This is a genomic window from Myxococcus guangdongensis (assembly GCF_024198255.1).
Taxonomy (GTDB): Bacteria; Myxococcota; Myxococcia; order Myxococcales; family Myxococcaceae; genus Myxococcus; species Myxococcus guangdongensis.
The window spans coordinates 112,108-169,252 of the sequence record NZ_JAJVKW010000018.1; the positions used below are offsets into that span (position 1 = coordinate 112,108).

Consider the following 57,145-nt stretch of genomic DNA (forward strand, 5'->3'; position numbering starts at 1 on the left):
TGGGCTTGAGTCCCTTCCCCTCATATACGAGCCGGACCCTTTGGACCTGCGCACGCTGTCGGATTCCTTTCCGGAGGACATCCAGCGTCCCTCCGTAGTACCGCAACGCGTTCCTCGCGTCCGTGGTCATCTGCGCGCCGAGCGCATCAGCGTCCATCCGCCGGAGGTCCCGGCTCTTGAAGCTGAAGGTCTCCACTCGCGGCGGCTGCCCGGCCGTGGGTCGCGCTTCGATGACGAGCACATCCGCGAAGCGCAGGTCCGCCTTCGCCACCCCGACATGCGTCTCGATGCGCGGCTGCTCGAAGTCCTGGAGCCATCGTCGCTGTGTCCTCGGCAGGACCGCGTCCGCCTCCAGGAGGATGACCATGTCGCGCTCGAAGGCCAGACCTCGTGCAAACCGCTCACGTGCGAGCTGGTAGCCCGCCCACGGGAGCGGGCCCTTGGACGCAATCCCCTCCTGGAGCTCGGTGACCCGCTTCTCCAGATACGACAGGTAGTCCGCCCAGAGTGGGTGCACGTCGGCACCCGGAGGAGCGGCTCGCGTGAGCGTCTCGCGATGGGCCCTCAGGGCGGCCACGTCCATCGACAGACGCGCCCCTCCGACCTCGGCCTCCACCTGTCGGAACTTCGCCTCCGCCACTTCGGCGGGGATGCCCGCTGACTCGGATGGCGGAAGGGACCTGGCACCACGGCTCTTCCCCGCGCCTTGCTGCGTGGGTGTGCCACTGGGGCGCTCCCCGTGCCGCACCGCCAGCAGGGCCTGTGCTCGAGCCGCGTGACCTCGTGCCTCGTGCAGGGCCAACGCTCCGGCCTCGCCCCACTCCGCCACCAGGAGGGCCGACTCACGACCCTGCTGGAGATGACGCGCCAACTCCCCCACGGAGCTCGTGCCCGTCCGCGCCCTCACCCGCTCCAACACCGCCTTCAGCGCCTCCACACGAGGCACTGTCACCTGGGGCTGCGCGCCCTCCTGTCTCTCCAGCCCCGCTTCACGAAAGCCACGCGTGCCCTTCCCTCCCGCGTACAAACCCACGAGCAGCGCCGCGGGCGCCAACTGTCGCGTCGCCTCCTCGTACTCCCCTCGCGCGAGTGACGCCCCACCGTGCACCGCTCCAGCGGCCAGTGAGTAGAAGCCCAGCGGCACACCGAAGGTGAGGTGGTCGAAGGACGCGAGGGCCACGTTGCCCGGCGCGAAGGCCCCCAGGTACCGCGCCTTCTCCACCTCCTGGTACGCGGCCCGATAGACCGGCGGGAGCTGCGCGGGCAGCGAGGACACCTCCACGCTCCGGCTCCCGGCGACGAGCGGAATGGAGGACGCCACGTCATCCGCCGCCCTTCCCAGTCCTCGCGCGATATCCCCCGCACGGAAGTCTCGCTCCGGGAAGTCCACGAGGGACATGCCGCGCTGACGCAGCTCCTCGGCGACGAGCTCCATGTTCCCCAGGACACGCCTCAGCAGCTTGTCCTCGGCCAGCAGGCGCAGCACCTCCCGCACCTCGTCGTCGAAGGCCGTGTGCAGGACGAAGAGCGCGAGGACCTCCGCCTGCCCTGGGCCATGCCTCTCGGCCACGGTGGCGAGAAAGGCGACGCGCTTCTTGAGCAGGACGGTTGCGGCCTCCGCCTCCATCGGCCCCAGGGCGCCCAGCCGGACCGCATTCCAGGCCGACAGGGACTCCACCAACCGAGGCATGTCCACCGTGCGCTGCAAGGCCAGGAAGGCCGCTGGCGTGGCGCACCCCAGGAAGGGCGACAGCACCTCCTCGTCCGTGGACAGGCGCGGCCACCCCGGAGGCACCTCACCGCAGGCCTTGGACAGGGCATCGATGAAAGGCAGGGACGTCGTCTCACTGAGGACGCCCGCCCCAGGAAGTGTCTGCGGAGCACGACGGCGGTGAAGCAGCGGGCCGGCCTCGTCCTCCAGCGAGTCGCCCGTGGGAGCGCTCGCGAAGGTGCCGCGCTCCAGCGCGGACATCGGCATCCGGCTCGCGAACGAAACGAGGGCGACCTCCGAGCCAGCCCGCGAGGCACATCCCACCGTGAGGAGCACCAGCCAGAGCAGGACTCCGCCACGCGGCGAGCGCTCAGCGCACATTGTCCACCCCCATCCCCACCGCCACGAAAGTCCCCGGCCGCAACGCGCGCTCCGGCGTGGGAAACAACAACGTGCCGCCCTGCCCCACCGCGAACAGCCGTCCACCCAGGAAGCGCCACCGCGCCTCCGCCGAGACGAGGTAGCGCGCACCCGACTGGCCCAGGCCCATCGCCAGCCCGCCCACGCCCAGGCTCACGTCCCGGTGGAACAGCTGCGCCTCCACACGCCCATCCACATCCACCCGTCCCCACGTGAAGGCCTCCACGCCCAGGGAGACGAAGACGTGGCGCTGCCGCATCCCGCTCAGGCGCACCGCGTCCCAACCGAGAATCACCTCACCGTAGGCCGAGCCCCCTTCAGGGAACGCCGCCTCCGCCATGGGCACCGCGGACGGGCCGACCCCCCGGAAGCGCGCCAGCTCGTAGTCCGGACCGAAGGCCCCCTGTCGGAAGCCGCCTCGCTGCAGTCGCCCCTCCAGCCGCGCGCGAACATCCAGCGTCGTCGACACCGCCTCCATCCCCACGCCCGCCACCGCGCCCCACGCGCCGCCCTCACCAGGACGCCCGCCCCAGCCGCCCAGCACGTGCACCTCGACGCGCCGGCCCTGAATCCGACGCCGCAGCACCACGGCGGTGCCGTCCACGTGCGCCAGCGTCATGGACTCCGAGACGCCCCCTGCCCTCCCCCAGTCATGCACCGCCGACAACGCCAGCGTGTAGCGTCCGGGCACATCCGGACGCCCGAAGAGGACATGCTGCACATCCAACGCGACCTCCGCGCCCGTGAGTCGCGCCCCCAGCAGGTCCGAGGCGAACGCCTCCGCGTACACCGGCCCCAGCGTCCCCGCCGCCACCAGGCCCGCGGGGTGGTAGTCCGGATTGAGCTGGTTGCTGTAGCGCCGCACCAGGTGCCCGGACAGCAGGGAGTATCCATCCATCCTCCCCACCCACAGGGCCCTCGACGCGTCGACTCCCACCGAGAGCTGGCGCACCAGCTGCCCCCAGTCGGACAGCGTGTCCCAGTCCTCCTTCCTCACGAAGCCCGCCCCCGCGCCACCACCCCACAGCCGCAGCCGCAGCGGGGCTCCGACGTTGAGGTGGAACTCCTCGCCCTGCTCCAACACCACCAGGGGCTCCACCTGCACGAAGCCCTCGTCCACGCCTCCGCGAGGAAGCAGCGTCCACGCCGTGGTCTCCACACGCAGCACGTTCGTCCACGGCGTCGCCGCATCGGACGCGTCAGGTCGTGACTCCGACTCCTCGCCGGAGGACGCGGGCGTCATCGCCTGCTCCATCTCCTGGATGAAGGCCTCCGTCTCCTCCCAGCGCGGGGGCACGACGGCCTCCTGCGCCCTTCCCACACCGGAGAGAAGCAGCGACGACACGACGACCCAGCTCCGATGTGTGAACACCGACGCCCCCTCGGAAGACCCCGACTCGGGATGGAGAAGGCCGCAGATTCCCAGCTCGGTCCGACACCGCCTCGGCCCTCGAGTGGGAGGGTTGAACCCGTCCGTGCGGGCTGCACGCCAGGCCCCTCTGTGCGCCAGCCGTCATCCCAAGGGCATGAAGTCCCGAGGTGCCCCGGGGGCCTCGTCACACGGGCTCCCGCACCCGATATACAGACAGGTGTCGACCCTCCGCCCCCGCGGAGCCCTCCGAGCGAGGTGACCATGCACTGCGAGCACTGCCTGTCGGAACACTCCGATGCACTGCCGTGCCCACCCGCCGCGCGACGCCACGCCACCTCGCGCGCGAGCCCTCATCGTCCCCTCACGAGGACTCCCGCCCCCTGTGACGTCCGCATCCAGCATCCCCAGGGCCTCCAGGCCCACCGCGTCGAGGTCTGCAAGGGCGGCCTCTTCCTCGGCTGCGAGGAGCCCTTCCCTCCCCTCTTCACGCGGCTGGAGTTGACGCTGCGCCTGGACGGCGAGGACTTCACCTGCGAGGGCGAGGTGGTGCGCCACGTCGACACCGCGCACGCCCGCACGTGGGGCTCCACAGCGGGCATCGGCGTGCAGCTGCTGCCCCCACCTCCCCGACTGCGCGAGCTGCTCTCCCGGACGAGCCCTCCACCGGCCGAGGACGCCCTCACTTCACCGTGAACACGCGCGAGGCGCCGTAGTACGGGCGCACGCGCGCATCCCAGCCGGACTTCCACTCGCCCTCGTGCAGGACGCGGTACGTGCCCGGCGCGGCGTCGCGCGGGATGTGCCACTCCACCGTGACGTGCGAGCACCCCAGCGTGGGCACACAGCTCTCGCGCTCCCACCGGAAGCGCGTCTCCCAGTCACCGTCATCCGCCACGTCCACCCACGCGCCGATGGAGCCCTTGCGCTGCACGCGCAGGTACGTCCCCTCCAGGCGCAAGTCGTTCTTCGGGTGCCCGCCCCAGAACGTGACCCTCACCGTGTCCCCTCGCGCGTACGACGCCTTGGCGTCCGTGACGACGTCGCCGAACTCCACCCAGAGCAGCTTGTCGTCGTACACCACGCCGGGCCGGAGGCTCGCCTGGATGTAGCGCAGGTCCGTGGGCGGAGGCCCCGGAGGCACGGGATGTCCCTCGCCGAGCCCCACCGCGAGCGCGTCGAACCCCTGCTGCAGCGCCGCGAGCGTCCACGGTCCGAAGTGCGTCGACGCGCCCTCGTAGGCCTGGCGCGCGTACTCCTCGCGCGTGGCGACATAGCCCGCGTAGTCATTGGCCAGCCCCACGACGACCACCTCCGTGATGCCCCGGGGCCCGAGCCGCTCCAGCACCGTCCGGCGCAGCCGCCGCCCCGCCATCGTCGTCACCTCGAACGGCACCGCCACCAGCGCGAGCGGCCCCACCGTCACCAGCTGCAACGGCAGCACGTCCGGGCTCCACGGGTGCGGCAGCATGGTGCCCATCTCCAGCACGATGGGCTTCTCGCCCTGGCAGGGCGTGGTGATGAGCGCGCAGGTGAACTGGCTCCACAGGTCATGGATGACGGCGCACGACGCGCCCTCCACGCCATAGCCGGGCCCATCCTCCGCGCCCGCCAGCATCGACAGTCCAATCGCCGCGGGACACGTGCGGCGCGGCGTCCCATCCGTGTACTCGGGGGCCACGTCCACCGCGTCCATCTTCACGAAGGTGTGCCGGGAGTCCACGCCCCCCACGAGCGGCGTCGTGGCCCGGGCCCACAGCCGCGCGGCGAAGTCGTGCTGCTTGCGCGCGGACAGCTCCGTGTCCTCGAAGTCGTCGGCCCCACCGCCATGGGTGCCGCCCAGGATGTTGGGCGTGACGTCGCCCGCGTTCGCCTGGGCGAAGGCCGCGACGAACGTGTCCCCCTTGTCGTGCGCCTTCTCGAACCAGTACGAGGCCAGCCCCTTGTTGTCCCCGCTGATGAGGCGGTTGTCGTTGCCCATGGACGTCGCGTGCACGGCGAACCAGTTGATGAGCCCCACGTCGCCGCCTTGCGCGCGCGTCATCCGCAGCAGCGTCATCCGCGTGTCCACGTCATGGGGATACCGGGCGCGCTCCGAGGACGGATTGAGCCGGTAGGCCTCCGGCGAGCGGTTGAGGCTGGCCCCCAGCAGCTCCCCCGCCTCGAGCCGCAGCGTCCCCTCCCCCAGCCGCGAGTGGGCCCGGGCAATCGACGTGACGATGCCGGAGACGATGGCCTCGAAGTTCTGCGGCACGAAGCCGAACGTCGTCAGGTTGTAGAGGGTGTGGTGCGAGAAGCCGCCCGGCCCCGAGTGCGTGTGCGTGGCGCCGAGCAGCACGTTGTCATTCGAATACACGGCGCCGAAGCGCGCGCGCAGCCGCTCCACCACCTGCGTCTTCACCGCCTGGAACATCATCCCCAGGTCCGCGCTGACGATGGCCACCCGACGTCCGTTGCACGGCGAGACGATGACGAAGGCCCGCGAGCGCAGCCGCTGGTGGAGCCCCGCCGTCTGCTGCGAGAGCTGGCCATAGCCCATCATCCCCACCTCCGCGGCGGGGCCGGTGATGTCGCCCAGGCCCGCGCCCACCAGGAAGCGCGTGTTGCCCTCGCAGTCCCCGAGCCCCGCACCGGGCGCGGCGCCCTGCCCCCACGCCACCGTCCCCCAGACGAGGACCCACGCCAGCACCAGCCGGACCGGGTGTACGCGCATGCCTTCCTCCAAGGCGCCCGAGAGGTCGCCTTCGTCAGGGTGGAGCCTCGTCATAAGGACTCGCGCGTCTGTCCGCCCCCGTCCAGCCACTTCGCGTCGGAGGACGACACTCCCGCCCGCCGCCACACGCAATACACACTGCCAGTGCAACCCAATGACAGCCACGGAGCCCGCACCTCAAGCGCCCGCACCTGACCCGCGCGAGTCATACCTGTGGAAACCCCTGAGACCACGGGCCGCGCCGCTGCAGAGAGCGCGACACTCCAAGCCCTCGTGAAGACAGGGGTTTCACCCCGGGACACGCCACCCCGCGGCGAGAGGCGCGGATGGAATTATCAGCAGACACTGCAAATCAATAACAGCCAACATTCGCCGCCGGGAATCCCATATTCAGCGGGAATCCACTTTACTGCGAGTGAACACGGGTGTATCCCGGGACAGCGAAAACCCAGCAGCCCCAGCCTCCAGGAGCGAGCCATGAAGCGACTGTCGTATCTGGTTGTCCTCGCGTGCGCGGTGCTTTCCACGTCGGCGTCGGCGCAGCTGTCCACGCGCTGCTTCACCGACGACCAGCTGACCACGTACACGCTGTCCCAGGGTCGCAACAACTGGTCCTTCCGGTGCGGCTACATCACCCAGGCGAAGCGGGACTTCCTGAACTCGGAGGGCGAGTACCAGGTGTTCGCGAGCGGCTGTTACTCCTTCGCGACCACCGGCCCGACGGCCACGTGCAACTTCTTCATCCCGGCCGACGAGAACGCGGCGTGCATCCCCAACCTGGTGAAGCTGGGCACGTGCGTGACGGGTTGCTACACGGCCAAGGAGAAGGTGTCCTTCGGCGGTGAGTACTGGCCCATCGCGGACGCGTATGCGTCCGGCGTGCGCACGGTGACGGCGCTCAGCAAGGACGCGTCGCTGGTGGCGCCCACCACGGGCGAGCAGGCCATCCGCGCCTTCGTCGCCGGCGACACGGTGGAGGACGTGTTCGCCCTGCAGACGGTGGACGGCCGCCGCGTCGAGGTGACGTCCGAGCACCCCATGGTGCTCGCCACCGGTGAGATGGTGAAGGCCAAGACGCTCCAGGCCGGCGACGTGCTGCTCGGCGTGCACGGCGAGAAGGTGGACCTGAAGGACGTCTCCGTCTTCCGCTACGAGGGGACCACCTGGAACGTGCAGCCGCTCAGCAAGGAGAAGATTGAGAACGTGCTGGACGTGGAGGGCCTGCTCACGGGCTCGGTGCGCTTCCAGAACGAGTGGGCGGACGACCACTACCGGTTGTCGCTGCGTGACGAGGCCAGCGTCGACGGCCTGTAGTCACGCGGACCCTGTCTGGACCTGCGCGAGGGCCCCCAGGGGGCTTGGGTCGGGGCTCTCGCGCTTCATCGTGCTCGTCACCTCACGACAAGGACGCCATGCGAAGCATCCCAGGATGGGCCGCGCAGAAGCTGGCAGGTGTTCTCACGCAGGGGGTTTGGGGAGCGTGGGCGCTCGGGGCGCTCGGCTGTGGCCCCACGGTGGAGCCGGAGGGAGCCCACGACGCGCTCGCCGCGCAGTCGCACCCGTTCGTGCCCCTGGGGCCCGAGGGTGACTTCTCCGCGCGGGTGACCCGCTACGACTACGACTTCGCCACGCAGACAGGCGAGGCGAAGTCCACGCTGTACCTGGACGTCGCGCCGCCGGGCGGCGACTGCTTCGTGGTGAACGCGCCCCAGGGCCTCAGGGACCTGCGCTGGAACGACGCCGAGCCGACCCGCTCGGAGTCCACCGAGCAGGGCATCCGCGTCTGCGGCCGGGGCCAGTTCGCGGGCCAGGTGAAGCTGGAGGCGCGCTACACGGTGCCCCTGGAGACGTACGACTTCACCCAGGTGGGCTTCTCGCGCCGCACGGACCGGGGCGGAAACACCTTCTCGTATCTCTTGAGCTGGGTGGAGTCGTGCGACCGCTTCGGCCCCTGTGACGACCGCACGGACCAGCTCACGCAGTATGTCTTCACCGTGAAGCACGCGACGGGCGAGCGGGTGCTGTGCCCGGGGCAGCTGACGCGCCCCGACAACACCACCACGAAGTGCACGCTGACGGGCCTCACCAAGGCCCCCACGTACTCGTCGTTCGCGGTGGCCTCCAATCCCGCGTGGCGCTCGAACACGCTCACCGAACAGACCAACAAGTTCAAGGTCGTCTTCCACGAGGTGCCCGGCGGCAAGCTCGCCTCGTCGCTGGTGGCCGCGGACGTGAAGGCGTACCTCAACTGGGTCATCGGCGAGCTGGGCCCGCTGCCGTACGGCACCGAGCTGCGCGTGGCGGGCGCGCCCACCGAGTGGCTGGGCGTGGAGCACCCCGCCAACCTCATCCTGCGCGAGGACCTGCCGGACCTCAGGCGCGACTACGCGCACATGACGATGCACACGCTGATGCACGAGGTGGTGCACCAGTGGGCGGGCAATCGCACCACGCTGTCGAACCCGTTCGACTTCGTGTGGAAGGAGGCCATCGCCGAGTACCTCACGTACCGCTACGAGCTGCGCGGCCGCCCCTCGGGCGAGGCCGAGCAGACGCGCGCGTACTGGGACAGGCTGGCGCGCACCGCCGCGTACTACCCGCAGCCCGAGGACGACCCGGCCCCCGTCTTCCTCTCCTTCGCGTCGGACGTCTACGGCACCGGGCCCATGCTCTTCTTCCTCCAGCTGGAGCCGCTGCTGGGCGAGAACACCGTCCTGCAAGCCATCAAGAACTTCCTGTCCGTCCCCGCGGACCGGAGCGTCGCGGACCTGCGCTCCGCGCTGGAGCAGGCGTCCGGCGAGGACCTGGGGCCGTACTTCGACGCGTGGGTGTACGGCGGCGGTGACCCGGACTGGCCCTTCTTCGAGGTGAGCCACGCGCTGGAGGACGGCGAGCTCACCCTCACCGCCGTCCAGCGCTCCGTGTCCGGCACGCACTACCCCGTCTCCGTGGATGTCCTCGTCGAGGGCGCCACCCAGCGCAGGCTCGTGACGCTCGACTACGGCCTGTCGCCGCAGTCGGACACCCTGACGGTGACGGTGCCCTTCCCGGAGCCGGTGGTGCAGGTGACGGTGGACCCCGAGAACCGCGTGGTGAACCGCCGCTTCCTCGGGCTCGACGCCGAGCCCGCCCCCGCGCGCTGGCTGTTCTGATTCCTTCAAGGAGTGGAGCCATGAACGGACTTCCCGCCGACAATCCCCGGCCCCCAGCTCCCCGACGCTGGCGATGGATGGGACCGGGCCTCGCGCTCGTCGTGCTCGGAGGCACGGGCCTGTATGGGCTCGTCCGCCCGCGCTCCCCCTCCGCGCAAGAGCCCGCGCGGACCGCCGACACCCGGGCCGCCCCCTCGCCCGCCGCGCCCCAGGCCTCGCGCGCCACCGCGCCACGTCCCGCCGCGCCCCTGGCCCAGGTCGGGAGCGCGGAGGCGGCCCCGCCCGCCGACGACATGGAGGTGGAGGAGAAGACGCGGCGCGAGGCCGCGCGCCAGTCCGCGCGTCAGTACCGGGCGGGGCGCTTCAACGCGTTCTTCCGCAAGGAGGTCTTCGTCGAGGAGATGGCGCGCGAGGGCGCCTCCCGCGTCGACGGCCTGCGCAGCGAGCTGGCGGACCCCACCGCCCTGCAGCAGCTCCCCGCCGACACGCAGTTCATGGAGAACAAGCCGGAGCCCGTGCTCGAGCGCATGGCGATGATCGACCTGCTCTTCGAGCTGGCGCCGAACGAGCCCTCCGCCCGCGACGCGATGACGTCGCTGGCGCTGTCCCCCATCGACAGCGGCCTGTCGGACTCGGTGAAGAAGGGACTGGTGGGTGAGAAGTACGACCTGCTCTTCCGCCTGGCGCAGGTGGACCGGCAGCTCGCCGTGGACACGTACACACGGCTCGACAACCCCCGGCTCAAGAGCCTCCTGAGGGAGGCGCTCATCGCCGGGCTCGCGGAGTCGGGGGCCAGCCCCGCCGAGGTCCAGCGGATGACCGCGCACCTCTAGTCCGCCACCGGACTGGACCCATCCCCATGGGTCCCGCAGTGCCAGCGCCGTCGGCCTCCGACGACGACACGACACGTCCGTCCCTTCCGCCCCTGCCGAGCGAGCGCAGGCGTGGGAGGCCCGCGCGCGCTGGAGCCATGCAGAGCAGCACCTACCCGCAAGACAAGGAGCGCGTCGTGACTCGGACTTGGAAACTGGGATTGATTGGGGCGTGCTGTGCCATGTGGAGCGTCGCCTGCGGCGAGGCCCCGGTGGACCCGACCCGGGACAACACCCCGGAGGCTCGACAGGCCGCGCTGGCGGCGCTGGGCCGCGTGGAAATCGTCGACGCGGGCAAGGACGGCACCCCGAGCTTCATCCGCGGCACGCTCGGCACGGTGGACCGCTCGCTCGTCTCGCTGAAGGCGGGGGACGCGCTCGCGCCCGTGCTGCGGGGCCTGGCGCCGGTGTTCGGCCTGCGCGCCGAGGAGCTCACGCTGCGCACCAGCCGCACGGACGAGCTGGGCTACACCCACGTGCGCTACGACCAGACCCGCCACGGCGTCCCCGTGAAGGGGGGCGAGCTGGTGGTGCACGTGAATGACAAGGGACGGGTGTACGCGGCCAACGGCTCGGCGCGCGGCGCGGGGGAGCCGGCGGCGCTCGCGCGGCTGCCGCTGCACGCCGTCACCGACGCGGCGCTGGAGGGCCTGGACACGCTGAAGGTCGAGGGCGAGCCGCGCTTCGTCTACTTCCTGGGCGCCGACGGTCCGCTGTCGGCCGCCTATGAGGTGCTGCGCGTGGGCACCCGCGAGGACTCGCCCGCGAAGGACCGCGTCTACGTGGACGCGTCGTCGGGCCGCGTGCTGGACGTGCACCCGCTCATCCACGGGGGGCTCGACCGGCGCCTCCACTCGGCCAACAACCAGTGGACCACGCCCGGCACCCTGCGGCGCCAGGAGGGTGGCGGGGCCACGGGCGACGCCCACATCGACCGGAACTACGACCACATCGGCACCACGTACGCCTGCTACGAGACCATCTTCGGCCGCGACTCGTTCGACGACCGGGGCGCCACCATCACCAGCACCGTCCACTACGGCTCCGCGTATGTGAATGCGTACTGGGACGGCATCCAGATTGTGTTCGGGGATGGCGACAACGTGAACTCGGGCCAGCTGGGGCTGGACCTGGACGTGGTGTCGCACGAAATCACCCACGCGGTGACGCAGTACGAGTCGGGGCTCGTGTACCGCAACGAGTCCGGCGCGCTGAACGAGAGCCTGTCGGACATCGCGGCGGCCATCTGCGAGAGCTGGGCTCGCGGCGGCGCGGTGGACGCGGACGTCTGGAAGATTGGCGAGGACATCTGGACGCCGAACATCTCCGGGGACGCGCTGCGCTACATGGACAACCCCACGCGCGACAACTCGTCGCGTGACTACTACCCCGAGCGCTACACGGGCACCGCCGACAACGGTGGCGTGCACTGGAACTCGGGCATCCAGAACCTGGTCTTCAAGCTGCTCGTCACGGGCGGCACGCACCCGCGTGGCAAGACGGCCATCAACGTGGGTGGCGTCGGCATGAACCGCGCGGCGCAGACCTTCTACTTCGCGGCGACGAACTACTACACGTCGACGACGACCATGTCCCAGGCCAAGGCCTACACCGTGCAGGCCGCGACGGACCGGTACGACGCCTCGGTCGTGAACGCGGTGCGCGACGCCTGGGGCGCCGCGGGCGTGCCCTGAGCCCGCGCCGAGCGGAAGTCCCACCCCACCACCTCAAGGAGAACCCATGAAGAACGTCTTCATCGCAGCCGCAGTCTTCTCGGTGTGTCTGTCGAGCACCGCCCTGGCGCAGCTGTCCACGCGCTGCTTCCAGGACGACCAGCTCGTCACCATCGACCTCGCCCGGGGCCGCAACGCCTGGGCGCGCAAGTGTGGCCTCATCACCGCCTCGCGCGAGGCGTACCTCAACACGGAGAACGAGTACCAGGTCTTCACCAACGGCTGCTACGCGTACCCGGCGGTGCCCGGGGGCTCCACGTGCAGCTTCCACGTGCCCGCGGACGAGGCCTCCGCGTGCATCACCGGGCTGAACAAGCTGGGCACCTGCGTCGCGGGCTGCACCACGCCCAGCCAGAAGGTGGCCTTCGACGGCCGCATGCTGCCGATTCCGGAGGCCTACGCGTCCGGCGTCACCACCGTCACCGCGCTGAGCCCCACCTCCGAGCCGGGGCTCTTGCGCTACGGCGAGCAGGCCATCCGCAGCTACGTGGCGGGTGACACCCAGGAGGACATCTTCGCCCTGGAGACGAAGGAAGGCCGCCGGCTGGAAGTGACGGCGGAGCACCCGATGGTGCTCGGCGACGGGACGATGGTGAAGGCCCGCACGCTGCAGGCCGGCGACACGCTGATGGGCGCCGACGGCAAGACGCTGCACCTGACGCGCGTCACCGTCTTCAGCTTCAAGGGCCAGGTGTGGAACGTCCGGCCGGAGAGCCACGTGAAGCTGGAGAACGTGATGAACGCGGAGGGCTTCCTCACCGGCTCCGTGCGCTTCCAGAACGAGTGGGCGCAGGATGACTACCGGCTGTCGTTGAGGGACGAGGTCGACGTCGGCGGTCTGTAGTCCCCACGCCGCCCGCCGTCACGGGGCTCCGGTCAGCGCGCCGGAGCCCCGCCTCCCCGACACGTCAGGGGATGTTGCAGGGGTACTGGGGCAGCATGCAGGACCCGCCGAAGCCACAGTCCTGGCTGCACGTGTAGGGTGACTCCCGGGCCGAGCAGAGCCCGTCGCCGCAGAAGCCGCAGTCGTCCAGGCACGAGCCCCAGCTCTCCGTGCCGGCGCAGACCCCGTCACCGCAGAAGCCGCAGTCCTGCACGCAGGTGTACAGGTTCTCCGCGCCGTTGCACGCGCCGTCACCACACGCCGTGCCGCAGTCCGTGGGGCACGTGGCGGTGGACTCGCCCGCGCCGCAGACCCCGTCACCGCAGGGGTTGGGACAGCCGCAGTCGACGGGACACGAGTACACCGTCTCGCCCTTGCACTGGCCATCACCGCAGTAGCAGTCCGACGGGCAGTTGCCCTCGGTCTCCGCGCCGTTGCAGGCACCGTCGCCGCACACGCTCGCGGGGCCGCAGTCGTAGGGGCAGTTCCACGGGCTCTCCGAGGGCGCGCAGTAGCCGTCCCCGCAGACCTCGCAGTAGGCCATGTTGCACTGGGGCAGCATCGGGTCGACGCCCGGGGCCTCCTGGAGCGGAATCATCGGACAGGGACAGTAGGGCAGCGCCTGGGACGCCTCGCCCAGCCCGTCCTCCGACTCGGACGGCGAGACGGGGCCACAGGCCGTGAGCCACAGGGCCACCACCGCGAGCCTCGCGACGAAGCTCGCCGCGCTCATGTCGGGCCCGCCGCGTCCCGCGAGGCGTCGCGAGCGGCGGCGAACCGGAACCACTCGGGCGGCCATGGCGCCTCGAGCGTCTCCAGATAGGCGAGCAGTCCCTCGCGCGGCGCGTGGCGCTCACGGGAGGCCACGCACGAGCCGAGGTTGATGAGCCCGGACACGCACGGCGCGCTCGCCGACACGGGCACGAAGTACTGACAGTTGTTCGTGGAGCAGGGGTACTGGAAACAGCCGTTGGCGAAGACCTGGTACTCGTTGTCGGCGTTGAGGATGGTCTCCTTCGCCGCGGAGATGTAGTTGCACTTGCGCGCCCAGGCGTTGCGTCCGGCGACCTGCTGCGGCGTGAGGTTGTCATCCCCACCGCATCGGCCACTGAGCTGCGCCCAGGAAGGGCTGGCGAAGCCCGCGGTGACGAGACAGACGACGACCCAGAGTTGCTTCATGCCAACCTCCTCGATGGATGCACTGCGCGAGCTTCAACGGCGTGGGACGCGGACGGTGGAGCCCAGGAGCACCTCCACCGAGTCGCGCGTCGTCCAGGCCAGGTCCGGGAAGCCGTCCTGGTCCAGGTCCTCCGCCACCAGGGACGAGGGCATCGTGCCCGCGGCCACCAGCGCGGGCGCCCCCAACACCCCACCCACCTCGCCGAGCAGCAGGTAGACGCCCCCGGTCAGCCCCGCGAAGGCGACATCCTCGCGGCCGTCCTGGTTGAAGTCGGCGACCACCATCTCGCCCGGCGAGTCCGCGGGGATGGAGGACACCTCGGTGAAGCCGCCCCGTCCGTCCCCCAGGTGCACGGAGAGATAACCGGAGTCCGAGACGCTGTGCGAGATGACCAGGTCCAGGAGCCCGTCCCCATTGACATCCAGCGACACCAGGCGGAAGGGCTCGTCGTCCGCGGAGCCGGCGAAGCGCACGGGCGCCGCCGCGGACAGCTCGCCCCGCTCCGTCGCGAGCAGCACGTCCACCGTGAAGCTGTTGGTGTTGAGCACCAGCACGTCGGACCGACCATCCGCGTTGACATCCGCGAGCACCAGGTCCCGGGGCAGCCCGGTGACGGAGTGGGGCTCCGCCGCGCCGAAGGTGCCGTCCCCCTTCCCCTTCAGGAAGGTGATGTTGAAGTAGCCCCCCGAGCCCGCGTTCTTCGTCATCGCGTCCAGCAGCCCGTCACCGTCCAGGTCCGCCACGCGCACCTGCTGCGAGTGGTTGCCCAGCGAGTGGGGCACACCCTCGCGGAAGCCGCCGCCCGGCTCGCCCAGCCGCACCGTCAACGCATTGGCGAAGTGGCCGACGATGAGCAGGTCCGGACGACGGTCCGCGTTCACGTCGCCGACCGCCACGTCCATGGGCGTGGTGCCCGCCGACAGACAGCGGGGGGCGGAGAAGGCGCCCTTCCCCGCGCCGTCCAGGATGCAGACCTGCTCGGTCTGAGAGGCGACCAGGACCAGGTCCTTCACCCCGTCCCCGTCGACGTCGGCCGTGTGCAGCCCGCGCGCCTGGGTGCCTCCCGCGGCGTGTGTCACCCCCGCCTCGGTGAAGCCCAGCCACTGGACGTCCGCGAAGCCGCGGGGAGAGATGGTCGAGGACGAGCACGCCAGCAGCGCGCAGCAGGCCCACCCGAGAGAGAAGTACCGGGACATGACGGCTCCTAGGGCCGGAGGTCGGGAATGGCGAACGGGTCACCGGGCAAGAGGCGTCCGGGCACCGCGTCACGCGGGCAGGCGTGCTTCGCCGAGGCCAGCGTCGCCGTGTGACATGCGCCCGCGCAGGAGCCGGGGCAACCACAGTCCACGGGGCAGCTCGACACATCCTCCGCGACACAGGCGCCGTCCCCGCAGAAACAGTCGACGGGACAGGTGGCCTCCGTCTCGTCCTGACAGAGGCCATCACCGCAGCCCGCGTGACAGCCCGCCATGCAGGAGTCCTGGACCGACGCCGAGCGGGCCGCGGGGCAGCCACGCATCGCCTGGACGCTCGCGCCCAGCACCAGGGGCGGCGGCGCCTGCTCCCGGGAACCACAGGCCATCAATCCCAGCACGGCGAGGAGCCCCCACCACCCGCTCCACCTCAAGGTCGAGGGCGCTTCAAGCTCGCACACCGGGAGTGCGAGATGACGATGGCGACGTGGCTTCATCGGGTCAGCCCCCCACCGACGGGTTTCGCTATATCCTCGGGACCTCTTCGTTCCCGACCCTGCAATCACAAGCGTGGTTTGGGTGCCGTACCCAAGTCAAGGAATCGTCCCGGGGGGACACATGCGCCGCAAGCGGCTGAACGTCGTCGCGTTGGCAGCCATCCTGCTCCTGGCGGGACTGGGTGGCGTGTGGTGGAAGAATGCCACCGACACGACGTCTTCCGACCCCACCGTCGCCCACGTCCGCGCGAAGACACACACCCTCCCGGACCCCGACGCGGCGCCCTCCGAGCCCCTCGCGCCACGAGACCCCCGGGCCTGGGTGCCGGGCACGCTGCGCCGTCACGCGCTGACGCTGGGGCTGACGATGTCCTTCGCCGGACAGCCCGCGCCCCAGGGCGCCGCGCCGCCCGGCATGCGCATCACCCTTCGGGGTGAGTGGGACGAGGGCCTCGTCTCGGCGGAGGGCGCGGAGGCCATCGTGCGCCTCCAGCTCCGGCCCACCGCCTTCACGCTGGACGTGGAGGGACAGGGGGCGTTGGCGCCCGAGACGCGGCAGGCGATGGAGGCGGCGCTGTCGCAGCCGTTCTTCGCGACGCGGGACGCGCGCGGCGCGGTGACGCTCGCCCACTTCGAGCAGGGCGTGGACGAGCTCGCGATGGGGCTGCTCCGCTCGGTGGTGGCCACGTCCCAGTTCGTGAGGGAGGGCGTGGCCACGCCGACGTGGCGGACCGAGGAGCAGGACACCTCCGGCCAGTACTCGGCGGAGTACCAGCGCCAGGGCGAGCGCCGCTTCGACAAGCGCAAGCGCGAGTACACCGCCATGGCCACGCCCCAGGGACTCCAGCCGCTCGGGACGTCGCCGCGCATGAGCGTCAGCGGGGGCGCCACGTTCGAGCTGGGCGAGGACGGGGGGCTGGAGTCGCTCCAGTCGCGCGAGCAGCTCACCGTGGAGTCCGGCCAGGGGATGCCCACGGTGACGAACGCGATGGAGCTGACGCTGCGGCTCGTCGAGCGCCGCCAGGAGCCGACGCTCGTGGGCGCCTTCGCCGCGCGCTTCGGGCGCCTGCGCGCCGCCCCTCTGGCCAGCTTCCAGGGACAGTCGGCGGACCCGCTCGCGCACCACCGTCAGGTGCTGGGCAAGCGCCGCCTGGAGGACATCCTCGCGGACCTGCTCTCGCTGCCCACCGACGAGAAGGCCCGCGACGACGCCCGCACGCGCGCCCTGGAGCAGCTGCGCGCCCTGCTGCTGCTGCGCCCCGAGGAGGCCGCTCGCATCCCCGCGCTCCTGCGCACCCAGGGCCTGTCCCCGCAGGCCGCCAGCGCCATGTTGGGCGCGCTCTCCGCGGCGAGCACGCCGGAGTCGCTGCGCGCGCTCGTCCAGGCCACGGGGGACACCGCGCTCACGTCGGACGTGCGCATGGACGCCGTCTCCGCGCTGGGCATGGCGGACAACCCCATCCGCGAGGGCGTGGACACGCTGCGGCAGCTGTCGCGCACCGACGACCCGAAGCTGCGCGGCACCGCCACGCTGGCCCTGGGCAACGCGGCGCTCCAGCTGAGCGACACCGCGGGCCGCGACGCCGAGGCGCTCGTGCAGGAGCTGAAGAACGACTACCGCGCCGCGCGCGACGCCGAGCAACGCGCCCTGCTCCTTCGCTCGCTGGGCAACACCCGCTCACCGGGCGTGCTCGACACCCTCACCGAGGCCCTGCGCTCCGACGCCTCCCGGGTGCGCGAGGCCGCGCTCGTCGCGCTGCGCAACATCCCTGGCCCCGAGGCGGACCGGCTCCTGTTGGAGCGGCTGGTGAATGACACCGCCTCCGAGGTGCGCCGCGCCGCCGTCTTCGCGTGTGGCTTCCGCCCGCTCGAGCCGCTGCTCCTGCCCGTGCTGGGACAGGCCCTGCGCGAGGACGCCTCCGATGGCGTGCGCTCCGACATCCTCCAGCTGCTCGGCCAGCACCGCCACGCCACCCCGGGCGCCCTGGCGCTGCTGCGCTGGGCGAGCCAGCACGAGAAGAACCCGGACCTGCGACGCATGGCCAACACCTACGTGGAAACCCCCACCACGCCTCAGCCCTGACACCTCCGGCTGAGCGTGAGAAGTCAGACACAACCCCTCACCCCGAGGCGGTGTCAGTCACTTTCAATCACATTCTCGACTTCACTCGGAGTAAATAGACCTCTTCCATCCATCCCTCGGGAGGTCCCCCATGAACAGGGCGGTATCGCGCGCGCTCGCGCTGATGCTGGTCGTCGTTCCAGGGCTCGTCGCGGCGCAGAGCTACGTCGACGCCACGCCGTACGTCGTGCAGCCCTCGAAGTATCCCTTCGTCACGTATGCGCCGGGCTACCGGTTGAATGACAGGGTGCCCTGGGAGTCACAGGTGGCGCCCTTCTCGCCGGGCGCGAGCTACAGCGTCACGCAGGAGTACGCCATCCTCCAGGACGAGACGAACCGCACGGGAGGGCAGCTCCAGTACGACGCCGCGGACTTCACGCACAACATCGACATCCAGCAGGCCACGATTCCGGAGGCCTTCACGCCGATGGTGCCGCCGCCCACGGAAATCATGCCGTGGACCAATCCGTCTCAGACGTTCAACAAGTCCTACGTGCGCACGGAGCGCTTCGGCAACAACCTGTTCGGCGCGGGCTATCACCTCAACGCCGTGCTGACGGCGGAGACGGCGACGGTCAACGCGGACAAGAAGGTGGTGGCCGTGGCCGAGGGCAAGGTGTTCGCCCAGGTGTTCTCCTCGGAGCACGATTTGGTGCGCGGGCGCGCGCAGGTGGTGGGGCAGAACGGGGGCGCCAACAGCGGCACCGCGGCGCTGTACGTGCTGGGGCAGGAGGTCTGGTCCACGCCGCTGTACGCCACGTACTCGCCGCCGCCCATCAACTGGAGCCGCACGTTCTTCTCCGTGTCCAAGACGTTCGTGATTGGACCGGTGCCCGTCACCGTGAAGGCGTCCCTGTCCGGCGGCGTGAAGCTGACGGTGAGCGGGCTGGTGGGCCCCACGGTGGCGCGGCTGTCGGCGACGCCGGGCGGCTGGTCCAACGTCACCGCGTCCGCGTCGGTGGATGTCATCGTCGTGGCCATCGGCGTGGAGGGGAGCCTGGCGCTCATCAACGCCACGCTCCCCGCCTCCGGCGAGGTGTTCTGGCCCGTGTGCTCGCTCGACTGGAAGCTGCGCACGGACCTGGACCTCAACGCGCTGTCCGGCACCCTCAAGGCCTACGCGAAGGTGCGCGTGCTCTTCTTCAAGAAGACCTGGTGGATCACCATCGCGCAGTGGGCGGGCATCACCCACAAGATACCGCTGCTCGGCGTGGAGGGCTCACAACCCCTGGGCATCTGCAGTTAGGGGCCCGCGAGCTCGTTCATGATGAGCAGGCCGCGTGACGTGTCGACGACGTACACGTAGCCGTCCCCCGGAATGCGGATGCCGATGGCGCCCTCGAAGACGTCATCGGTCCGCTCCGGGTCCGTCTCGCGGTGCGTGTTGTAGTAGGCGACCTGCCGGGGCTGCGTGGGGTTGGACACGTCCAGCACGCGCACGCCCTCCTGGTACCACGCGACGTACAGGCGTGAGCCCACCAGGAGCATGTTGTGGATGGACGTGGTGGGGCGGAGCCTGAACTCGCCAATCTTCACGATGTTCGCCGGGTCGCTGGCGTCCAGCACGCGCAGGTGCGCGCCGTGGTTCTCGCCGCCCTCGAAGACGAGGGTGCGCCCGGCGAAGGTGCCCACCGCGTTGTGATGCGCGGTGGTGTTCCGGTATGCGTAGGTCCCGAGCAGCTTCATGTCGTCCGGGTTCGCGACGTCGACGACCTTGAGGCCCCCCTCGAAGTGGCTGATGTAGAGCCGGCCCTGGTAGGCGAAGGCGTCATGGGCGCCGTCGTAGGCGCCGGCCAGGGGGAACGCGAGCCGCTGGAGCAGCACGGGCTCGAGCGGCGTGGACACGTCGAACACCAGCGTGTTGCTGGAGGGCCACAGGCCCATGCCGTAGAGGCGGTCTCCGTCCACCAGCACGGTGTGCACGGCGTACGGGGCGCTGGACGGCACGCGGCGCACGAGCTTCGGGTCCGCGGGGTCGGAGATGTCGAAGACCACGATGCCGGTGTCCTGGCTGGCGACGTACAGCGCATCCCCCTTCACCCACACGCTGTTCCAGAGCTGGTCATCCGGCAGGCTGATGACCTTCTTCAGCACCGGGTGGCTCCGGTCCGTCACGTCGAAGACGGTGATGCCACCAGGCTTGCCAGGGCGCAGATAGGCGTTGGCGGAGACGACGTACGCGTGGTTCTTCGCGACGTAGATGTCCAGCGGCGTGCCCTGCGCGACGTACGTCTCGGACACGAGCGAGAGGCCACCGGAGGACTCCGCCTCGCCCTCGCGCCACACCATGCGGTCGGCGTGCGCGGTGGCCCGCTGCACCACGCGGCCGTTGACGCACCGGGCGAAGCAGCCCGTGAAGGAGCGGTCGTTGGGCGCCTCGCAGCCGGCCAGCACGGTGGTGGTGCTACCGCCGTCGCGGCCCACGGTGTGGAGGCCGAGGAGCAGGCGGTCCGCGTCGCGCACTTCGTGGGTGACGGGCGCGTAGAAGAACTTGCTGGGGCCGCCGTCGCCGACCAGGTCCATCGTCACGGTGTAATAGGGGTCCAGCGCGCCGCCGTCCGGCGGAGGGGGGTCCCGTCGCAACCGGACGTGGAAGATGCCGTCCTCCGGGACGTTGCCGAGCGTCGAGGTGTCGCAGGCGGACAGGTTGAAGACGGACGGGTCCAGGCATCCACCGGTGGGGCTGTCGCCCACCTGGGGGACGACGTCGCAGGGCGCGAGCACGCCCGGGTCCTCCGTGGCGTCGCCGAGCTCCTCGAGCACGGTGTACGTGCCGTCCCAGGGGGGCGAACCGGCGTCGGGGGTGCCCGAGTCGACGGGCGAGCCTGCATCGGGGGCGGGGTCTGACTTGTCGCGGCAACCTGGGGATGCGCAGAGGAGCAGACCCCCTGTGACGGAGAGCACCCAGGACGAGCGAAGGGACAACGGCATCGGGAGACCTCGAGGGGATGACGCCACGCGAAAGTGCGGGCAACGAATCAAAGGGGCGGACCCGTCGGGTTCGCGCCCCGCGCGGAAACAGTTGCGCCGTGAAGGGAAACGGCGCTCGCTCGGTGGGAACGAGCATGTCGACAGCCCTCGTGGTGTCACGGTTGCATGTCGAGCGGGCTCACGCTCCAGGTGATGACGCGCGCGCACGAGCCTCCACGAGCAGATGCCCGTTGTTTGTTTCATTGTCTCAGGAGACTCAGGTCTCGATGACACACCGCGCATGGTGACGAGCCACCGAGAAAGATGACGCGAGTCTCAACGCCACACGGCGCGGGTCGCGAGCCACCGAGCAGGATGACGCGAGCCTCGACCCCACACCGCGTGGGCTGACGCGACGGAACAGGATGACGCGAGCCTCGACCCCACACCGCGTGGGCTGGCGCGACCGAGCAGGATGACGCGAGCCTCGGCCTCACACCGCGCGGGCTGGCGCGACCGAGCAGGATGACGCGGGGCCCCGACGCGTGCGCCACGCAGGTGGCGTGTCTCCGCGCGAGACGGCTCAGGCCCCGACGACATGCCGCGCGAGGTGGCGTGTCGTCGGACCGAAGCGCGTCACAGCCCCCGGTGGATGTCGGAGATGCCCGGGGCCGCGGCGTGCAGGGCCACGCGGAAGGTGGTGCCCACGCCCACGGACGACTCGACGGAGATGTGGCCACCGAGCGCGGTGACGATGGTGTCGCAGATGGACAGGCCCAGGCCCGTGCCGATGCCCGCGGACTTCGTCGTGAAGAACGGGTCGAAGATGCGGCGCAGGTGCTCCGGAGGGATGCCGCCCCCGGTGTCCCGCACTTCCACCAGCACGCGCGCGCCGTCGTCCGGCCGCGTGGTGATGCGAATCTCGTTCGTCTCCGACTGGCCTTCTTCAATCGCGTGCGCGGCGTTGATGACCAGGTTGAGGAACACCTGGAACAGCTTGCCCTCGTTGCCACGCACCGGCGGCACCTCGCCGTAGCTCTTCACCAGGCGCGCGCGGGGCCGCACCTCGCTGGCCGCCATCTGCACCACCGAGTCGAGCACCCGGTGCACATCCACCGGCTCCTCGCGCGTGTCGTCCACCCGCGAGAACACCCGCAGCTGGCGGACAATCTGGCGCATCCGCTCCGCGCCCTCGCGCGCGTCGTCCAGCACCTGGCGACACTCCACCAGGTCATCCGGCGTCAGCGGCCGCGCGCGCGGGCCCACCGTGGCGTGCAGGAAGTCCAGGTTGGACAACACATACGCGAGCGGGTTGTTCAGCTCGTGCGCGATGCCCGCGGCGAGCAATCCCATGGAGGCCATGCGGTCGGCGAGCATCAGCTGCGCCTGCGAGCGCTTCCGCTCGGTGAAGTCACGCGCGATGGTCACCCACGCGGGCGTCCCGTCGAACACCACGGCCAGCGTCACCAGGTCCGCGACCACCGTCTCGCCATCGCGGCGCACCAGCGGCACCTCCACCGCGCGCGCCGCGCCCTTCCCCTCCAGCGCCTGCCCCAGGTAGAGCTGCGCCGCGCTCCGGTCCTCCTCGCGCACCAGCTCCAGCACGTGCCGGCCGAGCAGCTCCGACGCGTCCCGATAACCCAGGTACTGCACCAGTGCGGGGTTCACGGACAACAACACGCCGTCCCCCACGTGCACCATCACCGGGTCCGGGAAGGACTCGAGCAACAGGTGCACGCCCGCCTCCGTGCGCCGCAGCGTCGTCTCCGTGCGCACGCGCAGGGCCTTGTCGTTGCGCTGCTCCAGCGCGAGCGACAGCGTGCCCGCCGCGCCCGACAGGAGGTTCACCTCGATGGGCCCCCAGGGCCGCGCCTCGCGGCAGTTGTCGAAGCCGATGACGCCGAAGAGCTGCCCATGCACGTGCAGCGGCAACAGCAGCACCGAGCGCACGCCCTGCGCCTCCAGCATGGGCGTCAGGTGCTCGGTGAAGTCCTGGGGCAGGCCCTGCACCGGCTCGCCGCGCATCAGGTCCGCGGCCTGCTCGGGCCACAGCGCCTCCAGCAGCGGCAGCCCGTGCATGTTCGGGTCCTCCAGGTTGGGAGGGATGCCCGGCTCGCACCACTCGGCGCGCTGCGAGGCGAGCAGCGCCCCGTTCTCCGCCCGGTGCATCTCGAAGACATAGACGCGGGATGCGGCGGACACGCGCCCCAGGGGCTCGACGACGGACGTGTACAAGTCCCGAGGGTCCTGGTGCGGCATCATCCGCCGCTGCACCTCCACCATCGTCTCCAGGTAGCGCTCGCGCGTGGCGACGGCCTCCTCGGCGCGCCGACGCGAGTCGATGTCCAGCAGCGTGCCCACCACCTCACCGGGCTGCCCCGGCACGCCGCGCGCCGCGAGCACCACCCAGCGGGACTCGCCGCCGACGAACAGGCGCAGCTCCTGCCGGGCGTCCGCCATCTGCTGCGTGGCCACCGACTCGAGCAGGTGCCGCGCGCTCTCGCGGTCCAGGCCATGCACCACGTCCGTCAGCGGATGTCCCTGCGACACCACGCCGAGCGCCCCGGTGAGCTTCTCCCACCCGGGTCCCAGGTAGGTGACACGCCCCTGGGCGTCGAGCTGGAAGACCACCTCACTGAGCAGCCCCTCCAGGGACTGGAGCCGCCGCGCCACCGCGGCCCCACCCTCCGTGGATGCGGGCCGGGCGGTCGGGCCGCTCGTGCTCGCCTCGGGAACCTGTGCCAGGGCCTCGACGCGCCCCACGTCCCGCCGCTCGTCTGCCACTTCGGCCTCCTGCGCCCACGTCGGGGGGTCGGGTGGGTGCCTCTCCAAACCCTGTGCCCCTCCCGGTGGCGACCTGCCCTCCAGCATAGGGGCGGCGAATGTCGGGAAGTCAATGAAGGCGGAGAAGGTTCACCCCTGGTCGCCTGGCTCCCACCCACCCGGCATCCCCGAGCGGGGGCGCTCGCGGCGGTCGCCGAGCACACGGGCGGGCACCCCTCCGACGATGGCCCAGGGCGGCACGTCGCGAGTGACAACCGCGCCCATGCCCACCACCGCGTGGTCGCCAATCGTGACGCCATCCGTCACGCCCGCGTTGGCACCTATCCATACATCCGCGCCCACATTGATACCTCGGGACGTGACGGGCTGGTCACGCACGGGGCGGTCCGGGGCGAGGCCATGGTCGAACGCGTAGAGGGTGGCGCCGCTGGCGATGCGGGTGCCCTCGCCCACGCGGATGCCGGCCGCGCCGCCATCCAGGCTCACCCGGGCGTTGAGGCTCACGCGCGGCCCGAGGACGACGGGCCCATGGACGAAGGCCTCCGCGGCGATGCTGCATCCGGGACCGATGACGACGGTGCGACCGGGCTCGGCGAAGATGCGGGCCTCCGGGGCGACGAAGCAGCCCTCGTCGATGCGCACGGTCTCCAGCTCCATCAGGAGCGCCTGCACCTCGCGCTGCCAGGCCTCGGCCCAGCCTCGGTGTCGGGGCTTGAGGACGAAGTAGAGCCACGGCATCCAGGAGAGGCGGCGTTTGTGCTGCTCACGGCGGAGCGCGTCCAGGTCCACGCGCCCTGCCTACCATGTCCGCGCGAGGACGCGGTGACTCAGCCGAGCCGCGGCTCCACGGTGAAGTGGTGGCGCTCACGCTCGGCGGCGATGGCGTCGGTGTCGACGGGGGTGGGCTCGAGCGACAGCACCATGTCGTCGGCCTCCCAGCGGTAGGGCTTGCCGTCGAGCGTCACGCGGCCCTCGGCCATCGCGCGTGTGGCCTCCAGGAGCGGCAGGGCCGCGAGGTCTCGCATCATCGCCTCGAAGCGCCCCTGTCGGGCGGCGTCGGCGAAGCGGAAACGCGCGCGGGCCACGACGGCCAGGTGGTACCACATGGGGCGGAAGGCCACGCCCGCGAGCCCCAGTCGCCGCGCCATCAGCACGAACATCTCCGTGGCCTCGCGCGCGAGCCCCAGGCCGGGCACGTCCTGGCCGGGGAGCTGGGGACGGCGCTCGCTGAAGCGCGCGCGCGGGTGGCGCAGGCTCAGCCAGTTGACGAAGAAGTACGGCTCACCGCCGATGGAGCGCTTCTCCACGACGACGTCCACCAACAGGTGTTCCTCGCCGCCCGCGCGGCCCAGGACCTTGATGCGGTCTCCGGCGCCAGTGGAGCTGACCTCCACGCGGGGGCGGCTGTAGCCCAGGCGCTCCACCTGCCACAGCAGGCCGTAGCGGAACAGCGCGTACTCGAGCGACTGCGCCGTGTAGAAGCCGAGCACGCGCGGCTGCACGGCGCCGCCCAGGCCCAGCGAGCCCTCCAGGTCCTCGAGCGTCAGCGGCTCGTCGAGCGGCGCGCCCTCCTGCGACAGCATCCGCGAGATGCGCCGGTAGCGAGCGCTCATCGGGTCATAGCGCGCCTTGATGCGACGGCCCGCCATGCCGGACAGCACGAGCACCGTGCCGGCGAACACCTTCCACGACTCGGCGTGGTAGCCGCCGCCGGGGAGCCACACGCTGGGCACGCCGCGCAGCGCCCGGGCGAGGAGCTCGTCCCTGCGCCGCGCGCCCTTCACGGTGAGGCCCACGCGGCCGAAGCGGTCTCCGGCGAGCACGTCGCAGCCCGCGATGACGAAGGCGAGGCGCGGCTTGGGCATGCGCGCGAGCATCGCCTCCAGCAGGGCGAGGTACTGCTCGTCGGTGACGCCCTCCGGCACGCGCGTCTCGTCGACGCCTTCGGGCAGCGCGCCCCAGTCGCTGCCGGACAGCGAGCCGATCCACACCTTGGGGTGGCCAGCGAGACACTCGGCGGTGCCGTCGGGTGGGTGTGCGTCCAGGTCGAGGACGACCGTCTGCCCTTCGTAGCCATCGGCCTGCAAGGCGGCGAGCGCCACGGCGATGTCGTTGACGGCGCAGAAGCCGCCACCGCGTCCTGGCGCGGCGTGGTGGAAGCCGCCGGCCATGTTCACCACGGGGCCTCGGCGGCCGAACGCGAGCCGGGCGGCGCCCAGGGTTCCGCCGCAGACGAGGCGCACGTTGGAGAGGAGCGTGTCGACGGGGACCTCCGACGGGTCGACGGCGTAGATGCGGGCGAGTGTCTCCGGCTGGCCGAGGGACTCGAGGTAGGCGGCATCGTGGACGCGGGACAGCTCCGCGTAGCTCACCTGTCGAGGGTGGTAGACGTCCTCGGGACGGACGACGTGCTTCTCGAGCAGATACCAGGTGGTGAAATCCACGCCGCGCGGCTCGACGCCGACGGTGGTCTCGATGCCGGTGAGGGGGAGCCGGTAGTCCTCGTCGTAGAAGATGGGGACGTGCTCGCCGCGAGCGAAGGGAAGCCACCGACCCAGCCAGCTCCACACGCTCATGCCGCGCACCTCGCGCGAAGTGGGAGCGGACGACACGGAGGGCAGCGGGATGGACGGCGCACGGGAGCGCGACTTTCGCCCAGCGGACGGCCCCTGGGGGCTTTTTCGTGGGCACGCAGGCGAGGGCCGTCCGCTCTCGGCTCCTGAGAAGGTCCGGAAGTCAGCGACCGGGCGACCGAGCGGCCCTGGTGGACGAGGGCGACGTTCACTCCACCTGACGTCGGACCTCTTCACGCAGGGCCGGGCTGCGACGACGCAGGCCCCGCGCGGAGAGCGCCGTGAGCAACGCCCACGCGAGCCCCGCCACCCAGCCGCCCAACACGTCCGTGGGGTAGTGCACGCCCAGGTACACGCGGGTCAGGCCCACGAGCAACGGGAGGAGCAGTGACACGGTGAGGATGTACGCCTTGAGCCGTCGGCGCTCGGTGAGCTGGGCCAGGAGCGCGCCGAGGGTGAGGTAGACGATGGCGGACAGCATCGCGTGGCCGCTCGGGAAGCTGGTCGTCATCACTTCTTTGAGGTGTGGCACCACGGAGGGGCGGGGACGCGAGAAGAACTGCTTGAGCAGGCCGTTGAGCAGCGTGCCGCCCACGGTGGCCAGGAGCACCAGCAGCAACGTCCGGTAGCGACGCACCAGCAGCAGGAAGCCGCACACGGCCAGCGTCACCAGGAAGAGCACCGGCGCGCCGCCGAGCGACGTCACGTCCTCCGCGGTGAGCCGCAGCCACCAGGGGCCTCGCGGCAGGGACGGGTCCTCGGGGCTGCGCAAGAGCCGCAGCACGCGCTCGTCGAAGTCCTGGGTCTCGCCCTCCGACACCTCATCCGACAGCGCGATGAAACCGAGGCAGCACACCGCCAGCAACAGCAGCATCCCGAAGAGCCGCGTCACCGCCACGTTCCGGTCCGACATCTTCGCCCACTGAGCCCACAAGCGACGCCACATGTGCACGACACTATGCCCGGATGCGCGCCCCGAGACGCGCGGGAAGCGATGAGTGTCCGCTGGCCTCCATGGCTTCGACACGCCGACCCGGGAGGACTACCTTCACGGCAGAGGGACCCCGCGCATGGCCACCCAGTATCCGCACATCGAGCCCATCCATCGCGACTTCATCCTGCGCCAGCGGATGTTCTTCACGGCCTCCGCCGCGAGCACGGGTCGGGTGAACCTGTCTCCGAAGGGGCTCGACTCGCTGCGTGTGCTCGGCCCCAACGAGGTCGTCTATCTGGACCTGACCGGCAGCGGGAACGAGACGGCCGCGCACCTGCGCGCCGACGGACGCCTCACGCTCATGTTCTGCGCCTTCGAGGGGCCGCCGATGATTCTGCGCCTCTATGGGCGGGGACAGGTGCTGCGTCGGGGCGGCGCCGCGTACACCCGGCTGCTGGCCAACGAGTTCGGCGGCGTGGAGCCACTGGGCGCGCGGCAGATGGTGAAGCTGGACATCGACCTGGTGCAGAAGTCCTGCGGCTACAGCGTGCCCCTCTACGCGTTCACCGCGGAGAGGCCCACGCTCACGCGTTGGGCGGAGAGCAAGGGTGAGGACGGACTGACGGAGTACCGGCACAAGAAGAACACGCACAGCATCGACGGCCTGCCGACCGGCCTCTTCGACGAGGAGGATTGAGCGGTTGCCAAGGCCGGCATCATGCGGCACAGCCATGGGAGGCCCGCCACGGACAGCGAGGGACACTCCAAGCCATGTCGCAGCACGATATCGAGGACCTCGTCGAGGAGAGCGCTCAGGCGGTGCTGGACTCCGCCCGGGATGACGCGCAGAAGCGGAAGCTCATCGGCGCGCTGTACGCATGGCAGGCGCAGTACGACACGGGGGACACCTTCGGGCGGCTCGCGGAGGGACTGAAGACCCTCGGCTTCGACCCGGAGCGGGACGTGCAGGACCTGCCCCTGCTTCAGCTCGCGGACACGATGATGACCGACGCGGCGGGGCTCGGTCGTCGGCAGCTCGTCCACCACTGGCTGAGCGCGCTGACCGACGCCATCGACGAGGACCTGGTGTCCCTCTCCGAGCTGGGTGGCACCTTCGAGGCATTCATCCAGCGGGAGGACGCGCAGCGGGTCCGCCGGCTTTCGCTCGAACACGACGTCCACGGCTTCAAGTCCCGTGGGGCCTATCGGCGGTTGCAGCGTTGGGCGGACATCCGCCACCACTACCAGACGCTCGAGGCACGCTACGTCGAGCGCAAGTACATCCTGCGCTGGTTGATGGACCTGAAGTTGGAGCCTGAGAAGGTCGTCGACGCCTATCACGCGGAGAAGGCGAAGCTCGCCCGGTTGGACGCGAGTCCGATTCATGCGCTGCCCACGCGGGTGTCCAAGCGCGGGCCCTTCGCCTTCGTCAGCGCGCATCAGGACGACGCCAAGCGCTTCTTCACCTTCGCCGTGGGCGAGCGGCCCGCGCAGCCCGATGCGACACGGCTCTACCTGGAGCTCGAGCACAACCAGGAGCTGAACATCCTGGTGGCGACGCTCTACGCGGAGTCAGGGCTGCTGCGTCGATGGAAGGGACTGTCGACGGAGGATGGGCGTCCGGACCTGCAGTTCCGCTTCAACTTCTTCCTGCTCGTGCCAGAAGACCAGGTGCAGTCGGACAAGGCGCTGCACGACTACGGCGGCTGGAAGTACAAGCTGGACCAGTCCCAGAAGCTCCTGGAGCAGCGCCTGGACAGCTTGTTCAGCTACTGGCCGCTGACCCGGAAGTGGGCCGACTTCCACGCTGTCCCTGTGGCGGAGCGACTGGCCCAGGGAGACCTGGCGACACTGGAGCAACAGCGCAAGGAGCACCGTGACGCATACGGCTGGTTCGTCAACGACGTCGAGTTGATGTTCGCGTACGCCTCCGCCGAGTGGGAGCGAGGGACGACGCCCACGGCCACCCTCGCCACGCTGGCGGCGCGCCTGCCCTACGTGGTCGACCGCTATCCGATGAAGGGCGAGTGGGTGGAGGGACTCGAGAAGCTCCGCGAGGGGCCCTACTACCCGCCCACGCCAACGCGGCTCCCCTACCGCGCCGTGGACCCGGAGGAAGAATCCGACGGACGGTAGGCAAGCCCCGAGTCCTTCGTTTTCGTCCAGGACCTCGGTCCCTTAGAGGGGTGAGAAGTGCCGCCAGTCCTGGCGGAGGGGGAGGATTTGGAATGACAGTGATTCGCGGTGTCGGCGCCATCTCGCTCGGCAAGTGCTTGGGTGCGTTCTATGCGTTGATTGGCATCACCGTGGGAACACTGACGAGCATGGCCGTGCTGCTGCTCGGCTCGCCTCGCACCTACGCCATCCTCGGCAAGGGCCTGCACCTCGGCGAGCTGGGATTGGGTGGCGGGCTCCTCCTGATGGTGGGAGCCGTCATCGTCTATGGCCTCGCGGGGTTCGTCGTCGGCCTCATCACCGGCGCGCTCGTCAACCTCGCGCTGCGGCTCGGAGGCGGTGTCGAGCTCGAGATGGATTGACCGCTCGACACGCGGGCCTACGGTGAAGCGCCCTCTCCGGGCTTCACCACCGCGAGCGCCACCTGCTTCGCCCCGGCGCCCTGGGCCAGTCGCATCACCTTCAGCACGTCACCGTGGGTGAGCGACTGGTCCGCCTTGAACAACAGCCTCCGGTCCGGCTCCGCTCGAAGCGCGGCCTGCAGCTTCGCCTGGAAGTCCTTCTCGTCCGCGTAGGCCTCGGCCTCCACGAACAGGCGGCGGTCCGACGTCATCGAGAGGATGAGCGGATCCTGCGGTGTCGCCTTCTCCCTGTCCGGCTGCTGTGAGGAAGGCAGGTCCACCTGCTGCCCTCGCTGCATCATCGGCGTCACCACCATGAAGATGATGAGGAGGACCAGCACCACGTCGACCAGGGGCGTGACGTTGATTTCACTCTTCACACCACCCCGGCCACCACCAACGGACATACCCATGCGGCTGCTCCTCTCGGGAAGGGACAGCCACATGGATACACGGACTCGAGACGCAGCTGGCGGGCGGACGTCCCGCGAGCGGTCATCGTTGCGTCACGGCGGGCCGCTACCGCGACAGGCGGAACCGGTCCTGCCCCGCGCTGCCGAACGCGGCGCCCAGCACGCAGAAGAAGTGCAGCACGAGGCCGGGGAAGACGAAGAACCAGTACCCCGCGCCCACGAAGCAGAACCACAGGATGGCTCGGAAGAGCTGCCCCTTGTAGAGCTGCCCCAGGCCCGGGAAGAAGAACGACAACACACCGGCGATGATGGGGTTGAAACGGCGCTCGCGGATGAAGTCGGTCATGGGGGTCTCCAGTCTTCCTGCCCTCCCTAAAAGGGCGCGGCGCGGCACGAAAATCCCGCCCGTCCCTCAGGGCACCGGGCGAGCGGGCGGCTGGGGCGTCAGCACCAGCCCGTCGAACACACCATACGCATACGCCGCCGCGAAGGCATAGGCGCCCACCAGGTACGTCACGTTCAGCGTGCGCGCCGTCCCCTCGTCCTTCGCGCTGTAGCGCCCATCCGGCCCTCGCAGCGACAACGACGTCCCCAACGACACGCCCGCCATCGCGAGCCCCAGGCCCTGGCTCACCGCCAGCGCCGTGCCCATGCCCGAGCGCCCCTGCTTGAAGTGGCCCACGCCCAGCGGCGCCAGGTACCAGGCCCGGGACATCGTCGGATGTGACTCTCGCGTCGCCGCCTCGCGCATCGGCGTGGCGAGGGGCGTCGGCGGAGGCATCAGGCGCGGACGTCGCTCGGCCCGCAGCTCCGCGATGCGCGAGGCATGCTGGGTCCTCGCGCGCTCCACGAAGGCGAGGAAGTCTGGCGGGTACAACAGCGGGTCCAGCGCCGTGCCCTCGTGGGCGGACAGCCCGCGCACCACCTCGTCCTCGGCGCGCGCCAGCTCCTCCTGCGCATGCCACGTCGCCCCGAGCAGCAGGTGCGCTTGCGCCTCGAGCTCGTCGCCATCGAGCCTCAGCGGATAGAGCAGTGACTCCAGCTCCGCGCGCGCCCGGGGCAGCTCACCGGACTGGTAGGCCTCACGCGCGCCGTCCAGCGGCGACGCCGCGAGCACTCCGAGCACCAGGGCCACACCCATCATCACGGCGGCCCCTCCATCGAGACCTCGAGCTGCCGCCCCGCCACCGCGTCCACCTCGCGCTGCAACACGGGCGCGCCCGCGCGACGCGCCGTCACGGTGTGTCGACCGTGCTCCACCTTCACCGCGCTGGCCAGGGGCGCCACGCCCACCTCCCGGCCATCCACGAAGAGCCGCGAGCCCGCGGGCGCGAGGATGAGCACCTCCGCCTTGCGCAGCGGCAGCACCACGTCCCGCGTCACCGTCTCCCCGGGCGCGAGCGACACCTGCATCTCCACCTCGTCGCACAGCGAGTTGGCGAAGCGCAGATGGTGCGTCCCCGAGGGCAACGAGAGCTCACGAACCCGAGGCGTGTAGCCCCGGCTCTCTCCGTTCACGAAGACCTCGGCCCACGGGCGCGCCGTCAGCTTCAACACCCCGGGGCTCGCGGGCGCGGCGGCACTCGAGTCCGCGCTCGCCGGCGGCACCGAGCCACCCGACACGGGGACGACGGGGGAACCCTCCGTCGACTCCGGCTTCACTGAATCTCCCACAGGCGCATGCGCTACCGACGTCACGTCTCCCCGTGTATTCGATTCGCCACCGCCCGCGGCGTCCGTGCCCACGGTCGCTGGCGCTGGCTCCGCCTGCGTCGGAGCCGCCACGGCGGTCTCGCCCACCGTGCTCGGCTGCGCCCCGCGGGCAGGAGGCGTCGGCCCGGAGGGTCCACCCGAGGCGCTCCCGGCGCGCATCGACGGACTTGGGGCGGACCGTGAACCCATCGCCTTCTTCGCTTGCGTCCGCGACAGCTCGGCGAGGGCCTCGCGCGCCGCGCCGACACTCTCGCTTCCCAGCCCGTCATCCACGAGGAGATCGGAACCACGCCCCGCGTCCTCGCGTCCTCGCGCGAGCGCCTTCACACATTCAGGGGAGGAGTCTCCCTCCGCGCAGGAAGCCTTCCATGCGCCTGCCGCTCCACCCTCGGAGGGTGTCGCGCCCGAGACCCATGCACCTGCCTGTCCCTCTCGGGACGGCGTCGAGCCCTCGGGCCGTGCTCCTGCCTGTCCGTCTCGGGACGGCGTCGAGCCCTCGGCGCCTGTCCCCGTCTGTCCGTCTCGGGACGGCTTCGCATCCGAGCCCCGCGCTCCCGCCTGTCCATCCCGGGACGACGTCGGGTCCTCGGCTCGCGTCGCCTCGTGATGACGAGACAACGTCCATCCCCCCAACCCCGTCGCCGCGCAGAGCACGAACCCCGCGGCCCACCGCGCCCGCGAGCGCCTGGGTCGCTGCCGCTCCCGCAGCAGGGCCACCACCTCGGACGAGGCCGGCTCCAACATCAGCGCCGCGTTGAGCACCTTCGCGGCGCGCGCGCCCTCGCCCTTCGCCAGCAACGCGCGCCCCTCCGTCAGCAAGCGCTGGAAGCGAGACTTCCGCCACTGGATGGCACCCGCCACCGGATTGCTCAAGAACTCCCGAGCCACCTCCGCGGGCGGGCCCACCTCCTGCCGCAGCAGGGCCTCCAGCTCCGCCGCCAGCACGCCTCCGTCCGTCGGCCTGTTGCGGGCATCCCTCGTCAGGCACCTCGACACCAGGACCGACAAGGACTCGGGCGTCCCCGGCACCACCTCCGTCAGCGACGGCGCATCCCGCGTCATCACCGAGGCCGCCAGGTGCGCGGCCCCCTTGCCCGCGTGCGGCGTTCCGCCCGAGACCAGCTCGAACAGGATGACCCCCACGGCATACACATCCGAGGCCGGGGAGAACGCGCCCGTGTCGATGCGCTCGGGCGCCATGTACGCCAGCGAGCCCGTCACCGCGCCCGTGCTCGTCAGCCGCTCCTGGTCCTCCAACGCGGCCAGCCCGAAGTCCGCCAGCTTCAGCGGCCCCCCCTCCGCCACCAGCACGTTGTCCGGCTTCACGTCGCGGTGCACCACGCCGCTCGCATGCGCCGCGGACAGGGCGCGCGCCAGCTCCCAACCCAGCACCAGCGCCGCCTCGGGTGGCACCGGCCCGAGCCTCGCGGCCAGGCTCCGCAAATCCTCGCCCCGCACCCACTCGCAGACGAGGAACGGCCCTTCCGCGTCCTCACCGAAGTCGTGCACCTCCAGGATGTTGGGGTGACGCAAGGAGGCCGCCAGCTCGGCCTCGCGTCGGAAGCGCTCCACGCGCCCAGGGTCCTTGCCCGGGTGCATCCGCTTCAACGCCACGGGCCGGGACAGGCGCAGGTCCACGGCCAGGAAGACCGTGGCCATTCCTCCACGCCCCAGCTCCCGCTCGAGTCGGTAGCGGCCCGAAACCACCTCACCCGTCATCACGGGCGCATTCTCGGGGAGCCGCCTCCCGCGAGCAACCCAAGCGCTACAACCGACAGGCCTTCGTCTCGCCCACCTGCTCGCACGCTCCCACGGCGCCCCCGGGACAGTCCCTGTCCAGCCGACACGTGCGCCGACACCGCGACTGTGCCCCCGACGTCAGGCACACCGCGCAGGTGGCGCAATCCCACGAGTTCTCGCAGACCTCGCCCGTCGATTCAGGGATTCCCGTGCACGCCCGAACACACAGCCCATCCAGCGCGCACTGGTAGCCCTCGGGACAGATGCCGCCTCCCGCGTTCGGATTGCAGGACTCCTCGCACCTCGGCCGCTCCGGACGGCACTTCGCGGTGCCCGCGCAGTCGAACGGGTCCTTGCACGCCTCACCCAGCCGGGGCCCCACCTCGCACCCGCCGTTGTTGCACCGTCGCCCGTCCCGACACGTGAAGTCGGACGTGCACGACTCCGTGCACCGCCCCTCCACGCACGCCGCGGCGGCATCCAGGCACTCACAGGCGCGAGCACACGTGCCCCCCATCCCCACCGTGGCCGCGCAGCCCGCGTCCGGCGCCTCGCAAATCGCGGTCACGCAGCCCGCATCCAGGCCGCCCCCTCCACCGTCCACGCCTCCACCATCCGAGCCACCCCCACCATCCACGCCGCCACCGTCCGACCCACCTCCATCCCAACCGCCACCACCGTCCGCCTGCGTCGCGACGGGCACGCAGGCGTTCAGCAGTCCCGAGGAATCGGGCACGGGGCCACAGCCATAGCCCGGGCGGTAGCAGTCCTCGCCGCACCCGAGCAGGCACACTCCCAGGTCCTTCGCGCAGACGGTGCCCGAGGGACACGGCGAATCGGCGGAGCACTCGAGCAGGCAGTACCCGCCCGGGAAGCCCATGCCGCAGGTGAGCCCGGGGCCACATTCCGAGTCCCCGTCACAGTCCTCCCCCACCCGCTCCACGGCCCGAGGCTCACAGCCTCCCCGCACGCAGACCTCGCCCGAGGCGCAGGCGTGCGACTCGTCACAGCGGACACGGATGTCGAGAGGACAGCCCGGCGCGAACAGCAGCACGAGCAGGGCCAGCCCACAGCAGGAAAGGAAGTGACGCATCAGCAAGCCTCGCCACTCTACGCGCAAATCCCCGCGGGAGCGCGAGCCCCCGCGAGGCACGGTCCCCGTACTCCCTGGAAGCACGAGGACCGACTCTGGCGCCCTGCTACATGCAGGTGCCCATGATGCCCGGCGCGCCGAAGCACTGGCCGGACTTGCACTGCGAGTTCTCCTGGCACGGGAAGCCGAAGGCGCCCGGGCTGCAGAAGCCGATGACCGAGCCCGTGAAGGGCTTCACGCAGCTCCACTCCGAGGGGCAGTTGGAGTTGTCGCGGCAGAGGCCCTGCATGCAGAAGCGGCCCTTGTTCGACAGGTAGCCGTCGTTGCACACCGCGCCGCCCAGGCCCACCGGGCAGGCCCCGTCCTCGGCGCACGGCGCGAAGCTGGCGCAGTACGGCTGGCGCGCGCCGTCGTCATCCGGGTCCATGCACACCGAGTACTTGTCGCAGCCGTCCCGGAAGTCAGACGTGTCCGGGTCGCACGAGGGCGGGTTCGCGGGCGGACGCAGGCTGCACAGGCCCTCGATGCAGGTCTGGTTGCTCAGGCACTGGGTGTCGGAGGTGCACGTCGGCACCTTCTTGTTCTTGCAGTAGGAGGCCAGGGCGGCCGTGTCCTCGGTGTCGCAGTACTGGTCCGCCGCGCAGTTCGCGTTCGACTGGCAGCCCAGGGCACACAAGCCGTTGAAGCAGAACTGCCCGCTGGGACAGGCCTTGCTCGCGCTGCAGAGTATCTTCTCCTGCTCGTTCGGGTCGGGGTTGTTCGGGTTCTTGTCGTCGTCCTCGTTGGTGCTGCCACAGCCCGTCACCACCACCGCCAGGAACAGCGCCATCAGCCATCGCTTCATGTTCGTCTCCGTGAAGGTCGTTCTCGCCGCGCGCCGGCCCTGCTCGTCAGCGGCGTACGGAGACCCCCTTCGCAACCGCCGTGCCGCGGGCCTTCGCGAGCGCGAAGCCTCACGATTCCAAGGGGTTGCGCGACGAACGGCGCCGCGAGCCGCGCAGCGTCGGGGGAAACGTGCCAGGACTGGCACGCGGACCGGGCCTCCCGAGGAGGCGGCGTGTCAGTCCCCCTCGCCCAGGTAGCGGAACAGTGAGCGCAGGCCGATGCCCAGCGCCGCCGCCGCGTCCTTCTTGCTGCCGCCAGAGCGGGCAATCGCCTCGCGCACGTAGCGCTGGACGAAGGCCTCGCGCGCCTCCTCCAGCGGAACCATGGGCGCGTCATCTCCGCCCAGCTCCAGGTCCTCGGGGCGCAAGAGCTCGTCCGTGGCCAGCACCGCCGCGCGCCGGACGCGCGACACCAGCTCGCGCACGTTGCCGGGGAACGGATGGCCTCGCAGCGCCTCCATGGCCTTCTGGGTGAGGCCCCGCGCCTTGCGCGACTCCTGCGTCAGCACGTGGTGCGTGAGGAGGAGCACGTCGTCGCCGCGCGCTCGCAACGGCGGCACGTCCACGCGCACCTCCTCCAGCCGGTAGCGCAGGTCCGCGCGGAAGGTGCCCTTGCGCGCCGCCTCCTCCAGCGAGACGTGCGTCGCGGAGACGACTCGCACGTCCACCTTGCGCGGCGTGTGCTCCCCCAGCCGCGTCACCTCGCGCTCCTGCACCACGCGCAACAGGCGCGTCTGGAGCGACAGCGGCATGTCGCCAATCTCGTCCAGGAACAGCGTGCCCCCGTCGGCCGCCTCCACCAGCCCCGCCCGCTCCGCGCCCGCGCCAGTGAAGGCCCCGCGCGCGTGGCCGAACAGCTCGCGCTCGATGAGGCTCTCCGGCAGCGCCGCGCAGTTGATGGCCACCAGGCGCCCCGGACGCCCTCCGCGACGATGGAGCGCGCGGGCCACCAGCTCCTTGCCCGTGCCCGTCTCGCCCTGGATGAGGACGTTGAGCGGCGTGGGCCCCAGCCGCTCCACCTGGCGGTACAGCGCGCGCATCGCGGGGGACTCGCCGATGAGCCCCTCGAACGTCGCGGCCTCGATGCGCCGCGTGAGTCCTTCCACCCGCGAGCGCAGCTCCGTCAGCTCGCGCCGCGTCGACAACAGCAGCGCCGTCATCGCGCAGAGCGCCAGCGCCTCCTCCAGGTCCGCCGAGGTGAACACGGGCGCGCCGAGCTTGCGCCCCAGGTACACCACCGACAACGGCACCAGCTCCACGCGCAGCGGCACCACCAGCGCGGAGCCCAGTCGCAGCGCCTCCAGGCTCGGCGCCCCCGCCAGCGCCGCGTCCGCCGCCACGTCCGCCACGAGCACGGGCGCACCCGACGTCAGCACCCGGTCCACCAGGCTGTCCACCACCGCGGCGTCGGCCTTCGCGCCGGTGGCGAACAACACGCGCCGAGGCCCCTGGCTCGAGTCCGCCGCGACGAGGAAGCCCACGTCCGCGCCCACCACGTCGGCGAGGCCGCGCATCGCCACGTCGAGCAACTCCAACGGAGGGCGCTGCGCGAGCAGCCGCGAGGACAGCTCCGCCATCACCGCCACGAGGCGCCGGGGCTCGGGGGCTCGCGAGCCCTCCGCGCGCCCGTCTCCTATCTCGACGAGCTCCACCTCCACCGTGCCCAGGCGGATGCGGTCACCGGGCTCCAGCGGCGCCAGGTCCACGCGCCGGCCCTTCACCCGCACGTCACAGCCGCGCCCCGCCGGGGACACGCTCCAGCCGCGCGCGTCGCGAAACAACAGCGCGTGGCTCGGCTTCACGCCCGCGCCCGTGAGCACCACGTCACACGTGGCGTCGGAGCCCAGGGAGAGGACGGGCTTGTCCAGGGGGAGGCGGTGGCCGTCGGGCAGGACGAGGAATTGGGGCATGGCGGACGCGGGAGACATGTGTCGCATATCAGGAACACGGGGCCCGGGCGCGTGCGGGGCCTGACGCTGGCCTCCGCCGGGCATTGTGCGCACGCGCCCGGCTGCTATCACCGCGCTCCCGCAAGGAGCCTCCCATGGCCATCGCCACCATCGACCCGACGTCCGGCAAGACGCTGCGCACGTTCGACGCCCTCACTCCGGAACAGCTGGAGTCGAAGCTCCAGCTCGCCTCGGACACGTTCCGCGCGTACCGCCAGACGCCCTTCGCCGAGCGCGCCCGCTGGATGCGCCGCGCCGCGGAGCTGCTGGACGCGGGGGCGGACCACTACGGCCGCATCATGACCGAGGAGATGGGCAAGCCGCTGGAGGCCGCCAAGGCCGAGGCGAAGAAGTGCGCGACGGCGTGCCGCTACTACGTGGCCAAGGCGGAGGGGCTGCTCAAGGACCGGCCCATCGACGTGGGCGGCGACACCGCCTTCGTGCGCTACCAGCCGCTGGGGCCCGTGCTGGCCATCATGCCGTGGAACTTCCCCTTCTGGCAGGTGGTGCGCTTCGCCGCGCCCGCGCTGATGGCGGGCAACGTGGGCCTGCTCAAGCACGCGCACAACGTGCCCCAGTGCGCGCTCGCGCTGGAGACGCTGTTCCTGGACGCGGGCTTCCCCCAGGGCGCGTTCCAGACGCTCCTCATCGAGACCGCGGACGTCAACCGCGTCATCGAGGACGCCCGCGTGCGCGCGGTGACGCTCACCGGCAGCGAGGGCGCGGGCCGCGCGGTGGGCGCGTCGGCGGGCAAGTCGCTCAAGAAGGTGGTGCTCGAGTTGGGCGGGAGTGACCCGTTCATCGTCATGCCCAGCGCGGACCTGGACAAGGCGGTGGAGACGGCCGCGTCCGCGCGCCTCATCAACAACGGCCAGTCCTGCATCGCCGCCAAGCGCTTCATCGTCGCCGAGCCCATCGCCGCCGAGTTCGAGCGCCGCTTCGTCGAGCGGCTGAAGAAGGTCACCGTGGGCGACCCCATGGACCCGAAGACGGACCTGGGCCCGCTGGCCACGCCGGGAATCCTGCAGGGCCTGCACGCGCAGGTGGAGGCGAGCGTGAAGGCCGGCGCGAGGCTGCTCATCGGCGGCAAGCCGCTGGAGCGGCCCGGCAACTTCTATCCGCCCACCGTCCTCGCGGACCCGCCGCCCTCCGCGCCCGCGTTCCATGACGAGCTGTTCGGTCCGGTGGCCACGCTCTTGCGCGCCCGCGACGTGGAGCACGCGCTGGAGCTGGCCAACGCCACGCCCTTCGGCCTGGGCGCGAGCGTGTGGACGCGCGACGCGGGCGAGCAGCGCCGCTTCATCGACGGCATCGAGTCCGGCATGGTGTTCGTCAACCAGATGGTGGTGTCCGACGCGCGGCTGCCCTTCGGCGGGGTGAAGAACTCCGGCCACGGGCGCGAGCTCGCGGACCTGGGCATCCACGAGTTCCTCAACGCCAAGACGGTACGCGTCGCCTCCGGCGCGCAGTCGCCTCCCGCTCGCGGCGGCGCGCTCAGCGAGTAGCGCTCAGCGCGTGCGCACCCGGCCATCCGGCGGGCGGTGGACCTCTTCCAACGCCTCCGTGACGGCCTCCACCTCGGCGCCGAGCTGCTCCACGCTCTGACGCAGGCCCAGCCCGGCGACGTCCTCGCCGGATGCGTCCGCCGTGCGCACCCGCAGCACCTGCGCGTAGAGGCTCTCCAGCGTGTAGAACAGCCGCGTGTACTCGGCCTCCAGCCGGTCCGCCGCCGTGGACAGCTCCGCGCGCTGCTGACGCTGCGACTCGAGCGCGGTCAGCGCGCCCCGCAGCCGCTCACGCACCACCGCGTCCCGCTCCGCCGCCACCCGGGCGGTCAGCGCGCGGTGCTCCTCCTCCAACCGGCTCGCCTCCTCCGGCGTGGCCAGCGCGCGCAGCGTCCGCTCCCGGCTCGCCAGCGCGTGACAGCCCTGGCGCAGCGCCTCCACCGTGCGCTCGGGCGCGTGCACCACCTCGCGCAGCACCGCGGGCCCCTGGGCCAGCTCCGCCAGCAGCTTCGCGCACACCGCGTCCACGCGCGCCACCTTGGGGTCCACCGGCTCCACCGGCCGGGCCGCGGCGGGTCGCAACCCGAGCCCGGTGGCCTCCGCCTCCTCTTCTTCCGTGGGGCGCCTCAGGTACTTCGCCGACGCCAGGAAGAACCCCAGCGCCACGAAGACGAGCCACCACAGCCGACGCGGCTGGCCCAGCGCCAGCACCAGGCAGGCGATGGCCGGCGCGATGAAGGCCGCCGCCCTGGCCGGGTCCCTGGAAGCATTCGAGGAGCGCCGCCGCGACCGGCGCCGCGTCGCCGCGCTCGCGTCCCGCCGGGCCTCCTTGCGCCACTGCTTCTCCCACTGTCGGCGGACCTTCCGGGGAGGCAGGCGCCCCGTCTTGCGCACCCACGCCTCGATGGCCGCGTCCTCCCGGGCCTGGCCCTCCGACAACGCGTCCTCCAGACGTCGCAGGCGCTCGTCCTGCTGTCGGGGAAGCTCGCTCGGAGGGGGTGGCTCGGAAGCTCGGGGCACGCGATACGATAACGACCTCCCCCGCCATCGGGGAGGTGAATCCCACATCATGTTGGGCGTCCGGCGTCACCCCGCACCGAGTCGTGACGGGTGATGCTCATGGGGCATCCCGGGAAATGCTCAATCGTTTGCATTCCCCCTGGAAAAGGCCCATGAGATTGTGTCCGCGGGGGGCACAAGGGGTTCGGTGTCGTGGAGAGCATCGAGGAAAAGGGGGAAGGCGGGGAGCTGAGCCCCGAGGCCATCCGCGCGATGCGTGGAGGCCATAGCCGTGCTGCCTTCGCCCGGATGCTGGGTGTGACCCCCCTGACGGTGTATCGCTGGGAGCTGCCGGAAGAGGCGCCCCAGGCACGGCGGCCCCGGGGCCGGGTGGCGCAGGCGCTCAAGCAGCTGCAGGGCGGAGGACTCGCGGGCGCTCGGCTGCCCTCCCTGTCCCGCCAGGAGCTGCGCCCCGAGGAGAGCCAGCGGCTACAGCCCTGCCTGGACCGACTGAAGCGGGCCGAGTGGCGCGCGGCGGAGGAGGAGCTGCTCACGCTGCTGGCCTCGGGCGTGCTGCGGACGCCGGGCGCGCGGGCGCTGGCGGCGGTGGGGCTGTCGCATCTGCAACGCTGGGGGCGCGAGGACAGCCGGGGCGCGCTCGCCACGCTGCTGCCGCACCTGGGTGAGGCGGAGATGGGCCTGTTGCCGCTGGGCGTGGAGCTGCAGGTGCACGCGCTCGCGGCCAACCTCTACGCGTCGCCGGATGGGAAGCTGTTCGACGCCGTGAAGTCCGATGGGCACGTGGCGCGCGCGGAGGCGCTGCTCGTCGAGCGCCCGGACGCGGACGCGCGCTGCCTCTTGCGCATGGCGCAGACGGCGGGCGCCTTCTACCTGGGGGAGACGGAGCGGGTGGCGCGCTACTCGGGGCGCGTGGCGGAGGCGCTCACGCACGTGACGGACCCGGCGCTGCGGCTGCTCGCCGAGGACGTTTGCGCGCACGAGGAGGCCATCCGCGGCGAGACGACGCAGGCCACGCGCCGCTTCCGCGAGGTGGCCCAGGGCGCGGCGCGGCTGGGGTACGCGTTCCTGGAGGCGCGCAACCTCGCCTTCCTCGCGCAGCGCCGGCTGGACGAGGCGTGCGAGCCGGAGGAGGCGCTGCTGCTCGTGCGCCGCGCGCGCGAGGCGGCGTACGGCGGACGCATGGCGCGCGGCTTCTCGTTCATCTTCGCGGCGCGCGCGGAGGCCGAGGCGCTGATGCGCCTGGCGCGCTTCACCGAGGCGGAGGCCGCGCTGGACGAGGCCGACGCGGTGGTGGAGGAGCTGAGCTGGACGCCGCTGCAGCTGGCGGTTACGCGCGCGAAGCTGTGGCTGACGGTGAACCGGCCCGCGGACCTGCGCAAGCTGGCCTCCCGCCTGTCCTCGTACGACGGCAACATCCAGCGCTCGCTCACCGGCGCGTACGCGCTCTTCGTCGAAGCCATGGCGGACCTGAGCGAGGGCACCGCCCAGCGCGCCGCCGCGGGCTTCGCCGCCGCCGGAGCGCGCGGCATGGAGCTGGGCGGCTGGCCCTACCTGCGCCGCGAGTGCCTGCTGTACGAGACGGCCGCGCGCGCGTACGCCGGTCAGCGCGAGGAAGGCCGGGTGGTGCTGCGCCGCACGCGCGCCTTCCTGGAGCGGATGCCGTCGGCGTGGCACTCCGCGCTGCTCCACCGCTTCGAGGGAATCCTCCTCGTCGTCGAGGGCCGCACGCGCGAGGCGCGCGACTTGCTCGAGGCCTCGCTGGGCACCTTCCGCCTCTCCGGCGACGTGTGCATGGCGGCCTTCACGCGCAGCCTGCTGGCGTGGCTGGGCAAGCACGAGGGAGACCCGGCCGCCGACGAGCTGCTGGCCGCCAGCGACGCGGAGCTGCGCCGCATCGGCATGGCGCCGCAACCCAACTTCATCCCCGCCACGGCGCGACCCGCCGGCTCGGGCAGCCCCACCCCCGAGCCCGGCGCCACCACGCGCCTGGGCTCCGAGGCGCTGGTGGTGCCCTTCGAGCGGCTGTCCGTGCGCGGCATGGGCGCGCCGCTCATCCAGCGCGAGCTGCTCGGCGTGCTGGAGGGCCTGTTCCCCGGCTGCGCGCCCCGGCTGGAAGAAGTGGACTCCCAGGGACGCGTCACGCTGCTCGCGGGCCTGGACGCGCGGCCGGCCACGGACGAGGTCGAGTTCGGCGACGGATGTGGACGCAGGCTGCGGCTGGGCGTCGTGGGCCCGCTGCCGGTGGATGGGCGCGCGCTGCTCACGCTCTTGTCCAGGCTGGGCGGCTTCGCGTTGGAGGTGGCGACGCTGCGCGGCTTCACGACGGTGGAGCCGGGCGTGCCGGGCGCGAGCGAGCCCGCGTCCGAGGAGCCCGGGCGCGAGACGGAGATGCCGGGCTTCATCGCCGCGTCGCCTTCGATGAAGCGGCTGCGCGCGGAGCTCTCGCGCCTGTCCGCCAGCCGCTCCACCGTCATCGTCACGGGCGAGTCCGGCGCGGGCAAGGAGGTCGTCGCGCGGGCGCTGCACCTGCTCTCCACGCGCTCGCAGCGGCCCTACGTCGCGTTCAACTGCGCGGCCGTCCCCAAGGAGCTCTTCGAGGGGCAGCTGTTCGGCTACCGGCGCGGCGCCTTCACCGGCGCGGCCTCGGACCACCCCGGCGTGCTGCGCGCGGCGCACGGCGGCACCCTGTTCCTGGATGAGATTGGCGAGCTGCCGCTGGACGTGCAGCCCAAGCTGCTGCGCGTGCTGGAGAACGGCGAGGTCTTCCCCCTGGGAGAGACGCGCCCGGTGGAGGTCGACGTGCGCGTGGTGGCCGCCACGCACCGGGATTTGGGCCAGCTGGTGCGCGAGGGCCGCTTCCGCGAGGACCTCTACTACCGCCTCCAGGTGGTGCCGGTGCGCGTGCCGCCCCTGCGCGAGCGGCGCGAGGACGTGGTGGCCCTGGCGCGGCACTTCGTGCGGCAGCTCACGCCCGAGGGACAGCCACCCCCGCAGTTGGGCTCGGACGCGCTCGAGGCCCTGATGGCCCACCCGTGGCCCGGCAACGTGCGCGAGCTGCGCAACGTCATCGAGCGCTCCATGGCGTACGGGCCCTTGCCAGCGGTGCTGGGGGCAAAGCAGATGCGCATCGCGGGCTGAAGTCGAGGAACCACCCCAACCCGCGATGCGCCCCGCCCTGTTTCCCCACACCCCTGTGGGAACCCGATGAGGCCTGTGTCGGAAGAGGTCCGCTCCGGGCCGGGGAGGGGGGAACCCCGGCCCGAAGCGCGGTACTGCTTCCAACTGTGCCTCTCAAAGAACACACCCATGGGCCCAAGAGGGGGGAAGCTTCGACCCTGGGTGCCGGGACCGCCCGAGGGCGGTCACCTGTTCAAGCCGTGTGTCGCCAGCCTCCGGAGAGGTCCGTCGCGCACTGAGCGGTCGTTAAGCACTCTACGTGCCAGCCCTTAGGGGCATGGAAGTGTCCAATGGACATCATCCAATGAGGTAGTCAAAGGGAGCAGGCATATCCAATAGGCCGGGTGGGACATCCGTCAGGCCCTATCCGGATATGCCCCGGCGCCGAGCGAGGCAGAGGCCGAGCAGCCGGGCTGATGGGCGGGGTGACGCTGGATGGGGTGCGCGGGCGGCGGGTGAGGCGAGGTTGCGATAAGGGGGAGCGCGATGACTCATCCCGCTTCGACCCGCTCGTTCCAGCGCTTCAGCCTTGGAGTGCTCGTCTTCACGTTGGGGGTGATTCTGTGGGGCGCCTTCGTGCGCGCCACGGGCTCCGGGGCGGGGTGTGGAGATCACTGGCCGGTGTGCAACGGGCAGGTGGTGCCCCGGGAGCCGACGGTCCAGACGCTCATCGAGTACACCCACCGGCTGACGAGCGGCGTGGCGATGCTGCTCGCGGTGGCCCTGAGCGTGTGGGCCATGCGGGCGCACGCCAAGGGGCACCCGGTACGCAAGGCGGCGAACTGGGCGCTCTTCTTCATGATGACGGAGGCGCTGGTGGGCGCCGGCATCGTGCTGCTGCAGTACGTGGCGGACAACGCGTCCGTCGGCCGCGCGGTGTGGATGGGCGTGCACCTGGTGAACACGTTCCTCCTGGTGGGCGCGCAGACGATGGTGCTGTGGTTCTCGAAGGGCCGGGCGAACCTGGCCTTCCGCGGTCAGGGCTGGGTGGGCGTGCTGGTGGGCGTGTGCGTGGGCGGCATGATGCTGCTCGGCGTGAGCGGCGCGGTGGCGGCGCTGGGGGACACGCTGTTCCCCTCGGAGACGCTGGCGGAGGGGCTGGCGCAGCACGCGAATGACTCAGCCCACCTCTTCGTGCGCCGGCGCATCTATCACCCCATCATCGCGGTGCTGATGGGCGCGGCGCTGGTGTACGTGGGGCGGTGGCTGTCGCGGCTGCGGCCGTCCCCGGAGGTGAAGCAGTCCGCGATGCTGCTCACCGGCCTCTACGTCCTGCAGCTGGGCGCGGGCCTCACCAACGTGGTGCTGCTGGCGCCGGTGTGGCTGCAGCTGGTGCACCTGCTGCTGGCGGACTTCGTGTGGATGACGGTGGTGCGGATGTGCGCGGCGGGATTGTCGAAGGACGCGCCCCGCGCGGAGCTGGTGTCGGAGCCGGTGCCGACGCAGGCCTCGGCCGCCTGAGCCGTCAGCGCGACTCCGACTCGGCGCGCAGGCGCAGCCCCTTCGGGATGAGCGCGCGGCCCAGGGCCTCGAACAGCCCGCTGACGAGCAGGGCCAGCACGGCGGCGGGGATGGCGCCCTCGAGGATGAGGCGGGTGTCGTCCAGGCGGATGCCGGTGAGGATGGGCTGTCCGTAGCCTCCCGCGCCGACGAGCGCGCCCAGCGTGGCGGTGCCCACGTTGATGACCGCGGCCGTCTGGATGCCCGCGAGGATGGAGGGCGAGGCCATGGGCAGGTCGATGCGCCACAGCCTCGCGCGCGGAGGCAGGCCGAGCGCGTCCGCGGACTCGCGCACCTCCAGCGGGATTCCCGTGAGGCCCGCGGTGGTGTTCCGGACGATGGGCAGCAGGCTGTAGAGGAACAGCGCGGCGATGGCCGGCCGTGAGCCGATGCCGAGCAGCGGAATCATCACCACCAGCAGCGCCAGCGAGGGAATCGTCTGGATGATGCCGGCGAGGCCCAGCACGCCCTGCCCCAACCGAGGACTGCGCGCGGCGAGGACGCCCAGCGGCACCGCGAGCGCGAGCGCGGCCAGCAGCGACACGCCGACGAGGAACAGGTGCTCACGCGTGCGGCGCAGCACGCGCGAGACGAGCCCCTCGCCATGGACCTCGGTGGAGACGCCCAGCTTCGCGGCGAGGAAGTCGGAGGCCACCCGCGGCTCGGGCACGCGCTCCAGTCGGGCGCGGGCGTTGAGCTTCACCATCGCGTCCTCCGTGAGGCTGCCTTGCAGACGCAGCACGGCCGCGAGGGCCTCGGGGGCGCGGGCCTCCAGGTCGTCGCGATAGAGCAGCACGGCGTCATAGGCGGGGAAGTGGCGCGCGTCGTCCTCGAGGACCCGCAGGCCGTAGGCGGCGATTTCAGCGTCCGTGGAGTACAGGTCCGTCACCTGCACGGAGTTGGCCTCCATCCCCCGGTACGCGAGGTCATGGTCCAGGCCGCGCACGTCGCGCTGCGGCAGCTTGTACGTGTCACGCAGCGCGGGCCAGCCATCGGCGCGCTCCATGAACTCGTTGCTGAAGCCGAAGCGCAGCTCCGGGTGCTCGCGCAGGTCGGAGATGCGGCGGATGCCCAGCCGCTCGGCCTCCGCCTCCTTCATGCCCAGGGCATAGGTGTTGTTGAAGCCAAGGGGCTCGCTCATGCGCAGGCCCACCTCGGCGAGCGCCGCGCGCAGGGCCGCGTCATCGGGCAGCTTGCGTCCGGAGAGCAGCTCCTGGCGCAGCGTGCCCGTGTACTCGGGATACACATCCAGCTCGCCCCGCTTGAGCGCCTCCCAGAGCACCGCGGTGCCGCCGAGCTCGCGCCGATGGCTCACGCTCGCCCCCGTGCTCCGCGCGAGCTGCGCCACCATCTCCCCGAGGATGACGGACTCGGTGAACTTCTTGGAGCCCACGCGCACGGACGCCGCGCCCTCCGGCGTGCTCGACGCGCGAGCACAGGCGCCCATCGACAGGACGAGCACCAGCAAGGTCCCCATCAAACGAGGGCTCATCCGGTGACGCCTCCCCCGGGCGGCAGTCGCTGGGCCTGGATGAAGCGCGTAACGAACGTGTCCTGGGGCTGGGTCTCCAGCTGCGTCAACGAGCCCTGCTGCACCACGCGTCCGTCTCGCATCAGCACGATGTCATCCCCGAGGAACCCCGCCTCCGCCAGGTCATGCGTCACCAGCACCACCGTCTTGCCGAGCCGCGCGAAGATGCCGCGCAGGTCCGCCTGGAGCTCATGCCGCACCAGCGGGTCCAACGCGCCCAGCGGCTCGTCGAGCAGCAGCACCTCCGGGTCCAGCATCAACGCGCGCATCAACGCCACGCGCTGCCGCTGACCTCCCGACAGCTGCGCCGGATAGCGCGCGAGCGCCTCGGGCGGGAAGCGCGTCAGCTCCACCAGCAGCGCCTGGCGCTCGCGGATGCGCGCCTCCGACCAACGCAGGTGCCGGGCCATCAGCACCACGTTCTCCTCGCCCGTGAGATGAGGGAAGAGTCCCCCGCCCTGGAGCGCGTACCCCACGCGGTGGCGCAGCGCGAGCAACGCCTTCTCGTCCGTGGGCAGCGGCTGTCCCGCGTACAGCACACGCCCCGTGTCCGGACGCAAGAGCCCGTTGAGCAGGCGCACCAACGTGGACTTCCCGCAGCCGCTCGGCCCGAGCAGCACCGTGGTCCGCCCTGGTGGGAGCGTGAGCGTCACCGCGTCCAGCGCCAGGGTGTCACCGAAGCGCTTGGAGACCTCCTGCAGTGCGTACACGGGCGGGCTCCTTGCTCGCTTCGTTCAGGGGACGGAGAAGGCGCCATTGCAGACGGCCGGGAACGCGGGCTCCTCGGACTCGAGGAAGCTGCACGCCGCGAACACCGCGCGGTCATCCCAGTGCGTCGCTCCGGCCCAGACGACGAGGGGTCCACGTGACGTGGGCGCGGTGAAGCGCAGACACCGCGCGGGCTGCTGCTCCAGCATACAGGCCACCTCCTTCACGGGCCCGGCGCCGGGCAGGGCCGCGCGCAGCTCCGCCACGCTCTGGTCCCTCCAGCGGACCGTCACCTCGGTGCGCGCGGGTCGATACACGCTCCACACGAAGGACGCGTCGTCGCAGCGGATTCGCCCCGCGCGGCTGGTGGACGCGGACGGCTGACACTTCTCGGGCACCGCCAGCGAGCGCCAGGGCAGGCGCGGCGGCAGCAACATCGCCTCCTCGTCGAGCAGCTCCCCCTCGGGGTTTCCCTTCGCCGCGAGGTACTCGAAGAGCTCCAGGCAGCGCGCCACGGCGGGCGGGGCGTTGTGCTTCGCCACGCAGCCCAGCTCGCGCTGTCGGCCGAGCGGCCCCGCCACGGACACCAGGTAGCCACCCGCGCGACAGGGGGTCGAAGCCTCCGTGCCGCCCTCCTCCGCGTCACACACCGCGAAGCGGGCCGCGGGCCACGAGCGGTCCGCCAACGGCAGCGCGCCCTCCGCCACCACCACGCGCTCTCCCAGACGTTCCACCAGCCGGGCCCGGGCCAGCGTCAGCACACGCTCGGCCGTCACGGCCTTGCGCTCGACGAGCCACACCGTGGCGTCACCACACTGATAGACGCGCGACGTGGCGCTGTCGGGGACCGGCGTGCACCCCGCGAAGAGCGCGCGCGCCGCCGGCAGGAATGGCCCCACGGGCGTGGCGCCCTCCGGCGGGACAGGCGGGACATGGGGCGCGGACGTCGCGCACGAGCACAGGACGACACACCACCAGGCAGCTACCCACTTCCAGGCATTCGCCATGCGTCGGGATAAACACCCACCGCCCACCGCGTCAACCCAGGAGCGCACGGGGCGCCCAGCGCCGCACACAGCATCCCTCCTGAAAAGACACCGCGCGGTGACACCGGAACCCCGGGTCACCGCGCGGGCCTCGTCATGCGTCGAGAACGCCCGTCCTAGCGGCGGAAGGACTTCTCCATCTCCTTGGCCTGCCGCTCGTTGCTCGCGATGCCCTCGCGCGTGCCGCGCAAGAGCTCGCTGAAGGCGGCGTCGGTGCGGTACTTGTCCATGCCGTCCTTCACCATGTCCTGACCCTTCTTGCCGTCATCCGCGACGCGCGACAGGAAGTCCTTGTCGAACTCCCTCCCGTTCTTCTCGCGCAGCTTGTCCAGGTCCTTCTCCGCCTCGGTGATGGCCTTGTTCAGGCGCTCATCGACGCCCTCCATCTTCTTGTCGTAGCCCTCCTGCATCGCGCCGGAGCCGCCCGTGCCGGACTGGGGAGGCCGCGACAGGTCGATGGTCGCCACTTCAATCTGCTTGCTGTCCGCCCAGGCCTTCAGGCCGGACAGGTGCCGCTTGTGGTCATCCACCAGCTTCTGCGCGAACGTGCGCACCTTTGCGTCCTGCGTCTTCTCCAGCGCCAGGTTGCCCAGGGCAATCTGCTTGGCGTCGAAGAGCGCCAGCTTGCCGACGTACAGCTCCTTCTCGGCCGCGGCCTCACCGATGCGCTTCTGCTCCTTGTGGTCCTTCTTCGCCTCGTCCGCGAGCGCGGAGCCCGTCATCGAGCCGAACACCAGCGCCGCCGCCAGGGCCGCCACACCACCACCACGATTCCTTCGAGCCATGCCGTCCTCCTGGACAGGGATTGCCGGAAAGTGGTCCAGCCTCCGCGCCCCGGCAAACGACGCCCGCCCGTCAGCCCCTCCCCCCTGTGCGAGCCCTGTCGATTTCCCGTGGCCGCTCTCCGGGTATTTCCGAGCCAATTAAAGACATTTTACATCCACCCCTCCCGCTGGAGCACCCATGTCTCATACACCCACCCGCGCGGGCTCCCGTCTGTACAGGGATTGACTCTCGCTGTTTCATTCGAGTATCCAATGAATCAGCAACTTCCCTGGAGTTGACAATGATTGGCAGCGTCGCGAAGAGGAATGGTCGGCTGGCCGTGGTCGCGGGTGCACTGTTGAGCCTGGCCGCGTGTCGCGGTGACGAGGCTCCGGCGGCGGAGGCCCCGGCGGAGACCACGGAGCAGGTCGCGGCGCACCGCGGCTGCGCGGCGGAGGAGCCCTCGGCGGAGGAGCGTCAGGCCATCGACGCGTTCCTGGCCACGCGCAAGGGCGAGCTGCGCGCGGTGGGCTCGGTGACGGTGCCGACGTACTTCCACGTCGTCAACAAGGGCACGGGCATCGCGAACGGAGACATCCCCGAGTCGCAGATCAACGCGCAGCTCACGGTGCTGAACCAGGCCTACCAGGGCACGTCGTTCCGCTTCGTGCTCCAGGGCATCACCCGCACCACGAACTCCAAGTGGTACGCGCTCAAGAGCGGCAGCGCCAACGAGCGCGCCATGAAGAAGGCGCTGCGCCAGGGTGGCAAGGAGAGCCTCAACATCTACTCGGCGAACCTGAGCGGCGGCCTCCTGGGCTGGGCGACGTTCCCCTCCAGCTACGCGTCCAACCCGCAGCAGGACGGCGTGGTCCTCCTCTACAGCAGCGTCCCTGGCGGCACGGCGGCGCCCTACAACGAGGGCGACACGGGCACGCACGAGGTCGGCCACTGGCTGGGCCTGTACCACACGTTCCAGGGCGGCTGCACCGGCGCGGGCGACAGCGTCAGCGACACCCCGGCCGAGGCCTCTCCCGCGTACGGCTGCCCCGCCGGCCGCGACACCTGCTCGGGTGGCGGCGCGGACCCCATCACCAACTTCATGGACTACACCGACGACAGCTGCATGAACACGTTCAGCGCCGGTCAGATCACGCGCGCCGATGACCTGACGGCGGCGTACCGCTAGTCACGACGTTCGACCGACAGCCCATCCGTCGGACCCGACGCCGGGGTCTCCCACGTGGAGGCTCCGGCGTCGTCATGTCGGGTTGCGCAGTTGGTTGCCCTCCTGAAGCAGACGCCCCGCGAAGAGCCCGACCTCAGACGTCGCATCGCCTCGTTGCTCGACATCTTCGGATGTGCCGAAGCGTTCCCCGCCCTGCGGAGAGCTCTTCAGCCCCCCGCAGGAGTCCGATGAGCTCCATCTCACCGCGCGCCATGCCGCGGCAGTCCTCGGCCTCCCGTCACGAGAGTTCGTGCGGCTTCATGAAGGAGCGGAGGCCTGGCTTCCACCCCGGTTCTCGCACGATGGGTGGTGCAGCGAGTGCCTGGCGTACTGTCGTTGATGTGCCAAACGTGCCCCGGTGAAAGCGGCCTGGAGGGCCAGGGGCTGTCCGGGTGGAGGTCTTCGCGGACCGCGTGCGATTCGCCGGGTGGCCCTTAACCATTCAGGGGAACGTGGGTTGTAGAGGACAACTCGGAGCCTCGACATGTCCCGCCTTCGCCTGCTTGCCCTCCTCGGTGTGTCCCTCGTCTCGGCGTGTTCCTCGTCAGCGAATGACTCGGAAGGCCCTCCTTCCGACGAGGGGGTCCTCACGGGCCCGGATGCCGGCACCCCGGAGGATGGGGGCACCTCCGCGGACAGCGGCACACCCGTGGACCCCACCGCTGACGCCGGGACGGAGGACGAGGACATCACCGCGAGCGTCTGCTCCACCCTCCCCTTCCCCTCCCCCTGTGTCGAGCCGCAGCCCGGGACCCTCGTCACCGCGGCGAGCGACTGGGGCGTGCCCGGCCCCCATGCCGTCACCGTGGAGCGCGTGGCGAATCCGCATCCGGTGGCACGAGGACAGGTCCTCACCTACCGGCCGACGGGGCTGACCTCCGTCCCCGTCCTCTTCTTCTCGCACGCGTTCGGCGCCACGGACGCGGACCTGTACGCCGAGCTGTTCCAGATGCTCGCGAGCCAGGGCTACGCCGTCGTCTTCGTCCCCTACCCGCTCACCCCCGACGTCGAGCGTCCGAACGAAGCCCGCTACGACTGTCTGTGGCAGGGCTTCCTCGCCGCTGTCGCCCAGCAGCAGGGCCGCTTCGACCTGACGCGCGTGGGGTTCTTCGGCCACAGCTATGGCGGCGCCGCGACACCGGACATGGCGCGCCGGGGCTTCGTCGAGCGGGGCTGGGGAAGCAACGGGCGGTTCATCTTCTCGATGGCGCCCTGGTACTCGTGGGGCCGCGACTACCCGACGCTGCCGCTCGACGTGCGCGCCGTCATCCAGGTGTACGCGGACGACGAGGTCAACGACCACGCCACCGCCGTCCAGGACATCTGGAACAAGTTGCCCACAGGCCTGGAGCGCGCGTGGCACACGGTGCAGAGCGACGCGTGTGGCTGCGGGCTCAACGCCACGCACACCGTGCCGATGTCCCGCGCGGGCCTCACCAACAACCCGGAGAACGTCCTCAACAGTCAGGACCGTCTGGCCGTCTGGCGACCGCTGCATGCGCTCGCCGTCTATGCCTTCACCGGCAACAGCTCCGCCCGGGACGTGGCCTTCGGGACGGACCGGAGCCAGGGCCACTGGCTCGCCTGCCGGGGCCGACAGGTGCGCCCGCTCCTCACGAGCCGCACCGTGCCACTGCCCACCGCGTGCCACGCCTACACGTACCCGTACGCGGACCGCTGCCAGTACGCGGACCCCGGCACGCCCTGCCCCTGAGGCCGGCCCTCCGTCACGGACTGCGCGGGCAGGCGGGCGGCTCCGATGGGCAGCGGCCGCCCGCGTCCTTCGGGGTTGTCTGCGTGCACTCCATGATGTGCTCGAAGGTGGTGCTCGTCGCCAGGTCGATGGCCGCGCCGTCCCACCCGCGCAGGATGCCGTGGCCCGCGCTGTACTCGATGCGCGCGTTCGCGATGAACGGCGCCGCGGGCTCCTGGAACACCAGGATGGCCGAGCTCACGTCGAACGAGTCCGGCAGGTAGTTGCACCCGAACCCCGAGCACTGGCACGGCCCGCCCGCGTAGCGCACCACCACGGACTCCAGCCGGGACTCCGGGTTCAGCCCCTCGAAGCTGATGCCCGCCCAGGCCCCCACGACCGGGTGCTCCAGGGCCGACGTGAAGACGATGGGCTTCGCCGCCGTGCCCGCCGCGACGAGCGTGCTGTTCGCGAAGACCACGCGCAGCATCGTCTCCGGCTCGAAGCGCAGCTCCGCGCCCGCCTCGATGGTGAGCTTCGCGGGTGCGTTCAGCGCACCCACCTGGAGCCCCTCCAGCCGATACGGCACACCCAAGTCCTTCAACGTCGCGTCCGCCCCCAGGTAGTACACCGACGACGACGCGATGGACGGCCCCACGAAGAGGGTATCCTCCACGTTGCCCGTATACGTCCCCGTGGGCAGCGTCCCCAAGGCGTTGGGATTGACCATCATCGGATGGGGCCGTGCCTCGTTCCCCGCGTCCCGGATGGTCAGGTCCGACGAGCCCTCCGCGAACCCCGCCGTGCCATTGAGCATGATGCCAGGCCCGCGCGAGTTCTGGATGGTGACGTGCTGGACGAACAGCGGCCGGGGACCGGGCAGCTCCGCGCCCGCGTTCACCCGCACCGTGGCCAGCGCCGCCCCAGGGTCACCTCCCCCCGAGAACACCACCCACGACAGCCGCGCCGAACCTCCCGTGCCAATGAGCAGCTCTCCCCATGGCCTGCCCGACTCGTCAGGATCGAAGCGGATGGGCTGCTCCTTGCTCCCCTCCACCCGGAGCACGCCTCCGCTGTCCACCTGGAGCGAGGCCCCAGGCGCGATGTGCACCGTCACACAAGGCGCCACGGTGACCTGTCCTCGAAGGGTCAGGTTGCTGGTGATGACGTGAGTGCTGCCCGCGGCCCAGGTCTCCGAGGTGGTCACCAGCCCCTGGTGCTCGACGGCCGCGCCCGAGACGGCGGGACACGACTTGCCATCGGGCGTTTGTGAGTCCTCGGAACAACCGGAGACCAGCATGGCACTCAGCATCAATGGAAGCACGAGACGTCGCGACGAGACCTGCATGGCACCTTCCCCAAGACGGATGGACTGCCCCCCTGCGCGCGACCATGGCCCATCCGCTCCGGCGCGCCAATCCCGTCGTTACAATCGTTTACATGCGCCACATACCCACGCGACATCGCGCGTCTTGAGTGCGCACCATCCCGAGAGGTCCAAGGTTCCTGGGGGTTCGCGATGTCCCTGTGTCAGACCCGCCGTACCGATGTGTCCCGCGCCGTGTTCCTGGTCCTCGGCGCCTGCCTCCTGGTGGCGACGTCGACGTATGCCGCGCTCCAGGAGCGCCCTCTCGTCGCGGCCCGGAACGAAGCGCTGTCCTTCACCCCGCTGACGGACCTGTCCGTGCATCAGCAGGCCCTGGTCGACCTGTGGCGACGGCCCTCGACTCCATCGCAGTGGGGACAGTGGTTGGTGGACGGAGGGGTGTGGCAGCTGCGCAGGCTGCAGCCCCGGGAGTGGGTGAAGCAGCTCATGGCATCGGGTCCGGGCGCCGAGCGGAACTAGACTTCGACCCATGGCCTCGTCACCCGCCTCCGCCATCGAAGTGCTCCTCATCGAGGACGACGCGCACCTGGCGCGGCTCACCGCCGAGTACCTGGAGCGTCAGGGCGTGAAGACCTGCATCGCGCGGGACGGAGAGCAGGGGCTGGTGGAGGCCTCGCGGCGCGCGTTCGACGCCATCCTCATCGACATCATGCTGCCCCGGAAGGACGGGCTCACCGTGTGCCGGGAGCTGCGGGAGCGCTCGGCGGTGCCCATCCTCATGCTCACCGCGCGCGGAGAAGAGGCGGACCGGGTGATGGGGTTGGAGCTGGGCGCGGATGACTATCTGCCCAAGCCCTTCTCGTCGCGAGAGCTGCTCGCGCGCATCCAGGCCCTGGTGCGCCGCAGCCGGGGACACCTGGGTCCCACGCGCGACGTGGTCCGCGTGGGTGGCCTCTCGCTGAACCGGAGCGCCATGCGGGCCTCGCTGAACGGACAGACGCTGTCGCTCACGCGGCACGAGTTCACGCTGCTCCTGGGGCTCGCCGAGCGGGCGGGCCGGGTGCTGTCCCGAGAGCAACTGCTGGAGCTGGCGAAGGGCGGAGACCCGGAGGGCCCCGTGGACCGGGCCATCGACGTCCACGTATCCCGGCTGCGCCAGAAGCTGGGTGACGACGCGCGCAACCCGCGCATGCTCAAGACGGTGCGTGGCGTGGGGTACGTACTGGAACAGGGTGAGGAGTCATGAAGCTCTCCGAGCACCTGCGCCCGCGCCGGATGTTCTGGCGCATCTATCTCTACGGCCTGCTGATGCTGGGGAGCGCCGTCCTCGCCCTGGGCATCATCGCCGAGGCCATCGAGGCCCAAGGCGGGGGGCGCATTCCCGCGCTGGACCGCAAGCTCGAACAGGTGGTGAAGCTCGCGCCGACGGACGCACCCGAGCTCGAAGCGCTGATGCAGTCCATCGCCACGGAGCACGGGCGCAATGTCACGCTCTATGACCTGGAGGGACGATTGCGCCACAGCACGGCGAATCCTCCCCCTCCCATGCTCGACGAGAACGAGTGGAAGACCGTCCGTCTGGGGTACAGCTGGATCACCCGCGAGGAGGGCCCGCTCTGGGTGACGCTCACATGGCGAGGCTCGACGCTGGAGGGCTACATGCTCCGCGATGCCTCCACCACGCGACGGGGCTACTTCTATCTCGGCCTCGTCGTCACCGTCGTCCTGCTGGTGCTCGCGCTGCTGTCCATCCCGCTCGCGCGCGCCATCGCGTCTCCGCTGGAGCGACTGACCCAGGTGGTGGGCGAGTTCGGCCAGGGGCAACTGTCCGCGCGCGCGAACCTGAAGGGCCGCAACGAGGTGGCGATGCTGGGCCGCGCCTTCGACGAGATGGCGGCGCGCAAGGAGGCCCTCATCCGGGGACAGAAGGAGCTGATGGCCAACGTCTCCCACGAGCTGCGCACGCCCCTGGCGCGCCTGGGCGTGACGCTGGACCTCGTCGAAGATGGCCAGCCCGAGGAGCTGGCGACCCGGCTCCCGGAGCTGCGTCGCGACATCGGTGAGCTCCAGCAGCTGGTCGACGGGGTGATGCAGATGGCGAGGCTCGACCTGGAGACGAACCAGGCGGGACAGCCAGGACCGCGCGTCCAGCGGGTGAGCGTGTCGCTGCCGGACTTCCTGCGAGACACCGCCGAGCGCTTCCAGCGCGCCGCGCCCGAGTGTCCGCTCGCGCTCGAGCTGCCCGAGGCGCTGCCCGCGCTGGAGGTGGACCCGGTGCTGGTGCGCCGCGCGCTCCACAACCTGCTCGACAACGCGCGCAAGTACTCGGGGCCGGGGAGCGCCGTGACGCTGCGGGCCTCCGTCGATGGAGACACCGTGCGACTGGAGGTCGAGGACCGGGGCATCGGCGTGAGCGCCACGGACCTGCCTCAGCTCACCACGCCCTTCTTCCGCACGGACCGCAGCCGCGCGCGGGAGACAGGTGGCGTCGGGCTGGGGCTCACGCTGGTGCGCCGCATCGTCGAGGCGCACGGCGGCACGCTGTCGTTCCAGCACGCCCCGGAGCAAGGCACCCGCGCGACGCTCGTGTTCCCGAAGTCGCCGGGCCTCCAGTCCGCGGCCTGAGCTCAGAGGCCCTTCTTCTGCCTCAGCGCCTGTTCGACCTCGGGGAGGAACGGACCTCCCCCCGTCTGCACATGTGCCCAGGCCTTGGACGTATGCAGGACACCGCCATGGATGACCTCGGGGACGAAGGTCCGCGGGTGATGTGACGGTTCGCCGACGTCGACGTCCGGGGTGAAGGACTGCCAGCCCTTGCCGCCCACGATGAGCGTGCGGTAGGCCTCGGGCACCGAGCGAGGCGCGCCAGCCTTGGCCCAGATGGCGGTGTGCGAATCGAGCACCACGGCCCTCGCGATGAGCGTGCTGCTCGTCCCCAGGCTCGCCTCCGAATCACCGCCCGAACCGACGATGACTCCGGACGCCACGACGTCGCCGTCCACCGCCACACGCGCGCTGCTCTCGAAGCGGATGTTGCGGGCCCGGAGCTGGCCCGTGATGAACAACGTGCTGACCGCGTAGTCATCCGTCGTGCAGACGAGGTCACCGCTCGTCACCAGGTCGCCGTCGATGACCAGCACCCAGGGGCCATCCCCCGTCATCAGGTCGTGGTCCACGTGGAGGCCACCCTCGATGAGGCGAGGACGGGGCTCCTCGTCGACCAGCGTGCGGTTCTCCAGCAGCCAGTCCCGCATGTCATGTCCCTTGAAGCGCTCCGCGAGCTCCTCGAACGAGACCTCGCGCCCCAGCATGTCCAACGTCTCAGCATCCGCCATGCGTGGAGCCTCCCACAGGGAGGCTCACTCCGCATCCACGTCATCAGAGGCCGCGCTTCGCCTTCAGCGCGCGCTCGACCTCCGGGAGGAACGGACCGAGCCCCGCGCGGGCACGCACCATCGCCTTGTCGACGTCCAGGATGTCGACGTCGAGGACCTCGGGGACGAAGGTCGCCTCGTGAAGCTTCAGGGCGCTCACGTCCACGTCCTGCGTGAACTCCTGCCAGGCCCTGCCGCCCACGATGAGCGTGCGGAAGGCCTCCTGGATGGAGGACTTTCCACCCCCGGTCGCCCAGATGGAGGTGTGCGCATCCAAGAGCACCGCCAGCGCGGTCAGCGTCCCACTCGTGCCCAGGTTCGCCTCGGAGTCACCTCCCGTGCCGACGACGACTCCCGACGCCACCAGGTCCCCATCCACCGCCACGCGCGCGCTGCTCATGTAGCGGACGTTGCGAGCGCGGAGCTGGCCCGTCACCAGCAGTGAGCTGGTGGCGTAGTCGCCCGTGGTGAACTTCACATCTCCCGTCGTCACCAGGTCGCCGTCGATGACCAGCACCCACGGCCCGCTCCCCGTCTCCAGGTCGTGGTCCACGTGGAGGCTGCCCTCGATGAGCCGAGGCCGGGGCTCCTCGTCGACCAGCGTGCGGTTGCCCATCAACCAGGACAACAGCTCATGGCCGCGAAAGCGCTCCGCGAGCTCTTCGAACGACACTTCTCGCCCCATCGCATCCAGTCGCTTCACATCGGCCATCCGTCAGGCCCCCTACTCCACATCGAGAGGCGCCGGCCGCTTCTTCCCGTACGCGGCCTCGAGAATCGCATCGCTGCGAAGGCCGCTCGCCTTCGCCGCCTCCACGTCCAAGCCCTCACCGTGTCCACGTCCACGTCCCTCGAAC

Annotated in this window: 47 protein-coding genes (2 of these 47 running past the window's edge); 19 read left to right on the plus strand and 28 right to left on the minus strand. The window is 70.9% G+C overall.

The features are described from left to right. A protein-coding gene (locus LXT21_RS38750) for a hypothetical protein (protein WP_254043270.1) crosses the window boundary here: on the minus strand, positions 1-2,092 show its 5' portion. The gene continues 77 nt to the left of window position 1, outside the view; the window shows 2,092 of its 2,169 coding nt (coding positions 1-2,092); the start codon lies at positions 2,090-2,092; its stop codon lies off the left edge, out of view. After that, a complete protein-coding gene (locus LXT21_RS38755) occupies positions 2,082-3,503 on the minus strand; it encodes a hypothetical protein (protein ID WP_254043271.1) in 1,422 nt (473 codons plus the stop codon). The genes LXT21_RS38750 and LXT21_RS38755 overlap by 11 nt, the downstream gene beginning before the upstream one ends. Before the next feature lie 261 nt (positions 3,504-3,764). Here LXT21_RS38755 and LXT21_RS38760 point away from each other — a divergent pair, with 261 nt between their 5' ends. Then, positions 3,765-4,196 (plus strand): PilZ domain-containing protein, encoded by a 432-nt coding sequence (locus LXT21_RS38760; protein ID WP_254043272.1) that lies wholly within the window; start codon positions 3,765-3,767, stop codon positions 4,194-4,196. On the opposite strand, the gene LXT21_RS38765 is transcribed toward LXT21_RS38760, so the two are convergent. Then, entirely contained in the window at positions 4,183-6,213 is a 2,031-nt protein-coding gene (locus LXT21_RS38765) for a neutral/alkaline ceramidase (protein ID WP_254043273.1), read from the minus strand. The genes LXT21_RS38760 and LXT21_RS38765 overlap by 14 nt on opposite strands. Before the next feature lie 477 nt (positions 6,214-6,690). Between LXT21_RS38765 and LXT21_RS38770 the strand changes: the two genes are divergently transcribed. The 5 genes from LXT21_RS38770 (at position 6,691) to LXT21_RS38790 (ending at position 12,814) form a co-directional block, all read left to right on the plus strand. Then, positions 6,691-7,527 carry a Hint domain-containing protein gene (locus tag LXT21_RS38770; protein ID WP_254043274.1) on the plus strand — a complete coding sequence of 279 codons (837 nt, stop codon included), beginning with the start codon at positions 6,691-6,693 and terminating at the stop codon, positions 7,525-7,527. 98 nt (positions 7,528-7,625) lie between these two features. Next, positions 7,626-9,365 (plus strand): M1 family aminopeptidase, encoded by a 1,740-nt coding sequence (locus LXT21_RS38775; protein WP_254043275.1) that lies wholly within the window; start codon positions 7,626-7,628, stop codon positions 9,363-9,365. Between the two features lie 20 nt (positions 9,366-9,385). After that, a complete protein-coding gene (locus LXT21_RS38780; RefSeq protein WP_254043276.1) occupies positions 9,386-10,198 on the plus strand; it encodes a hypothetical protein in 813 nt (270 codons plus the stop codon). Positions 10,199-10,419: 221 nt separating this feature from the next. After that, positions 10,420-11,931, plus strand: coding sequence for a M4 family metallopeptidase (locus tag LXT21_RS38785; RefSeq protein WP_254043277.1), 1,512 nt, complete (start codon positions 10,420-10,422; stop codon positions 11,929-11,931). 46 nt (positions 11,932-11,977) lie between these two features. Then, complete coding sequence (locus LXT21_RS38790; RefSeq protein ID WP_254043278.1) at positions 11,978-12,814, plus strand: Hint domain-containing protein; 837 nt, start codon at positions 11,978-11,980, stop codon at positions 12,812-12,814. Between the two features lie 64 nt (positions 12,815-12,878). On the opposite strand, the gene LXT21_RS38795 is transcribed toward LXT21_RS38790, so the two are convergent. Genes LXT21_RS38795 through LXT21_RS38810 form a run of 4 tightly spaced genes read right to left on the minus strand, consistent with a single transcriptional unit; the run spans position 12,879 to position 15,660 of the window. Continuing rightward, positions 12,879-13,586, minus strand: a complete 708-nt coding sequence (locus tag LXT21_RS38795) for a solute carrier organic anion transporter (protein WP_254043279.1) — start codon at positions 13,584-13,586, stop codon at positions 12,879-12,881. Continuing rightward, entirely contained in the window at positions 13,583-14,032 is a 450-nt protein-coding gene (locus tag LXT21_RS38800; protein WP_254043280.1) for a hypothetical protein, read from the minus strand. The genes LXT21_RS38795 and LXT21_RS38800 overlap by 4 nt, the downstream gene beginning before the upstream one ends. A 33-nt stretch (positions 14,033-14,065) precedes the next feature. Beyond that, positions 14,066-15,229: an FG-GAP repeat domain-containing protein gene (locus tag LXT21_RS38805; protein ID WP_254043281.1), complete on the minus strand. Its 1,164-nt coding sequence runs from the start codon at positions 15,227-15,229 to the stop codon at positions 14,066-14,068. A gap of 8 nt (positions 15,230-15,237) precedes the next feature. Then, the gene (locus tag LXT21_RS38810) at positions 15,238-15,660 is read right to left on the minus strand and encodes a hypothetical protein (RefSeq protein WP_254043282.1); all 423 of its coding nucleotides are present in this window, start codon (positions 15,658-15,660) and stop codon (positions 15,238-15,240) included. A 184-nt stretch (positions 15,661-15,844) separates the two neighbouring features. On the opposite strand from LXT21_RS38810, the gene LXT21_RS38815 reads away from it, so the two are divergent. Both LXT21_RS38815 and LXT21_RS38820 read left to right on the plus strand, forming a co-directional pair. Continuing rightward, complete coding sequence (locus tag LXT21_RS38815) at positions 15,845-17,806, plus strand: HEAT repeat domain-containing protein (protein WP_254043283.1); 1,962 nt, start codon at positions 15,845-15,847, stop codon at positions 17,804-17,806. Positions 17,807-17,936: 130 nt separating this feature from the next. Then, positions 17,937-19,091, plus strand: a complete 1,155-nt coding sequence (locus LXT21_RS38820; RefSeq protein ID WP_254043284.1) for a hypothetical protein — start codon at positions 17,937-17,939, stop codon at positions 19,089-19,091. Here the strand turns inward: LXT21_RS38820 and LXT21_RS38825 are convergent. The 5 genes from LXT21_RS38825 to LXT21_RS38845 form a co-directional block, all read right to left on the minus strand. After that, entirely contained in the window at positions 19,088-20,776 is a 1,689-nt protein-coding gene (locus LXT21_RS38825) for an LVIVD repeat-containing protein (protein WP_254043285.1), read from the minus strand. The two genes, LXT21_RS38820 and LXT21_RS38825, sit on opposite strands and share 4 nt — an antisense overlap. Positions 20,777-21,391: 615 nt before the next feature. Further along, positions 21,392-23,428 (minus strand): ATP-binding protein, encoded by a 2,037-nt coding sequence (locus LXT21_RS38830; protein ID WP_407667090.1) that lies wholly within the window; start codon positions 23,426-23,428, stop codon positions 21,392-21,394. A gap of 240 nt (positions 23,429-23,668) precedes the next feature. Further along, positions 23,669-24,328, minus strand: a complete 660-nt coding sequence (locus LXT21_RS38835) for an acyltransferase (RefSeq protein ID WP_254043287.1) — start codon at positions 24,326-24,328, stop codon at positions 23,669-23,671. Positions 24,329-24,366: 38 nt separating this feature from the next. Continuing rightward, a complete protein-coding gene (locus tag LXT21_RS38840; RefSeq protein WP_254043288.1) occupies positions 24,367-26,115 on the minus strand; it encodes a histone deacetylase family protein in 1,749 nt (582 codons plus the stop codon). Between the two features lie 205 nt (positions 26,116-26,320). Then, positions 26,321-27,058 (minus strand): phosphatase PAP2 family protein, encoded by a 738-nt coding sequence (locus LXT21_RS38845; RefSeq protein ID WP_254043289.1) that lies wholly within the window; start codon positions 27,056-27,058, stop codon positions 26,321-26,323. Positions 27,059-27,182: 124 nt separating this feature from the next. On the opposite strand from LXT21_RS38845, the gene LXT21_RS38850 reads away from it, so the two are divergent. The 3 genes from LXT21_RS38850 (at position 27,183) to LXT21_RS38860 (ending at position 29,583) form a co-directional block, all read left to right on the plus strand. Beyond that, positions 27,183-27,743, plus strand: a complete 561-nt coding sequence (locus tag LXT21_RS38850) for a pyridoxamine 5'-phosphate oxidase family protein (RefSeq protein WP_254043290.1) — start codon at positions 27,183-27,185, stop codon at positions 27,741-27,743. Positions 27,744-27,817: 74 nt separating this feature from the next. Continuing rightward, positions 27,818-29,182, plus strand: a complete 1,365-nt coding sequence (locus LXT21_RS38855) for a hypothetical protein (protein ID WP_254043291.1) — start codon at positions 27,818-27,820, stop codon at positions 29,180-29,182. A 92-nt stretch (positions 29,183-29,274) separates the two neighbouring features. After that, positions 29,275-29,583, plus strand: coding sequence for a hypothetical protein (locus tag LXT21_RS38860; RefSeq protein WP_254043292.1), 309 nt, complete (start codon positions 29,275-29,277; stop codon positions 29,581-29,583). Positions 29,584-29,600: 17 nt separating this feature from the next. Here LXT21_RS38860 and LXT21_RS38865 read toward each other — a convergent pair whose 3' ends face one another. The 7 genes from LXT21_RS38865 to LXT21_RS38895 all read right to left on the minus strand — a co-directional run bounded on the left by LXT21_RS38865 (position 29,601) and on the right by LXT21_RS38895 (position 37,375). Beyond that, the gene (locus LXT21_RS38865; protein WP_254043293.1) at positions 29,601-30,035 is read right to left on the minus strand and encodes a biopolymer transporter ExbD; all 435 of its coding nucleotides are present in this window, start codon (positions 30,033-30,035) and stop codon (positions 29,601-29,603) included. A 106-nt stretch (positions 30,036-30,141) separates the two neighbouring features. Then, positions 30,142-30,381 carry a hypothetical protein gene (locus tag LXT21_RS38870; protein ID WP_254043294.1) on the minus strand — a complete coding sequence of 80 codons (240 nt, stop codon included), beginning with the start codon at positions 30,379-30,381 and terminating at the stop codon, positions 30,142-30,144. Positions 30,382-30,447: 66 nt separating this feature from the next. Further along, a complete protein-coding gene (locus LXT21_RS38875; RefSeq protein ID WP_254043328.1) occupies positions 30,448-31,179 on the minus strand; it encodes a hypothetical protein in 732 nt (243 codons plus the stop codon). Continuing rightward, a complete protein-coding gene (locus LXT21_RS45270) occupies positions 31,179-33,407 on the minus strand; it encodes a serine/threonine-protein kinase (RefSeq protein ID WP_407667087.1) in 2,229 nt (742 codons plus the stop codon). The genes LXT21_RS38875 and LXT21_RS45270 overlap by 1 nt, the downstream gene beginning before the upstream one ends. 106 nt (positions 33,408-33,513) lie before the next feature. Further along, positions 33,514-34,581: a hypothetical protein gene (locus LXT21_RS38885; RefSeq protein ID WP_254043295.1), complete on the minus strand. Its 1,068-nt coding sequence runs from the start codon at positions 34,579-34,581 to the stop codon at positions 33,514-33,516. A gap of 106 nt (positions 34,582-34,687) precedes the next feature. After that, entirely contained in the window at positions 34,688-35,425 is a 738-nt protein-coding gene (locus LXT21_RS38890; RefSeq protein WP_254043296.1) for a Dickkopf N-terminal cysteine-rich domain-containing protein, read from the minus strand. Positions 35,426-35,641: 216 nt separating this feature from the next. Next, positions 35,642-37,375, minus strand: coding sequence for a sigma 54-interacting transcriptional regulator (locus LXT21_RS38895; RefSeq protein ID WP_407667091.1), 1,734 nt, complete (start codon positions 37,373-37,375; stop codon positions 35,642-35,644). A 134-nt stretch (positions 37,376-37,509) separates the two neighbouring features. Here LXT21_RS38895 and LXT21_RS38900 point away from each other — a divergent pair, with 134 nt between their 5' ends. Next, a complete protein-coding gene (locus tag LXT21_RS38900; protein WP_254043298.1) occupies positions 37,510-38,919 on the plus strand; it encodes an NAD-dependent succinate-semialdehyde dehydrogenase in 1,410 nt (469 codons plus the stop codon). A gap of 3 nt (positions 38,920-38,922) precedes the next feature. Here LXT21_RS38900 and LXT21_RS38905 read toward each other — a convergent pair whose 3' ends face one another. Further along, the gene (locus LXT21_RS38905) at positions 38,923-39,939 is read right to left on the minus strand and encodes a hypothetical protein (RefSeq protein ID WP_254043299.1); all 1,017 of its coding nucleotides are present in this window, start codon (positions 39,937-39,939) and stop codon (positions 38,923-38,925) included. A gap of 192 nt (positions 39,940-40,131) precedes the next feature. Between LXT21_RS38905 and LXT21_RS38910 the strand changes: the two genes are divergently transcribed. Together LXT21_RS38910 and LXT21_RS38915 are read left to right on the plus strand one after the other, a co-directional pair. Then, the gene (locus LXT21_RS38910; RefSeq protein ID WP_407667088.1) at positions 40,132-43,077 is read left to right on the plus strand and encodes a sigma 54-interacting transcriptional regulator; all 2,946 of its coding nucleotides are present in this window, start codon (positions 40,132-40,134) and stop codon (positions 43,075-43,077) included. Between the two features lie 525 nt (positions 43,078-43,602). Continuing rightward, positions 43,603-44,577, plus strand: a complete 975-nt coding sequence (locus LXT21_RS38915) for a COX15/CtaA family protein (RefSeq protein WP_254043300.1) — start codon at positions 43,603-43,605, stop codon at positions 44,575-44,577. A gap of 4 nt (positions 44,578-44,581) precedes the next feature. Here the strand turns inward: LXT21_RS38915 and LXT21_RS38920 are convergent, their stop codons facing one another. From LXT21_RS38920 to LXT21_RS38935, 4 genes are all read right to left on the minus strand, one after another. Further along, positions 44,582-46,108 (minus strand): ABC transporter permease/substrate-binding protein, encoded by a 1,527-nt coding sequence (locus LXT21_RS38920; protein ID WP_254043301.1) that lies wholly within the window; start codon positions 46,106-46,108, stop codon positions 44,582-44,584. After that, positions 46,105-46,857 (minus strand): ATP-binding cassette domain-containing protein, encoded by a 753-nt coding sequence (locus LXT21_RS38925; RefSeq protein WP_254043302.1) that lies wholly within the window; start codon positions 46,855-46,857, stop codon positions 46,105-46,107. The genes LXT21_RS38920 and LXT21_RS38925 overlap by 4 nt, the downstream gene beginning before the upstream one ends. A 24-nt stretch (positions 46,858-46,881) precedes the next feature. Continuing rightward, positions 46,882-47,754 carry a hypothetical protein gene (locus tag LXT21_RS38930; RefSeq protein WP_254043303.1) on the minus strand — a complete coding sequence of 291 codons (873 nt, stop codon included), beginning with the start codon at positions 47,752-47,754 and terminating at the stop codon, positions 46,882-46,884. Between the two features lie 263 nt (positions 47,755-48,017). Further along, positions 48,018-48,686: a DUF4142 domain-containing protein gene (locus LXT21_RS38935; RefSeq protein ID WP_254043304.1), complete on the minus strand. Its 669-nt coding sequence runs from the start codon at positions 48,684-48,686 to the stop codon at positions 48,018-48,020. Positions 48,687-48,967: 281 nt separating this feature from the next. On the opposite strand from LXT21_RS38935, the gene LXT21_RS38940 reads away from it, so the two are divergent. Both LXT21_RS38940 and LXT21_RS38945 read left to right on the plus strand, forming a co-directional pair. Continuing rightward, positions 48,968-49,855, plus strand: coding sequence for a zinc metalloprotease (locus LXT21_RS38940; RefSeq protein ID WP_254043305.1), 888 nt, complete (start codon positions 48,968-48,970; stop codon positions 49,853-49,855). A 523-nt stretch (positions 49,856-50,378) separates the two neighbouring features. After that, positions 50,379-51,608, plus strand: coding sequence for an alpha/beta hydrolase family protein (locus LXT21_RS38945; RefSeq protein WP_254043306.1), 1,230 nt, complete (start codon positions 50,379-50,381; stop codon positions 51,606-51,608). A gap of 13 nt (positions 51,609-51,621) precedes the next feature. On the opposite strand, the gene LXT21_RS38950 is transcribed toward LXT21_RS38945, so the two are convergent. Further along, the gene (locus tag LXT21_RS38950) at positions 51,622-52,935 is read right to left on the minus strand and encodes a hypothetical protein (protein ID WP_254043307.1); all 1,314 of its coding nucleotides are present in this window, start codon (positions 52,933-52,935) and stop codon (positions 51,622-51,624) included. Between the two features lie 171 nt (positions 52,936-53,106). Here LXT21_RS38950 and LXT21_RS38955 point away from each other — a divergent pair, with 171 nt between their 5' ends. From LXT21_RS38955 to LXT21_RS38965, 3 genes are read left to right on the plus strand one after another with little or no spacing between them, the layout of a single operon-like run. Continuing rightward, positions 53,107-53,433 (plus strand): hypothetical protein, encoded by a 327-nt coding sequence (locus LXT21_RS38955; protein WP_254043308.1) that lies wholly within the window; start codon positions 53,107-53,109, stop codon positions 53,431-53,433. Between the two features lie 10 nt (positions 53,434-53,443). Beyond that, on the plus strand, positions 53,444-54,160 hold the full coding sequence (locus tag LXT21_RS38960) for a response regulator transcription factor (protein ID WP_254043309.1): 717 nt from the start codon (positions 53,444-53,446) through the stop codon (positions 54,158-54,160). Next, complete coding sequence (locus tag LXT21_RS38965) at positions 54,157-55,539, plus strand: sensor histidine kinase (protein ID WP_254043310.1); 1,383 nt, start codon at positions 54,157-54,159, stop codon at positions 55,537-55,539. Before LXT21_RS38960 ends, LXT21_RS38965 begins: the two co-directional genes overlap by 4 nt. Before the next feature lie 2 nt (positions 55,540-55,541). Here LXT21_RS38965 and LXT21_RS38970 read toward each other — a convergent pair whose 3' ends face one another. The 3 genes in view from LXT21_RS38970 to LXT21_RS38980 are tightly spaced (at most 43 nt apart) and all read right to left on the minus strand, a layout consistent with a single transcriptional unit that may run on beyond the window. Further along, on the minus strand, positions 55,542-56,249 hold the full coding sequence (locus tag LXT21_RS38970) for a hypothetical protein (RefSeq protein WP_254043311.1): 708 nt from the start codon (positions 56,247-56,249) through the stop codon (positions 55,542-55,544). A gap of 43 nt (positions 56,250-56,292) precedes the next feature. Then, a complete protein-coding gene (locus tag LXT21_RS38975; RefSeq protein WP_254043312.1) occupies positions 56,293-57,000 on the minus strand; it encodes a hypothetical protein in 708 nt (235 codons plus the stop codon). 12 nt (positions 57,001-57,012) lie between these two features. Then, a protein-coding gene (locus LXT21_RS38980; protein WP_254043313.1) for a SpoIID/LytB domain-containing protein crosses the window boundary here: on the minus strand, positions 57,013-57,145 show its final stretch. The gene runs 2,099 nt beyond the window's last position; only the last 133 of its 2,232 coding nucleotides appear in the window; the start codon falls outside the window, past its right edge — the gene reads right to left on this strand; its stop codon occupies positions 57,013-57,015.

What these genes read in the sequence shown, in the direction of transcription:
- LXT21_RS38875 (WP_254043328.1), bottom strand. Translation starts at nt 31,179, where the DNA reads ATGATGGGTGTGGCCCTGGTGCTCGGAGTGCTCGCGGCGTCGCCGCTG.
- LXT21_RS38780 (WP_254043276.1), top strand. Translation starts at nt 9,386, where the DNA reads ATGAACGGACTTCCCGCCGACAATCCCCGGCCCCCAGCTCCCCGACGC.
- LXT21_RS38800 (WP_254043280.1), bottom strand. Translation starts at nt 14,032, where the DNA reads ATGAAGCAACTCTGGGTCGTCGTCTGTCTCGTCACCGCGGGCTTCGCC.
- LXT21_RS38885 (WP_254043295.1), bottom strand. Translation starts at nt 34,581, where the DNA reads ATGCGTCACTTCCTTTCCTGCTGTGGGCTGGCCCTGCTCGTGCTGCTG.
- LXT21_RS38950 (WP_254043307.1), bottom strand. Translation starts at nt 52,935, where the DNA reads ATGCAGGTCTCGTCGCGACGTCTCGTGCTTCCATTGATGCTGAGTGCC.
- LXT21_RS38965 (WP_254043310.1), top strand. Translation starts at nt 54,157, where the DNA reads ATGAAGCTCTCCGAGCACCTGCGCCCGCGCCGGATGTTCTGGCGCATC.
- LXT21_RS38865 (WP_254043293.1), bottom strand. Translation starts at nt 30,035, where the DNA reads ATGGGTATGTCCGTTGGTGGTGGCCGGGGTGGTGTGAAGAGTGAAATC.
- LXT21_RS38855 (WP_254043291.1), top strand. Translation starts at nt 27,818, where the DNA reads ATGTCGCAGCACGATATCGAGGACCTCGTCGAGGAGAGCGCTCAGGCG.
- LXT21_RS38960 (WP_254043309.1), top strand. Translation starts at nt 53,444, where the DNA reads ATGGCCTCGTCACCCGCCTCCGCCATCGAAGTGCTCCTCATCGAGGAC.
- LXT21_RS38895 (WP_407667091.1), bottom strand. Translation starts at nt 37,375, where the DNA reads ATGCCCCAATTCCTCGTCCTGCCCGACGGCCACCGCCTCCCCCTGGAC.
- LXT21_RS38935 (WP_254043304.1), bottom strand. Translation starts at nt 48,686, where the DNA reads ATGGCTCGAAGGAATCGTGGTGGTGGTGTGGCGGCCCTGGCGGCGGCG.
- LXT21_RS38900 (WP_254043298.1), top strand. Translation starts at nt 37,510, where the DNA reads ATGGCCATCGCCACCATCGACCCGACGTCCGGCAAGACGCTGCGCACG.
- LXT21_RS38790 (WP_254043278.1), top strand. Translation starts at nt 11,978, where the DNA reads ATGAAGAACGTCTTCATCGCAGCCGCAGTCTTCTCGGTGTGTCTGTCG.
- LXT21_RS38915 (WP_254043300.1), top strand. Translation starts at nt 43,603, where the DNA reads ATGACTCATCCCGCTTCGACCCGCTCGTTCCAGCGCTTCAGCCTTGGA.
- LXT21_RS38845 (WP_254043289.1), bottom strand. Translation starts at nt 27,058, where the DNA reads ATGTGGCGTCGCTTGTGGGCTCAGTGGGCGAAGATGTCGGACCGGAAC.
- LXT21_RS38785 (WP_254043277.1), top strand. Translation starts at nt 10,420, where the DNA reads ATGTGGAGCGTCGCCTGCGGCGAGGCCCCGGTGGACCCGACCCGGGAC.
- LXT21_RS45270 (WP_407667087.1), bottom strand. Translation starts at nt 33,407, where the DNA reads ATGGCCACGGTCTTCCTGGCCGTGGACCTGCGCCTGTCCCGGCCCGTG.
- LXT21_RS38820 (WP_254043284.1), top strand. Translation starts at nt 17,937, where the DNA reads ATGAACAGGGCGGTATCGCGCGCGCTCGCGCTGATGCTGGTCGTCGTT.
- LXT21_RS38890 (WP_254043296.1), bottom strand. Translation starts at nt 35,425, where the DNA reads ATGAAGCGATGGCTGATGGCGCTGTTCCTGGCGGTGGTGGTGACGGGC.
- LXT21_RS38940 (WP_254043305.1), top strand. Translation starts at nt 48,968, where the DNA reads ATGATTGGCAGCGTCGCGAAGAGGAATGGTCGGCTGGCCGTGGTCGCG.
- LXT21_RS38760 (WP_254043272.1), top strand. Translation starts at nt 3,765, where the DNA reads ATGCACTGCGAGCACTGCCTGTCGGAACACTCCGATGCACTGCCGTGC.
- LXT21_RS38775 (WP_254043275.1), top strand. Translation starts at nt 7,626, where the DNA reads ATGCGAAGCATCCCAGGATGGGCCGCGCAGAAGCTGGCAGGTGTTCTC.
- LXT21_RS38770 (WP_254043274.1), top strand. Translation starts at nt 6,691, where the DNA reads ATGAAGCGACTGTCGTATCTGGTTGTCCTCGCGTGCGCGGTGCTTTCC.
- LXT21_RS38765 (WP_254043273.1), bottom strand. Translation starts at nt 6,213, where the DNA reads ATGCGCGTACACCCGGTCCGGCTGGTGCTGGCGTGGGTCCTCGTCTGG.
- LXT21_RS38850 (WP_254043290.1), top strand. Translation starts at nt 27,183, where the DNA reads ATGGCCACCCAGTATCCGCACATCGAGCCCATCCATCGCGACTTCATC.
- LXT21_RS38860 (WP_254043292.1), top strand. Translation starts at nt 29,275, where the DNA reads ATGACAGTGATTCGCGGTGTCGGCGCCATCTCGCTCGGCAAGTGCTTG.
- LXT21_RS38920 (WP_254043301.1), bottom strand. Translation starts at nt 46,108, where the DNA reads ATGAGCCCTCGTTTGATGGGGACCTTGCTGGTGCTCGTCCTGTCGATG.
- LXT21_RS38945 (WP_254043306.1), top strand. Translation starts at nt 50,379, where the DNA reads ATGTCCCGCCTTCGCCTGCTTGCCCTCCTCGGTGTGTCCCTCGTCTCG.
- LXT21_RS38970 (WP_254043311.1), bottom strand. Translation starts at nt 56,249, where the DNA reads ATGGCGGATGCTGAGACGTTGGACATGCTGGGGCGCGAGGTCTCGTTC.
- LXT21_RS38815 (WP_254043283.1), top strand. Translation starts at nt 15,845, where the DNA reads ATGCGCCGCAAGCGGCTGAACGTCGTCGCGTTGGCAGCCATCCTGCTC.
- LXT21_RS38825 (WP_254043285.1), bottom strand. Translation starts at nt 20,776, where the DNA reads ATGCCGTTGTCCCTTCGCTCGTCCTGGGTGCTCTCCGTCACAGGGGGT.
- LXT21_RS38805 (WP_254043281.1), bottom strand. Translation starts at nt 15,229, where the DNA reads ATGTCCCGGTACTTCTCTCTCGGGTGGGCCTGCTGCGCGCTGCTGGCG.
- LXT21_RS38870 (WP_254043294.1), bottom strand. Translation starts at nt 30,381, where the DNA reads ATGACCGACTTCATCCGCGAGCGCCGTTTCAACCCCATCATCGCCGGT.
- LXT21_RS38795 (WP_254043279.1), bottom strand. Translation starts at nt 13,586, where the DNA reads ATGAGCGCGGCGAGCTTCGTCGCGAGGCTCGCGGTGGTGGCCCTGTGG.
- LXT21_RS38840 (WP_254043288.1), bottom strand. Translation starts at nt 26,115, where the DNA reads ATGAGCGTGTGGAGCTGGCTGGGTCGGTGGCTTCCCTTCGCTCGCGGC.
- LXT21_RS38975 (WP_254043312.1), bottom strand. Translation starts at nt 57,000, where the DNA reads ATGGCCGATGTGAAGCGACTGGATGCGATGGGGCGAGAAGTGTCGTTC.
- LXT21_RS38955 (WP_254043308.1), top strand. Translation starts at nt 53,107, where the DNA reads ATGTCCCTGTGTCAGACCCGCCGTACCGATGTGTCCCGCGCCGTGTTC.